Raw genomic sequence first — 57,671 nt, forward strand, 5'->3', positions numbered from 1 at the left:
CATTAGGATGGAAATCTCCAAATCAGGTACTAAAGGATTATCTGGCATCTGTGTAACATATGTTTGACAAACCTACAAAACGTTTTGCAATTTCCCCAATTCTCTATTGAAAAATTGTTCATATTGCTATAAAATAAGCTATGCAAAGTTGCGCAGATATGGGGTAGAGATTATGGGAATAAAGTTTATTAAAAAGAAAAAGGGCGAGGTTGTAGCAGCAAACGTGCCGGCAGATCTAAAGACAACAGTGGATAAAGATGGAAATGTTGAGATCGTATCAAAGAATTTTACAATGACAACGAGCCAACAGCCGAAGCGCGAGCCGGAAATAGTTGAATGGACATGCTGGGGATGTGGGCATGTAAACAGTGGAGATGTTTGTGAGGTATGCGGAAAAAAACGGGTACAGAAATAAGCAGCAGACTGTTTATCAGATTTGATAATTATATAACAGTATATATAAAAGATTCTTGTATGTATATTATATAGGAATCTTTTTTACTTTATAGGCAAGATCGCCCTATAAAGTAAAAAGTGCTCCGCTGAGGGTGCGCACTTCGCGAAGAAGTTAATTGCCTTGTAAATTTGCGTAGGTGCGAAAGACCCGCAAGTGACTCTTTATTTTTATTCGGAGAAAGTAAGAGGGGAATAAGGTTTGAAATTATAATGACAGAATTTATCAGGCAGAGAAAATAAGAAATTAGAAATGCAGGTTGAAATTTAAAAGTACGTTTGGTATACTCATTAGGTAATTTTTCAGGTGCAATAAAGGTGTACAGAAAAGTAATGATTTTGGTGCATTTGTGATGCACGGGATTGATAGTCTGTTTAACAAAAAGAACGGAACGGATATTCCGGGACAAGCATTATATTTTATAAATAAAATGGAGGCCAGAAAATGGGTAAAAAAGTATTGAGATTATTTCTGGAAACAATGCTCAGAGCCGTTGTAATCATTCTTGCAGTTGGCATTGTTGTAATAGGAGCACTGCTTATAAAGACATTAGTAAAGAATAATTCTCTGAAAGACAGTAAGAAGACGACAACAGGAAAAGAAATAGTAACAGAAGCAGAGGATGAAAATGATCCGACGTTTAATAATGGAGATGACGAGAACAGTGGATCGGACGGAGCGGATGAAACCGGTGCGGTTGCATCTACAGATGCTAAAATCCTTGTTATTAATGCAACAGGAACCAGTGGAGTTGCCGGTGCATGGAAGACCGCATTAGAGGGTAAAGGATATACTTCGGTAGAAGTTGGTACTTATAATCAGTCGGCGATCGCGACATCAAAGGTATGCGTATCCGGTTCATATGATGGAGCAGATCTTGCTGCGGAATTTTCATCACCGGAAATGTCAACCACAGATACGTTATCAGCATCCGATTTTGATGTGCCGATTGACGGATATGATATTATTGTAATCGTTGGAACAAGTGATATTAAAAACTAAACAGCAGGATGATCGGATTGCCTATCTATACAGATTGTTCATACAGACAGAGAAGCAGGTGTTATTACAGAAATGTGATGTGCCTGCTTTTTTTGTTTTAAATGTCATCATGTATAAAGAATATTTTACAGGTGCAAGGATGTTTGTGTATAACTGCTATTTATAATCAATGGTGACTATGCCGAAAAAAATCGGACATACTATATAAAAATTGTATGAAAGGCAGTTGCATGAACAAAAATCGAGAAACGATAGAAACGTATGTATTGTTAACGGTGGCGGCGTTTTTGATGTCACTGGGTGTTGTTTGGATTTTTAACAGTGAACAGATAGTTCCCGGAGGCGTGACCGGAATAGGAATTATAATAGAAAATCTGACGGAAAATATGGGAACCGGAATTCCGGTCTGGTTGACGAATTTGGTTATCAATGTTCCGTTATTTATATGGGGGTATTTTCTGCTCGATAGAAAAAGTATGATAAGGACAGCATATACAACGGTTATTTCTACAGCATTTCTGGCAGTTATTCCTGCACTTCCGCTTGCAACGCATGACAGACTTTTGAATATGATTCTTGGCGGAGTTATATTTGGTTGCGCTTATGGTCTTATGTTTCGTCTGAATGCGTCATCCGGCGGCGTGGATCTTATGGCATTGATATTGAATCATATGAGAAACGATATTGGTGCGCCGTTATTCCTTGGGGGTATAGACATAGTGATCGTAATAGCAGGCGGAATTGCATTTGGCCTGGAAAATATGCTGTATGCTGTTATTGCAATCGTAATATCAACAAAATTATCTGATATGATCGTACAGGGAATCAGACATGGAAAACTGGTTTACATTATTTCTTCCAGATGCGATGAGATCAAATCCTGTATCATAAATGATATTGGAAGAGGTGTAACAGTATTGAAAACAAAGGGTGGTTATACGAATGAAGGGCGTGTAATGATAATTTCGGTTTTGTCAAGTAGACAATTAGTAGAATTAAAGGATAAAATAAGGACAATTGATGAAAAATCTTTTATGATTGTAGGGCAGGTAACGGAGGTTTTTGGTGAAGGTTTCACAAAATTCTCGTCTTAAATCTTCTTAAATCGATGCGAAAATCGTCAAAATGTTAGTTTTTTTGCGGTCGTATACAAAACAAACAAAACATTAAAATTTTTTTTGGGCAATAATCATATGGTTTAAAGAAGGGGAATGTTGTAAAATGACACTATGTTCAGAACGAATGAATAAATAAAACAATACTATATAATATTTACGGAGGTATTTGCAGAATGGCAAGTTTATCACTTAAGAACATCTATAAGGTATATCCTAACGGATTTAATGCTGTTAAGGATTTCAACCTTGAAATTGAAGATAAGGAGTTCATCATTTTCGTTGGACCTTCAGGATGTGGTAAGTCAACAACTCTTAGAATGATCGCAGGTCTTGAGGATATCAGCTCAGGTGAGTTATGGATCGGCGACAAGCTTGTAAATGACGTAGAGCCTAAGGATAGAGATATCGCAATGGTATTCCAGAACTACGCTCTGTATCCGCATATGTCAGTATATGACAACATGGCATTCGGACTTAAGTTAAGAAAGGCTCCGAAGGAGAAGATTGACAAGGCTGTTCATGAAGCTGCTAAGATTCTTGATATTGAACACTTACTTGACAGAAAGCCAAAGGCTTTATCAGGTGGTCAGAGACAGCGTGTGGCTATGGGTCGAGCAATCGTTCGTGAGCCTAAGGTATTCCTTATGGATGAGCCACTTTCAAACCTTGATGCGAAACTTCGTGTACAGATGCGTGTTGAGATTTCCAAGTTACATCAGAGATTACAGACAACTATCATCTACGTTACACATGACCAGACAGAGGCTATGACACTTGGTACAAGAATCGTAGTTATGAAGGATGGTATTATTCAGCAGGTAGATACACCACAGAACTTATACGATAAGCCATGTAACTTATTCGTAGCCGGTTTCATGGGTATGCCACCTATGAACTTCATTGATTGTAAGGTAGTTAAGTCCGGAGCAGACATTCTCTTAATGTTTGGTTCACACTCAATTAAAGTTCCTGATAGTAAGGCTGAGAGACTTATTGCACTTGATGCAGTTGATAAGGAAGTTGTTCTTGGTATTCGTCCTGAAGATATCCATGATGAGCAGCTCTTCATCGAGTCATCACCGGAAAGTGTTATTGATGCAAGAATCAATATTTACGAAATGTTAGGTGCTGAAGTTTACTTATACTTCACAATCGATCAGTTCGATATCACAGCAAGAGTTAATGCTCGTACAACAGCCAGACCTGGCGATACAGTACAGTTTGCATTTGACTTAAGCAAGATTCATATCTTTGATAAGGAAACAGAGGAGATCTTAGTAAGCTAATAGATCATACATACTTAAATATTTATAAACAAACAGGGAAAATGCAGAAATTTCTGCATTTTCTCTTTTTTTTTTTCGCAATATGATTTAGAATAGGTACAGTAGTGTATTTTGTTATTCGTATGTTTTCCGGGAGGCTTATCCGTCAGGCAGAATGGATGGGGAAAGAATACGGAATCCGAATATAAGAATAAGGAGTGTAGAATATATGATATCGAACCAGATACTTCAGGATACGATTGATGGATTAAAGAATATTACAAGAACCGATCTGTGTGTTCTTGATACAGAAGGAAAGATTCTTGCATCTACATTTAAGGATGTAGATGACTGTGAAGAAGCAGTACTTGCGTTTGTTGATTCCCCGGCAGAGAGTCAGGCAATTCGGGATTACCAGTTCTTTAAGGTGTTTGATGATAACCAGTTAGAACATATCTTGCTTGCAAAGGGGGAGACAGATGATACTTACATGGTTGGTAAGATCGCAGCGTTCCAGATTCAGAATCTCTTAGTTGCATATAAGGAGCGTTTTGATAAGGATAACTTCATCAAAAATCTGCTGTTAGATAATCTGTTGCTTGTTGATATTTACAACAGAGCAAAGAAGCTTCACATTGATACAGATGTAAGGAGAATCGTATTTATCATTGAGACAAAGAATGAGAAGGATACAAATGCCCTTGAAACAGTTCGTAATATCTTTTCTACAAAGACAAAGGATTTTATTACTGCTGTGGATGAGAAGAACATCATTCTTGTAAAGGAAGTAAAGCAGACAGAATCCTATGATGATATGAATAAGATTGCCAAGGTTGTTGTAGATATGCTGAATACAGAGGTTATGTCTTCTGTTCATGTATCATATGGTACGATCGTAAATGAGATTAAGGAAGTATCCCGTTCTTATAAAGAAGCTAAGATGGCACTGGATGTTGGAAAGATCTTCTACGAGAACCAGAACATTATCGCATATAGTAATCTTGGAATCGGACGTCTGATCTATCAGCTTCCGCTCCCACTCTGCAAGATGTTCATTCGTGAGATTTTCGATGGCAAATCACCGGATGAGTTCGACGAAGAGACCCTTACTACTATTGATAAGTTTTTTGAGAACAGTCTGAATGTATCAGAGACCTCCAGACAGTTATATATTCACAGAAATACTCTGGTTTATCGTTTGGATAAGCTTCAGAAGAGTACCGGTCTGGATCTTCGTGTATTTGAGGATGCGATCACATTTAAGATTGCGTTAATGGTAGTTAAGTATATGAAGTATATGGAGTCATTAGACTATTAAAAGGAAGAATCTGGACTCTTTGTAATATATTGTATGCAGGATTTACACATATATTTCACATTTTACTGCTATACTTGTAAAAGCAAAGAGAGAGAAAGTACAGACGTTAAATTTGAAAGGAAACCATTATGATAGAGTTAGAGAATGTTACTATGACCTACCCAGGTGGTATGACGGCTCTGAAGAATGTTAATATTAATATAGAGAAAGGCGAATTTGTCTTTATTGTTGGTAGCAGCGGATCAGGTAAGACAACATTGATCAAGCTGTTATTAAAGGAATTAGATCCGACCTCTGGGTCTATCCGTGTAGCAGGATATAATTATAAAACTATAAAAAGAAAGAATATCCCGAAGGTCAGAAGAAAGATCGGAGTTGTATTTCAGAATTTCAGACTGTTAAAGGACAGAACCATCTATGAAAATGTTGCATTTGCACAGAGAGTTATACAGACTCCTGCGAGATACATCAGACGTAGAGTTCCGGCTATGCTGACGCTGGTAGGTCTTGCGGATAAGTATAAATCTTATCCGAAGGAGCTTTCCGGTGGAGAGCAGCAGAGAGTTGCCATGGCAAGAGCACTGGTAAACAATCCGGAAATCATCCTTGCCGATGAGCCAACCGGTAACCTGGATCCGAAGAACTCACAGGATATCATGGAACTGCTTGATGATATCAATAAGCGTGGAACAACAGTGGTTGTCGTAACTCATAATAAGGATATTGTAAATGAGATGCGAAAGAGAGTAATCACATTAAAAAAAGGTGTGGTTATCAGCGATGAAAAACAAGGTGGTTATATAGATGAAGATTAGTACATTCTTTTATATCCTGAGACAGGGATTTACGAACATCAGAAGAAATATATTGTTCTCTCTTGCATCAATCGGTACAATTATTTCATGTTTGTTCATATTTGGTATTGTATATGCAGTTGTTGTAAACTTTCAGTCAGGAATGAAGGATTTGGAGAATAATGTAACGATATCGATTTTCTTTGAAGAAGATATTCCGGACGAAACGGTTCAGTTGATCGGTGAACAGATACGAGTCCTTGATTATGTAAATACAATGGATTATATCAGTGCAGATGAAGCATTTGATAAGTTCTGTGAGCAGAATTATGATGATCCTGAGGCTGCAAAGGCAGCATTCGGAGATGATAACCCGTTAAAGAATTCTGCTTCTTATGAGGTAACGTTGAAGGATGTATCCAAACAGGCTGAGTTTGTAGCATTTGCAAAAGGTTTAGACGGAGTGCGAAAAGTCAGAAGTTCTGAGGTTACAGCTGACAGTATCTCGACATTGTCCTCATTGGTAGGATATGCTTCTATCGGAATTGTGGTAATCCTGATGTTGGTATCCATCTTCCTGATCAGCAATACGATTACCATTGGCATTACAGTTCGTAAGGAAGAAATTGCAATTATGAAATTGATCGGTGCAACGAACTTCTTTGTACGTGCGCCGTTCATAATAGAAGGTATTATTATCGGAGCAGTCGGTTCTGTTATTCCGCTTTATCTGTTATATGTTATGTATCAGAAGATTCTGGAATATGTGGCAGGACGATTTGCAGTAATTACATCTGTATTCGCATTTGTAAGTAAGGAAGAATTGTTTAAAACAATGATTCCTGTTGGGCTTATTTTAGGTATAGGTGTAGGTTTATTTGGTAGTTTGATCACTACCAGAAAACATTTGAAAGTATAAGAGGAGGTCTTTATTTTGAAGAAAATTCAGATACCGTTAATGAAAAAATTCAAAAAGACGGCGCTTGTTATTGTATGTGCAGTTGCACTTGCTGCAATGCCGCCTGTATCTCGGGTTTCGGCAACGAGTATTCAGGATGCAAAGGACAGCAAGAATGAAGCGGAAGGGAATAAAAAAGAAGCTCAGGGCGTGTTGGATGGCCTTGAAGAGAAACAGAATAAGTTGATCAGTGATGTAGAAGCACTGGATAAGCAGGTTTCAGATATTCAGACGCAGATCACTGCAAAGGAAGAAGAAGAAGATAAATTAAATACAGAGATTGATGAGACAAAGAAGAATCTTGCAGCAGCGCAGGTTGAGGAAGACAATCAGTATGCAGCAATGATGAAGCGTATTCAGTATCTCTATGAAAATGGAGAAGTTGAGTACATAGATACATTGATGTCATCCGCATCTTTTACGGATATGTTAAATAAGTCAGAGTATGTGGAGCAGATATCAAGTTACGATCAGAAGCAGTTAAATGCACTGATCGATACAAGACAGAAGATCCAAGAATATGAGACAACTCTCGAGACAGATTTGAAAGAGGTTGAATCTGTTAAAGCAGATCTGGAAACACAGAAATCAAATCTGGATGTAGCAATCAATGAGAAGAATCAGAAGATTGCTGAATATTCACAGGATATCGATGCACAGAAATCTTTGGTTGAGAAATATCAGAAAGAAATGGATGCAGCAGATGCCCAGATTGCGGAGATTCAGAGAAAACTTGCAGAACAGCAGGCTGCACAGCAGCAGAGCAGTGGCGGAAGCGGAAGTACTACACCACAGTATTATACACCGAGCGGTGGATCATTTATGTGGCCGGCTACACAGGGAAGCAGAATCAGCTCGTATTTTGGACCGAGAACATCACCTACAGCAGGTGCAAGTTCTAACCATAAGGGAATCGATATTCCATGTCCAACCGGAAGTGATGTTGTTGCATCAGCGGCCGGTACGGTTGTTATCTCGCAGTACAGTTCATCCGCAGGATATTACATTATGATCGATCATGGAAATGGTATATCTACTGTATATATGCACAATTCCCAGCTGGTAGTCGGTGTGGGTCAGACAGTAGAACAGGGACAGGTAATTGCAAAGGCAGGAAGCACCGGATATAGTACAGGTTCACATTGCCATTTTGGTGTAATGATAAACGGAACTTATGTAAATCCACTTGATTACCTGTAAAACAAGATGAAGACCGAAATCGCAGAAATGTGATCACGGTCAGAATTGTGGGATTTTACAGAATTACACATAGGATAAAACAACAGACAGATCGGGTGAAAACTGGATTTGTCTGTTGTCGTTTATAAAAGAAAATTTACAGAATACCTATAGGATTATACATAATTTATGATCTGACATATGGGTAAATGTATATTTTCAAGTTTATGAAAGGACGTTGATGCGAAAAATGCATCACTGGAGGTAACATGAGACATAATTTTAAGAGATGGATTCTCGGTGTGGTGGTTATAGCCGGATGCGCCGGAATGATGGGTTGTTCTTTTACTAAGGATAATTCAAAGAGTGGTGATCTGAATTCAGATGCCGGAAAGCGACATAATAATCTGGATTATGATGGTTCGGTCGTAGACGAAAACACGTTGGAGAAGCTTGCGAGTCTGGAAACGATTATCGATAAGTCCTATTATTTTGACACCTCAGACGAGGATATGCAGAATGGTCTGTATGCTGGGCTGATCGAGGCATTGGATGATCCATATGCAAAATATTATACACCAGAGGAATTTGCAAAACTGCAGGAAGACAGTTCCGGTGAATATGCAGGTATCGGTGTTGTCGTAAGACAGGATGAGGAAACCGGATATGCGATTGCGGTCAGCATTACAGAGGATTCACCGGCTTCCGAAGTAGACATCAAACCTGACGATCTGATCTGTAAGATTGATGATTATGAGATTCAGGAATCCGACGATCTGGACTATCTGGTTACAAAGATACGTGGAGAAGAAGGTACGGATGTTACCCTTGAAATCTATAGACCAAGTGAGAGAAAGTATCATACAGTAACCATTACCAGAAGAAAACTGGAGAACAGTACCGTTTCCTACTTTATGGCAGATGCAGATAAGAAGATTGGTTACGTCCGTGTAACACAGTTTGTAGCAAATACAAATGATTTATTCAGGGATGCTGTAGAAGATCTGAAGTCTCAGGGCATGACAGCACTGATGATAGACCTTCGTTCGGATCCGGGTGGAATGTTAACTACAGTTGTCGATATGTGCGATTATCTGCTCCCTGCCGGAAAAATCGTATATCAGGAAGATAAGAATGGAAATGTCTTATCAACTTATGAATCTACGGACGATGAGCAGCTTGATCTTCCGATGGTAGTGCTTGTAAATGGGGAGAGCGCAAGTGCATCTGAGATCATGACAGCAGCATTAAAGGAATATGGTGTTGCGACGATCATTGGCGAGAACACATATGGAAAGGGAATCGTACAGTCGGTTATTCCGCTTTCTGATGGCTCAGCAATAAAGCTTACAACTGCCAAATATTTCACTCCAAATGGAAATGACATTCATAAGAAGGGTGTAGCTCCGGATATCGAAGTGAAATTACCGGAAGATTATACGGCAGATGATTTCCAAGGCAAGAAGGATACACAGTACCAGAAAGGTCTGGAAGTATTGCGCGGGAAGGTAAAATAGAGCAGGATTAGGTGTAGAAAATAGAGTAATTACATGGTATAATATGCGTAAGCATTGAGCCGTGCCAAAATAAACTCTGATGATTCGGCTGCTTGCAGACGAAAGCATTAGAGTTTATTTTGATAGGGCGAAAGCCCGACAACGAGGAAATACGAAGTATTTGCGAGTGTGCACGGCGAAAAGGAAAACCCGTGCGAGAGAGGAAATACGAAGTATTTGCGAGTGTGCACGGTTAAGAAAAATAAAGGAGAAACTTTCATGAATAAGGAATTGATTATCGTACTGGACTTTGGTGGTCAGTACAATCAGCTTATTGCACGAAGGGTCAGAGAATGTAATGTCTATGCAGAAGTACATCCGTACACTATGAGCATTGACGAGATCAAGAAGATGAACCCGAAAGGCATTATTTTCACCGGTGGACCGAATAGTGTATACAAAGCTGATTCACCAAGTTACAGCAAGGAAATTTTTGAACTGGGTATTCCAATCCTTGGAATCTGTTATGGTTCACAGTTGATGGCACATGTGCTCGGCGGTAAGGTAGCAACTGCTCCGGTCAGTGAATATGGCAGAACTGAGGTAACAGTGGATAAGAATTCCATTTTGTTTAAAGATGTAAATAAATCAACAATCTGCTGGATGAGTCATACCGACTATATCGCAGAAGCGCCGGAAGGATTTGTATCAACTGCAACGACTCCAAACTGTCCATTTGCGGCAATGGAAAATGCAGAGAAGAACTTGTATGCAACACAGTTCCATCCAGAGGTTATGCATACAGAAGAAGGAATGAAGATGCTTCGTGCATTTGTCATGGATGTATGTAAATGCTCCGGTGACTGGAAGATGGATTCTTTCGTTGAAGATACGATCAAGAGTCTGCGTGAGAAGATTGGAAATGGCAAAGTGCTCTGTGCATTATCCGGTGGTGTAGATTCATCGGTTGCAGCCGTTTTGTTATCCAAGGCAGTCGGCAAGCAGCTTACTTGTGTATTTGTCGATCAGGGACTTCTTCGTAAGAACGAGGGTGATGAAGTCGAAGCAGTATTTGGTCCGGATGGTCCATATGATCTGAACTTCATCCGTGTAAATGCGCAGGATCGTTTCTACCAGAAACTTGCAGGAGTTGTTGAACCGGAAGCAAAACGTAAGATCATCGGTGAAGAATTTATCCGTGTATTTGAGGAAGAAGCAAAGAAGATCGGCGCTGTCGACTTTTTGGTACAGGGAACAATTTACCCTGATGTGATCGAATCCGGTCTCGGAAAATCTGCAACGATCAAGAGTCACCACAACGTAGGCGGACTTCCGGATTATGTTGATTTCAAAGAAATTGTTGAACCGCTTCGTCTCCTGTTCAAGGACGAGGTTCGTAAAGCGGGTCGTGAGCTTGGTATTCCAGAGTATCTGGTAAGCCGTCAGCCATTCCCGGGTCCGGGTCTTGGAATCCGTATCGTTGGGGAAGTAACGGCTGAGAAGGTTAAGATTGTTCAGGATGCTGACTATATCTATCGTGAGGAGATTGCAAAAGCAGGTCTTGATAAAGGACTTGGACAGTATTTTGCAGCGCTTACCAACATGCGTTCGGTTGGTGTTATGGGTGATGAACGTACCTACGACTATGCAGTTGCACTTCGTGCCGTATGCACCAGTGATTTCATGACTGCTGACTGCGCGGATATTCCGTTTGAAGTATTGCAGAGAGTAATGACAAGAATTATTAATGAAGTGAAGGGTGTCAATCGAGTAATGTATGATCTGACGAGTAAGCCACCTGGAACGATTGAGTTTGAATAGTGCGGAAGTGCATAGATTATTTGATATGACGGGTAGTCTTTTTGATTGCCTGTCGTATTTTAAATTATATTGATTGTAATTGGTTTGTTGCCATGAGAAAGTTTATAATGCTAAAAATAAGAGCTGTGGTTAAATATATTTGAAAAAGGAATATGTGTAAAAGTATGGATGAAATAGTATATCACTATTGTGGTGTTGACACGTTTTTCAATATTATCAGAAATTCAAGTATGTGGCTTTCTGATATTGCAAAATCAAACGATTATCAAGAGTGTATAAGGTGTAGAGAATTTGTAAATAAGGGAATGGAAGAATATCTGAGAAATGATGTTGAAGCATTAAAAGCATGGAAGACTTGGTATGAGAATGGTGTATATAGTAATTTTTCAATGAAAACATTTTGTGTTTGTTTTTCTGAAAGTAAAGATAAATTAAGTCAGTGGAGAGGATATGCACAGGATGGAAAAGGAATAGCAATTGGTTTTAATAAGGACGTTCTTGAGGAACTAAATCAGATAAGTAAATTTCATACTGCTTTCGGAAAAGTGATTTATGATAATCCACAGGAATATGTTCAGAATATAATCGCGGATAATATAAAAAAACTTGAATATAAGGGCGTAGAACATGTTGCACTTGAGTTAAGTGAAAATTATAGAATGCAGTTTCCATTTGTGAAAAATCCGGGTTTCGAAGAGGAGAAGGAATGGAGAGTAGTAGTATGTTCGACAATAGGACACTATAACATACCAAGTTCAGAGAATATTCTTTTTTCTAAAGTTAAATATAGAACAGCAAACAATAAATTGATACCGTACATAGAAATGAATTTTAAGAGGGTTAAACAAAGTATTATCAAGGAAATATTTATTGGTCCTAAATCAGAGGTGGAAGTTGAAGATATAGTAAATCTCTTGAGTTTTTATGGATACTATGATGGTATAGAGGGAGGGTATAATTTCCAGCAACCAGTTGCTATCAAAAAATCAAGTACAACATATCGATAAGAAATGTATAGTTAAAAGAAAAATTTTGTGTATGCACAAATAAGAGCTAATCCCAATGTATGGCAACAAATTGGAAACAGAAAATCAGCGAGCCAAAATAATATATGTAACAAAAATAAAATAACGGCAAAAAAGATACAAATCTTAAACAAATATATTTAAGAACATCTTTGGACTTGCCGAGTTTGAATAGCGGATTTTGCCTCACAAAGCCTGTATTTATGGGCTTTGTGGGGCTTTTTCTTTACCTATTGGGGCGTAAATGGTGATATTTTCCACTACTCTTCTTGGAAAAATTTTATTTGGTGCTATTTTTGGCTGGAGATGGTTATTAAATATGTGAGTTCAATATTTGCGACTGTCTATTTCGAATTATGCGTGAGTAGAGTTCGGCCATATTTTTGAGTAGCGTAGTATCTTATAGTGCAGTATAATTTATAATATGTCTTTTTTAATGAGCAAAGAAGCTTATAATGTAATTAGAAGTTCAAAATATTTAAGAGAAAGTGATGTTTTTAAAAAAGGAGAACTATTTCATTTGTCGGAGAAGCAGGTGGCTAAGGTAACAAAAGCAAATGTTTTTAAAAAGACATGTATAATAAGTAAGATAAATCTTGATGGGACTGTAGAACTTGAATTTAAGCAGTGATTGCACAAGAGGTCATATGAAGTAGTAACTTTCTGCTGATTGTACATATATAACCACTAAGCTGATGGTGTTGATTAATAAAAGTCAAAACTGTTGGTTTAGTGTTTTTTTATGCATATTCCTAATATGAATTGTGGATGAAAAGATTAGTAATATGTGGTAAAATTATTCTTGGATATTTATACCCAGAAAGATATTACAAGTCCAGATTTATGGACATCACATATGAGATGATTCACAAAAAGGGAAGGAGCTGTGCAAATGGGGAAACGAGATCTTTCAGAAGAAGATATAAAAGCAAGATATATAACTCCAGCGGTAGAGCAATCAGGTTGGGACAAAAAGCAGATTCGCTATGAGTATGCATTCACAGCAGGTCGTATCATCCTAAGGGGTAATATAACTAAACGTAGTAAGAAAAAATTTACAGATTATCTGTTATTTTATAAGCCTAATCTTCCATTAGCAATCATAGAAGCTAAGGATAACAACCATCCAGTAGGTGCAGGACTGCAACAAGCTATAGAGTATGCAGAAGCTCTGGATGTAAAGTTTGTATATGCATCCAATGGAGATGGCTTTGTAGAGCAGGATTTAATAACTGGTGATATTCGTAACCTTTCCTTAGATGAGTTCCCATCACCAGATGAGTTATATCACAGATATGTAAATGAGATGAATTTCTCTGAAATTGGTGAGAAAGCTCTGCTAGAGCCATATTACTGGGTGCCAGGTTATAAGACACCTCGTTACTATCAGAGAATTGCCATTGACAGAACTGTAAATGCTGTAGCAAGTGGCAGGGACAGGGTACTCTTAGTCTGTGCAACTGGAACTGGTAAAACATTCATGGCTTTTCAGATTATTTATAGATTATGGAAAGCTGGAATAAAAAAGAAGATATTGTTCCTTGCTGATAGGAATGTCCTTGTAGACCAGACAATATCTGGTGATTTTAAGCCATTCGGGGGTAAAATGACTAAAGTCGAGAATAAACAGCTCGACAGTTCTTATGAAATCTATCTTGCATTGTACCAGCAGTTAGCTGGTGATGAGGGTGTAGAGCCATTCAAACAGTTTAAGCCTGAGTTCTTTGACCTGATACTCATTGATGAGTGTCATAGAGGCTCCGCTAAGGAAGAGTCAGCTTGGAGAAAGATATTAGAATATTTCTCTGGTGCAACTCAGATAGGCATGACAGCTACACCAATTGAAACAAAAGAGGCATCATCACAGACATATTTTGGAGAAGCTATTTATGAGTATTCTCTGAAACAGGGTATTGATGATGGATTCCTTGCTCCATATAAGGTCATTCGTATAGGACTTGATAAAGACCTTGTTGGTTATCGTCCAGAAGCTGGGAAACATGATGATAATGGCTATGAAATCGAGGATAGAGAGTACAATATCAAAGATTTTGATAGGACTCTTGTACTTGATGAGAGAACCAAAGTCATTGCAAAGAAAGTTACAGAATTCTTGAAGAAAACTGACAGGTTCAGCAAGACCATTGTGTTCTGCGTAGATGTGGAGCATGCGGAGCGTATGCGTCAGGCTCTCATTGTTGAGAATAAAGACCTATGGACGGAGAACCATAAGTACATTGTGCGTATAACTGGAGATAATGCTGAAGGTAAAGCCCAACTGGATAATTTCATTGATGAGGACAGTACATATCCTGTTATAGCAGTTACAAGTAAGCTGATGACTACTGGTGTTGATGCTAAAATGTGCAAGCTCATTGTGTTGGATAACAATATAAATTCCATGACAGAATTCAAGCAGATTATTGGTCGAGGTACTCGTCTGTTTGAAGATTATGGAAAAACATATTTTACAATTATGGACTTCCGTAACGCATCAAGATTATTTGCTGATAAAGATTTTGATGGTAATCCTGAGGTAGTAATCGACATTACTGGCGATGACCCAGTAGATCCAGTAACAGGCAATGAAGACGATACTGAAAATACAGGAGATGATACAGGCAGTAATTCAGGTACTGGAAATATTGGTGATTCTGGCGATGATTGGGGTACTGGTGATGGCTCTGAGAAGCCTAAGAAGTATTATGTCAAGGATGTAGAAGTCAAAGTTCTGTCTGAGAGAATACAGTACATTGATAAGGATGGAAAACTTATAACAGAAAGTCTTATCGATTATACAAGAAAGAATATTTTAGGACAGTATGCGAGGTTAGATGTATTCCTCAAGAAGTGGAATGAAGTAAAGAAAAAACAGACTATCGTAGAAGAACTTCGTGAGGATGGTGTACTGTTGGATGCTGTTCGTGAAGAGACAGGTCAGACTGATATAGACGATTTTGATTTAATCCTGCACCTTGCATATGATAAAGCACCACTTACCCGTATAGAGCGTATCAAAAATGTTCAGAAGAGAGGATATCTCTATAAGTATTCAGAGCTTGCACAAAAGGTTCTGGGAACACTTATGGATAAGTATGCAAGTGAAGGCTTGAAAGAGATAGAGGAGACAAAGGTTTTACAGTTACATGAATTCCAGCAGTTTGGTAGTCCTATGAAGATTGTCAAAGCCTTTGGAGGTAAAGCAGCATATGAACAGGCTGTGAAAGAACTGGAAGATGAAATCTTCTCTGCGTAGAATGAGGAGGATACTATGGAATATTTATATCATTATACAAGTATAGAAACACTTGCATTGATATTATCAAATAAAACAATTTGTTTTAACAATTTATTAAATGTTGATGATAGTGAAGAAGCAGAAACATTCGATATGGGTAAATTTGGGCGATTTGTATATGTGAGTTGTTGGACAAGTGATGGACAAGAATCTATTCCACTTTGGAATTTATATACACCTAATATGCATGGGGTTAGAATTAGACTGCCTAAATTTCCATTTAAAAAATATTCATATAATAAAGATGAATATTTTTTTAAGGAACGCATTGAGACATATATCAATATTGAAAAGATATATAATGAAAATAAAGTAAGTATAGTTGCAACACAACCAGAGTTGGTTGAAATTCAATATACGGATGATAAAGAAAAGTTATATCCTAAAGTACGAAAAGTATCAGCGGAAGAAAAATTTCAGCAATATTTAAATGATGGGATGATAGAAAACGGGAAATTAGATTTGTCATATTCATTTGCAGAAATAGGAAAGTATAAACGCAAAGAATGGGAGTTTCAAAAAGAATGGCGATATATATATTCGGTTGCTCCAATGGGGTTAAAAGAGGCAAATCCACCAACAATTGATAAACAAATAGAATTAATTAAAAGACTCGAGAATAAGGAATATGATCCACCATATTCAAAGATGTTTTTAGATTTAGATGATAATGTATTAAAGAGTGTTGAAATATTGTGTGGACCAAGAATGAATGATGCAGAAAAAGTTATAGTTAAGGCATTGTTAAAGGAATATTGTCCCAATGGAATATATAAAGAAAGTAAATTGAAAATAAGAAAATAATTGAAAGTAGGTTTTTTTACCAATGGCTATAACTAATTTCGTTAAGAGAATACAAGATGTAATGCGTAATGACGCAGGGGTAAATGGAGATGCTCAACGTATTGAGCAGATTGTATGGATTCTGTTTTTAAAGATATATGATGCAAAAGAAGAGGAATGGGAGCTTATCAATGATGATTATGTTTCTATCATTCCTGATGAGTATAAGTGGAGAAACTGGGCGGTAGATAACAAAGATGGTCAGGCTTTTACTGGAGATGCACTTCTTGACTTTGTTAATAATAAGCTGTTCCCTACACTTAAAAATCTTGAAGTATCTGAGGATACTCCAATGAACCAGATGATGGTACGTTATGCCTTTGAGGATGCCAACAACTATATGAAAGATGGTATCCTGCTTAGACAGGTCATCAATATCATTGATGAAATTGATTTTACAGAGTATGAGGAAAGACACGCATTTGGCTCAATCTACGAGTCATTTCTGAAAGATTTACAAAGTGCTGGTAATTCAGGAGAATACTACACACCTAGAGCTGTAACTGACTTCATGGTAAAAGTTACTAAGCCAAGACTAGGTGAGAGGGTAGCTGACTTTGCCTGTGGTACTGGTGGATTCCTTGTGTCTGCTCTTAACGAATTATATGAGGAGAGCCTTAAATCTAACGAGAACAAGGAAATTTATAATAATACAGTTTATGGTGTGGAGAAGAAAGCTCTGCCACATATTCTCTGTGTTACAAATATGCTCCTGCATGATATTGATAACCCTGAGATAATTCATGGCAATACTCTTGAGACTGATTACAAAGAGTACAGAAAGATGGAAAAGTTTGATCTTGTCCTTATGAACCCACCATATGGCGGTAATGAAAAGGATTCTGTAAAAGCAAACTTCCCTATGGAACTGCGTAGTTCAGAGACTGCTGATTTATTCATGGATATTATTATGTTCCGCTTAAAAAAAGATGGTAGATGTGGAATTATTCTTCCTGATGGTTTCCTCTTTGGTACTGATAATGCAAAGGTAAATATCAAGAAGAAACTGCTTGAGGAGTTTAATCTTCATACAGTCATAAGAATGCCACATAGTGTGTTTGCTCCGTATACTTCTATTACGACAAACATTTTGTTCTTTGACAATACACACCCAACAGAGGAGACATGGTTCTATCGTTTGGACATGCCTGAGGGGTATAAGAATTTCTCAAAGACAAAGCCTATGAAGCTGGAACATTTCGCACCAGCCCTTGAGTGGTGGGATAATCGTGAGGAGATTGAAGTAGATGGATTCCCTAAGGCTAAGAAATATATAGTAGATGAAATCGCAGCCAATGGATATAATATTGACCTCTGTGGATTCCCACACGAAGAAGAGGAAATCCTTGACCCGATGGATTTGATTAATCAGTATCAGGAAAAGAGAGCATCCCTTAATGCTGAGATTGACCATGTATTAGAGAAGATTACTTCTATGTTGGGAGGTAACTAATTTGAATGCACAGGATTTAAAGAACAGTATCCTACAGCTTGCTGTTCAAGGCAAGCTCGTCGAGCAAAGAGCCGAAGAAGGCACTGCGAGAGAGTTGCTCGAACAGATAAAGCTGGAAAAGGATCAGCTCATAAAGGATAAAAAGATAAAGAAGTCAAAGCCATTGCCTGAGATAACAGAAGAGGAGATACCTTATGAAATCCCTGAGTCTTGGGAATGGGTGAGATTAGGAAATATTATAATTTTACAATCAGGTCAAGATTTACAACCAGCTTTTTATAATTCAGAAGAAAAAGGTATACCATATTTAACTGGAGCAAGTAATATTGAAGATGGAAACATAATTATTAATAGATGGACAGAAAGTCCAAAAGCAATTGCTAATCAGGGAGATTTGCTATTAACATGTAAGGGAACAGTAGGAAAAACTACATTATTGAATTTATCAGAGGTTCATATTGCACGTCAGATTATGGGAATTAGGACTTTAGGAGCAAGCATATTATACATAAAATTATTTGTGGAAAGTCAGATTACCTACTTGAAATCGAAAGCAAAAAGTATGATACCAGGTATTGAAAGGAATAATGTTTTGAATTTATGCATTCCTGTACCACCACTTGAAGAGCAGCACCGCATCGTTGCCAAGATTGAGGAAATTCTTCCATATATCGACCAATATGACAAGGCTTATACGAAACTGGAAACATTTAATAAAAAATTCCCAGAGGATATGGAGAAGAGTATCCTGCAAATGGCTATGCAGGGTAAGCTGGTGGAACAACGACCAGAAGAAGGAACTGCTGATGAACTTTATGAGCAAATTGTTGCAGAGAAAGCTCAGCTTATCAAAGATGGCAAGATTAAGAAAGAAAAGCCATTGCCTGAGATTACTGAGGATGAAATTCCTTTTGAGATTCCTAGCAGTTGGAAATGGGTGAGATTTCAAGAGGTATGTGCAGTTTTGACCTGTGGGTATGCATCAACTCCAGAATATGTTGCAGAAAATATTGGAATGCCATTTATTTCAGCTAAAAATATTAAGCCATATAAATTTATGCCAGATGACCATAAATATATTAAGAGAGAGTTGTATGATAAGTTGACGCAAACTTGTTGTCCTAAAAAAAATGATATTTTATTAACTAGAGTAGGAGCTGGTATAGGAGAAGCTGCAATTATAGATATAGACATGGAATTTGCTATATATGTAAGCTTGACATTGATAAAATTAGTGGATTATAAACAGCTTGATAATAGATATATTCTTTATTGGCTTAATTCACCTATTGGTACAGATAATGCAAGGAAAAATATATTTGGCAAGGGTGCTTCTCAGGGAAATTTAAATGTAAATAATGTAAGAACATTTCTAGTGCCACTTCCACCACTTGAGGAGCAGAAGCGTATTGTTGCCAAGGTAGATGAACTTTTACCATATTGTGACCAGCTTATCAAGTAAATTGAATTGTGCAGGGAGGTGCATTGTCATAGATAAATGGAGTATGGCAAAGTATTTGATTGATGCAAAAAAGAATATAGATAGCATTATTTTTATTGAAGAAAACATTGATAAGGTTTGCAATCTAAACCTTAGACGAAAAGTTGAGGAATTAAGGAGAGAATTCTACATAAACTGTTGTGTTGTACTTGATAAATCGCATCCTAAAAACAAAAAGAAAATTTGTGAAGACAAGCTGATTGAGGCGATTTATTATGAACGTGATAAGAATTGTGCGCATAGAGATGATGATTACAAATCTCCAGAGTTCAATCAATTGAGTGATATGATTGAAACGATGAAACATCAGATACAGAAAGTGCTTGTGGTTTGCAGGGATTCACTTCCTAGTAATATCACTTTGGATTTTGTATCACACGATAAGGAATTGTTTCGCCTAATATATGGAATTACTGCTGAAAAGGAAGAAGAAATAAAACATAGAAAGTATCCTGAGTATGGCAAGATACAACAGTCAGGAGATTTTATAACAAAGAAAATATTTCAAGAAGCTGAGGATATCAGAACAATTAAGAATAAAAATGATTATGCAGTAATAATAGAGAATGGTATTAATTTTTATGAGGCATTACAAAATCGTCAGGATGCTTGTATTAAGATAAATGTCCTTTATAATTTGGAAACATGGTGTAGTATAAATCAAGAAAGTTTTGCAAAGATTCAAAAACTCAAAAAAGCTGGAGGATTAAATGAATTTGATATGCCAGTTATGCCAAAGGACAATGCACAGTTAAACTAACACATCAGGATATTGGTCAGATGCAGATGTATGTTAATTATTATGATAGATATGAAAAAATGGAAGATGAAAATCCAACGATAGGAATTCTTTTGTGTAAGGAAAGAAACGATGCTTTAGTTGAGATTACTTTGCCCCAAGACGCTAATATTTATGCATCAGAATATAAATTGTATTTGCCGGACAAGAAGTTGCTTCAACAGAAGTTGAAGGAATGGATTGAAGAGGAAGAAGTGTAAAAAAGAGGCTGTGAAATATGGTTGAGAAATGGATTAAGATTGTTGCTCGTGGCGGTCTCCTTTCCGCAGGTATTTTGCACTATCCAAGAGGTCAATCATAGCTGTAAGCATATTGGTGTATTCTGCCTGCATTTCCTTCATTTCATCCGAAGAAGGAAATGTATCGGGAGTGGTACTGGTTGATGTAAATGTTTTCTGCATTTCAAGTAATTGCAGATATAGTGCATTAATAGTTTATGCCAGGTGATATATGGTTTCTTTCTTGCCAACAATGCAGATGTGGTTGTAGATGCAGGAACGGACAAAGTAATCCTGCTTTTTCATACCGCTTGCAAGAATTCGGCTTCGATTTGCTTATGTTCGGTATCGGTGATTGGGTATTATTGAAAATACGCGTACTACCAAAGGTAATACATATGTTAAGCTTTAAATAATTCAATCATAAATGTGAGCGAATTATGATTGAATAGAAGAAGTAAGAGCATAAAGATTATAGACAATAAGAGTAATTAAAGTCATAATATGAGAAAATGAATCTTGATAACAGGTGGAGATTAAAAAATAGATATGATAAAATAATATATGGAAATCAAGATTATGTAACGAAGGTGAAAGTGTGCTTGTTAAGAGAAATACATTAGCGGAAAAATATTTTATTGAATTAATATCAGTTTTTAAGGAACAAAACTGGGATATTGAAGAAAGCATAAGTGGAGAAAACTCGGTATTTGATATGTTCTGCAAAAGATTAGAAGAGTTGGAATCTGATGCGGATAGAGAGTTAATGCTTGAATTGACACGTAAATATTTGGTGGTTGATTTAGAAGAATATGGAAAGTACATGGTAAATGTGTTTAGAAAGTTTATAGATAGAAATAAAGATAAATTAGACAAAATGGAAGTTATACATATGTTCCCGGTACAAGATAAAGATTATCCAGCAAAAACAAAAAGTGGTAATGTTATGTGTTATTTGTTTCAAGGGAATCTTATGCGAAGATTCGATGAATTTCGTAACAAGAGAATTAGGATAATAGAAACTTTCGATGGATTGGAAAAATATAAAGAAGATATTGAATGTTTACTTCTTGTGGATGATTTTGTTGGAACTGGTGATACAATATTAGGTTGTATAAACTTAATTGAGGGAAAAGGCATAAAAAAGGAAAAAATTAAAGCATTAACATTGGTAATGCAAGAACAAGGTAGAAATGCAGTAGAAGAATATGGAGTAGAAACTTATAGCGCTGTTTTAAGAAACAGGGCTATAACAGATAATTATAGCATAGAAGAGGCAGAGAAAAAAATTGTACAGATGAAGAATATTAGTAAACGAATAAAAGCTAAGAAAGAATTATATTTAGGGTATAAAGAGTCGGAAGGATTAGTATCAATGATAAAAACACCGAATAATACTTTCCCATTTTATTGGTATGAAGGTAAACGAGGTGGAAAGTTATGTGTAGCACCGTTTGCAAGAAGAAATAATGTAGGAGTTGATGTATAGATATGGATGAATTTGTAATGTATAGATTGTTAGACTTGATTAATAAAAAAGAAACAATAAGCGCTATGTTTAAATTGGGATATTCATACTCCAGCATAGCAAAATGGTTTTCATATTTGGAGGATTTGGAATATATATACACAGAAGGGGATGTTAGTAAATTTATTACACAAAAAGGAAAGAATAAGTTACATGATTTAGAAAAGAAATACAAAAACAAGACGATTGGTACATTAGAACAATACAAGATAAAAAAGATGGAACTTGAAGAAATATATTTACCTTGATATAATAAATATATCTTGGAGCTACTAGACTTATGCACTTGGTGCGGGGTTGGCGAGTCGTCAACTTAAGAAGAACTTATTTTCAAGCCTGTGTAAGAACAAGCTGGATTTTGCGGGAGCAAAATCAATCTTGTTCTTACGTAATCGAGAATTCTGCGAATTCTCTCATCATATAACTGTGTCAAATGAGTAAGCACATTTGACGCAGTTATATGACAGATACTTTTATGTAGTAGCTCCAAGATTATATATGGAGGAAGACGTGAATTGGAAGAATTATTGTGTTGAATTTCGAAAAGAAGCAGCATTAAAAGGAAAAAATGAAGAATATTGTGATACGTGGTTACAATACGCTAAAGTACTATTTGATAAAGGACTGCCAATAATTTATAACCAAGAGCATTTATGTTTGTTGTTGGGATATAAAGAGGAGTATGTTTTTGCTGTGAGTAATTCTGCTTCAAATTTTTATCGAAATTATGAAATACCAAAAAAGAACGGCGGGGTTAGAGAAATATCAGAACCATTGCCAAGTTTAAAAGAGATCCAAAGATGGATTTTGGATAATATTTTGTCTTCGATAAATATTAGTGTGTATGCGAAAGCTTATGTTAAAAAGAAATCTATTAAAGATAATGCGAGATTTCATAAAAGGCAAGAAGTGCTACTAACATTGGACGTAAGTAATTTTTTTGATAGTATCTCGTCGGATAAAATATATAATCTGTTTTTAGATTTAGGATATAAAGAGGATGTAGTGGTGATGCTTACAAATTTATGTTGTTTGAATGGATGGTTGCCTCAAGGTGCACCAACAAGTCCCATGCTATCAAACATAATACTTAGGCAGTTTGACAATGTGATGGGTAAGTACACCAATGAGAAGAAAATAAGGTATACAAGATATGCGGATGATATGACTTTTTCGGGAACCTTTAATCCAGGTCAAATTATATCAGTCGTAAGAAAAGAATTATTTAGACTGGGATTACAGTTGAATGAGAACAAGACAAGAGTAAGAAGAAAGGGGCAATGTCAAGAGGTTACAGGGATAGTTGTAAATGAGAAACTGCAATTACCTAAAAATGTAAGAAAGAAAATTCGTCAAGACCTTTATTATATAAGAAAATACGGATTGGAATCTCATATGGAATATTGTGATATAAGTAAAGAGAAATATTTACAGCATCTTAAAGGTAGGATTCAGTACGGATTGTTCATAAATCCATATGATTATGAGTTGCAAGGTTACTTAAGTTATTTGGAAAATATGTACGGACAATATTAATAGATTATTTCACCCGTTTCAAAGTATTTTGGAACGGGTGAAGTTAAATATTCTCAAGGGAAAATTTAATTAAATTCATTCATAGCATCCACATAATCCTGCAATCCGCTTCCCTTTAATGCTAATTTGGCATACAGAAGAGGTGCTTCCTCAGCCATTCGGTAAAGATAAACAATATCATTTGGGTCATCAAAGGTGACGGAGGAATTACATTCCTTACAACGGATAATAAGAACAGAGTTCTCACCGATATTGATAATGACTGAGTCTGTGGCATGCTCATACATACCAAATTGAAAATTAAGATTGTTGTTCATAGTGGTCTCCTTCCCACAGATATTTGGCACCATCCAAGAGGTCAATAATAGCTGTAAGCGTATTGGTGTATTCTGTTTGCAATTCCCTGATTTCATCCGAAGCAGGAAGTGTATCAGACGTGGCATCAGTTAAGGTAAATGCTTTCTGCATGTCAAGCAGTTGCAGATACAGAGCATTAACAGACTGCACAAGCGGATATATAGTTTCTTTCTTACCGACAACGCAGATGCGGTTATAGATGCAGGAACGGACAAAGTAATCCTTCTTCATCATGCCGCTGGCAAGGATGCGGGCTTCGATTTGTTTTCGTTCAGCATCGCTGATTCTAAAACTTATAGTTGGATGTTTGTGTTGATTGCTCATAGAAAAGCTCCTTTCATAGTTGGTGTGGCAGCAGGTACAGTTAAGCACCTGCAAGCCACATTTGATTATTCGTTTTTAGTAGTAAAAGTAGATTATATCTGCCATGGATTTCATAGGAGCAATAGGGAAGTATTGCAACTAATTTGCTACTAAAGTTTTTGAAAACGATATGAAAAGAGTAACATTAGATGAAACAGATGCGGTGGAATGCCGCATAAAATCAGCATTTTTGATTTGATGATACTTCCTTTGGGAAGAGTTTGAATAACGGACTAAAATGCCGAAAGCCTGTATTTATGCGGGCTTCCGGCATTTGTTTTATCAAATGGCTCTAGTTTGGCTCTATTTGTGGGCGGGATAAGGGTTGCGAAAGCACTGATGGAGAAATAAAGGTATAATGGTAAGGAAAAAGTGATATATGCATCTTGGAAGCACAGCAATACTGAAAATTATAAGTTCAGCTGGAACAAAAAGTATGTTATGTACTGGAGAATTCCGGGGATCTGTGGGGAGTAATTGCGGGAAAAAAGGAAAAAGCGTATAATGCAAGAAAATAATGTTTTCACAGTGTAAAATAGAGGAGAGAATTATCATGCAGAAAATACTGATTGTAGAAGATGATACAAATATCAATAATCTGCTTCAGGAAGCATTATCAAAAGCAGGCTATTCCTGTGAGCAGGCGTTTTCCGGAACTGAGGCAAAGCTGCTTTTGAATATGCAGGAGCATAGCTATGCACTGGTGTTGCTGGATTTGATGTTGCCGGGAATTACAGGAGAAGCAGTTCTGGAGGAAATACGGAAAAAGGGAAATCTTCCGGTTATTGTTTTGACTGCGAAAGATAGCTTGGATGAAAAGGTAAAGGTTTTAACTAGTGGGGCTGATGATTATATAACGAAACCTTTTGAAATCAGAGAGGTACTGGCAAGAATTCAGGTACAGCTTCGTCATACAGAAGAAAAGGAAATAAAAGAATCTAACCTTTCGTTCAGAGAGATGGTATTGAACAAAGCTACTTTTCAGGTCAGCATTGGTGGAAAAATACTTCCTAAGATAACAAGACAGGAGTTTGCGATTTTAGAATTACTGCTCAGAAATCCGAAGCAGGTTTTCAGTAAAGAGGACATTTTTGAATATGCGTGGGACGAACCATATATGGGTGAAACAAAAACTCTGGATGTACATATAAGCAATATTCGTAAAAAGATAAAAACAGTTACATCTGAGAAATATATTGAAACAGTCTGGGGAATCGGTTATCGTCTTCATCTATAATCTTTACTCTTTTTTTACTATTTATTTGCGTTTGATTAGGATTATTCCTTTATGATAAATGCAGATAAGAAAAAGGAGATGAAAAACTTGAGCGAAATGTTATTGGAAACAAGAAACTTGACTAAGCAATATGGACACCATAAAGCTGTGGACAGTGTCAATATGCATATTAAAAAAGGTGCTATTTATGGTTTTATCGGTCGGAATGGAGCTGGGAAGACAACTTGTCTGAAGATGATCAGTGGACTTTCCAAGCCAACTTGTGGAGAAATCGAGATGTTCGGATACAAGGGAAAGGATTTGCAAAAAGTTCGATCACGGATAGGATGTCTGATTGAGGCACCGGGACTTTATGGAGATATGACTGCATATGAAAATCTGAATATCAAATGCAAGCTGTTTGGAATAAAGAAAAAAAGTTATATTGAAGAAATATTGAGAATTATCGGTCTGGAGGATGTGGGAAAGAAAAAAACAAAACATTTTTCACTTGGAATGAAACAGCGTTTGGGAATTGGTCTTGCTTTGGTTGGAGAACCAGATTTATTAGTTCTTGATGAGCCAATCAATGGATTGGATCCACAGGGTATTGCAGAGATCCGGGATACGATTCAGAGACTTCAGAAAGAGAAGAATATGACAATATGCATTTCCAGTCATATTCTTGAGGAATTATCGAAGATTGCTACTGATTATGGAATTATTCATAATGGAAGTTTATTACAGGAAATTACAAGAGAAGAATTAATAAGAAGATGCAGTGAACGGATAGAGTTGACATTGGATCATCCGAAACAGGCGATTCCGGTGATGGATTCTATGGGATTTACCAACTATCAGGTAACAGATAAAGAGCATATTCATATTTTTGAACGATTGAATGAAAGTGCAGCGTTGAATATGGAACTTGCAAAGTCAGGAATTCCGGTAAAAGGGATTTCCATAACCAGTGAAGAACTGGAAACTTATTTTCTGAATCTGACGGGAGGTGCGGATCATGCTTAATATAATAAAAATGGATTTATACCGGATGCTTAAAACCAAAAGTATGTATGTAATCTGGATCGTACTGGCAGCAATATTATTGATTTCAACATCTTTATGCAAGACAGATTATGAGCTTTTGACTGAAAAGGATGCCATGAAACAGGAGCAGGTTACTGAACCTACTGTGGATAATATTAATGTGGGAATGATGGTAACGCTGCCTACGGAGCCGGGAGAAAAGGTGACGGTATATGATATCTTTTTTGCCAATTCCCAAGGAAAATTGTATGCACTGCTTTTGGTAATTTTTACTGTTCTGTTTTCAACAGCGGATATCAGTAGCGGATATATTAAGAATATAGGAGGTCAGGTTAGAAATAGAGGAACTCTGATTTTTTCCAGGGCAATTGCCTTGGCTGTCTTTACGGTACTGACAATGGCAGGTGCATTCTTATTTCAGGCAGCGGCGAATGGTATTGTTTTCGGGGAATTGGAATGGGGAAATACAAAGGCAATTTTATCTTATTTTGTGACTGAACTGGCTCTTCATTATGCACTTGTGCTGATTTGTATGGCGATTGCAATTATTTTGAAAAATAATGTAATCAGCATGGTCATTGCTGTCTGTCTTAGCATGAATGTAATGACCATTGTGTATGGGGGGATCAATAGTGCTATTCAAAAAATAGGAATTCAGAATTTCCAGATTTATAAGTATACGATAACAGGAAAATTATCACTGCTTCCTATGGAGCCGAGTGGAAATGAGTGTTTGGCGGCATTTGGTGTGGCAATAGTGTTCATCGTTATGATGATATCAGTAAGCAGCGTTGTTTTTCAAAAGAGGGATATTTAACGGATGTATATCGTAATTGGGATATTAGCAGGAATTATTATCTTACAATTTATTATTATGTGGAAATACCAGCGGCAGGTGAAAGACATCTGCCGCCAATTGGCGTTTATGATGAAACATGACAGTAACATGTTGATTAACCATGAATTTGATGTGGGTGGAATAGGAAAGCTTTCTGACAAGTTGAATGAGCTTCTGGAACTGCGAAGAAAAGAGAAGCAGCATTATCAGGAGAAAGAAGCTCTGATTGCGGACACTTATACAAATCTTTCTCATGATATCCGCACACCACTGACATCTTTGGACGGATATTTCCAGCTAATGGAAGAATGTGAAAATATAGAGGATCAGAAACGTTATTTAAGCATTATCCACGAAAGAATTCATAGTCTGAATGAAATGTTGGAAGAACTTTTTATGTTTACAAAGTTAAAAAACGAATCTTACAGTTTGGAATTGACATTGTGCTGTATGAACCGGATTTTGAAAGAAACAGTTTTTTCATACTATGATGAATGGGTAAGAATGGAAATTCAGCCGGATATTCAGATTACGGAAGAACAGTTGTATATACATGGAAACAGGCAGGGACTCTGCCGTGTTATCCAGAATGTGATAAAAAATGGGCTGGATCATGGAGAAAAGAAGATTAGCATTGTGTTGGAACGTGATCAAAATCAGGCGGTGCTTAGAATCAGCAATCAGGTTACACATCCAGAACAGATTAATATAGATCAGGTATTTGAGCGATTTTATAAAGCAGATGTTGCCAGAAGTAAAACATCTACTGGATTGGGACTATCTATTGCAAAGGAGTTGGTTAGTCGGATGGATGGAGAGATTGAAGCAAAAATAGAAAAAAAAGAGTTTATTGTTGAAATGAACTTTCCGATTGTAACCGATGCTAAATAGTATTTTGCAACGTAGAGGGATAATCAATAATTTTTATTTATCCTTGCAGAAGCATTAGCTCTTATGTTAGGGTTTTTCACATCGTTTTGTTTTTTTTAGATAGCTTTTCTTTGAGGCATGTGAAAAAATGATGAAAAGGTATTTGCGATGGTATTTGTATCTTGTATAATAATTTTACAATGATATTTTTAATTCAGCAGATAATTTTTATCGAAAAGTATGCTGCTCACTAAAAACAATGACAATGGGTATTTTTATATCCAGATATACAAATGATAAACAGGAGGTTTTTTATGGATAAACACATAGAAAAAGCAATGCAGTTAAGAAGTAATGCGATGTGCCCGAACTGTGCGGAAACGATAATGATGACCTATGCAGAGGAGCTTGGTTTGTCGGAGAGCCAGATGAAGGCACTTGGTACAAATTTTGGTGGAGGAATGAAGTCAGGCAGTACATGTGGAGCTGTGACAGGAGCACTGATGGTACTTGGAGCATTGGGAATCTCAGATCCTCATATCGTAGGAGAGTTCCAGAGAAAGATGAAAGAGAATCATAATGGTATGATAAATTGCTTTGATCTGTTAAGAGCAAATGCACAGGCGGGCGGTCAGAAGAAACCACATTGTGACGGTATGATCAAAGAAGCCATTGAACTGATAGAAGAATATAGGTAATACCCTGGGAGGAGAAACATTATATGAGAGGAAAACGAGGACTTTTACTAGCCGTAGTTATTTTATTAGTATTCGGTATATTTGCATTTCAGGGAGCCGATATAGAGACTTATGCAAAAGGTACAACTTCGAAATGGACGGTAACTACGAGTAAAAAAACTTATGCTTATACAGGAAAGAAAATTAAACCGAAAGTTACAGTGAAGTATAAGGGGAAGAAATTAAAACCGAAGAACTATAAGGTTACATATCCTAAAAAGCCCGTCAAGCCGGGTAAGTACAAAATTAAAGTTACCTTAAAAGGCAAATATAAAGGTAAAAAATTAAAAGGAAGCAAAACCATAGAATATAGCATAGCGGTTCCTGCGGTAAAAGGTCTGAGTGGCACAATTAAGAGCGGTGAGTATTATGGGGATGCTTTATGCTTTAGCTGGGATAACAATTCGGCTATGAATATCGATGGATATGACATAGAAGTAAAAAATAATGGGAAAAATGGAAATAAATTAACAAAGAAGAAAATAGAAGCTTATTATAGCAACTACAATGTTGAGATTTATGAATATGGGACGACATATACATTCCGCATACGTTCCTATAAGAAAATAGGCGGGAAAAAATATTATTCCAAATGGTCTAAAGTAACGAAAAAGGTACCGGTACCAGATTATCATATGACTACTAAGACAGTAAATGGGATAGAGCTTGCATACAAGCAGGACGCATTTCCATTCTTTAAATATACTGGTTATTCGAGTTATGATGGCGATGTAAAGGACAGAACTTCAAAGAATTTTGCACAGTGCTATTTTCCGATCTTTATTAAGCAGAGGCTGAAGGATAATTTTATAATTCATACAGAATATAATGAAAAATGTGGATTTAGCAGTTTTTCACATTCGCAATACATTCCGAACAGAAAAGATGTTCAAGTAGCAACAAATATATCGGTGACATATTATAATGAAATGCCAGTTGAAGATAAAATGCAGCAGGCCCTTTATAAGCAGGGCTATGTTGGATACATACTTGTAAATGCAAGCTGCCTGTTGGATAAAAAGCAATCGGTAGGTGTATATTTTGGTGATGCAAAGGTTGTAACACTAGTATCAAATGGATATTCAAAAGCCAAGGAATATGACTACAGAAAATATAGAGGATATAATCCGTTCATAGAACCTGTGTATATTTATGAAAGCGAAGTGCTTCTAAAAGATATGTTAAAAGATGTTGCCAAATGTGCACCAAACATGACAGATTATGAAACATATACGGCACTTAAATATTGGATACAAAATCACACCTATACGGAGTACTCATGCTGGGGTGCGGCAACAGTGGCAAATGCTATGATGGAGCTTGGTTATCCATACATAATACTGTCTTGTTCGTATGATGGGAAGGATGGACTTTATAACGACTACAGCCGATACTATTCTCCTGCAAGTAAAATCGCACATGATTCGGCTGGACATATGATAACATTGATTTTTATGGAGCCGGGCAAATATGTAAGGTGCGAGGTTCAGGGCTATGGCTTTGGCAGTTCAGAATTTAAGTTTGATCCTACAGGATGGCAGAGACCTGTTAACAGCACATTAACTTCCGCATCAGCTGAGTTTGGGTTAAATGAATATAATACCATCGAAGAATTAATGAAGGGAGATTATTATATAGATATCAATAAATACGATCCATATGACTGGCATACATGGTCCGCTCATTTAGAGTAATAGTGCAAATAGATAAAAGTACTTGCATATTTATCTGCATTTATATATAATGGAAAAACATCGAAAATAATTGAAAAGATAAGGTATATATTAGGACGAGGCTAAAAGTCTGTCCGGATATATACCTTTTTTATATTATTTTCAATGGAGGTGCTGATATGGCATACAAATTTACAGAAAAAAGAAACAACATTCAGGAACAGACCACATATGTGCTCTACATGATCGTCAGCAGTTATTTTCACAAAAGCATCTGTAATTCCCGAACATTGGAGACATCGTTGTATCTTCATTATCTGGAGATGCCGAAGAGCCAGCAGGAAAATCTGGAGAAGCAGGTGATCCGAAGATCGGAACAGGATCTTGGGGAAGTCATGTCTGTGCTTTCTCAGATGCCTGCGGAAATGCAGGGGTCTGGCGATTTGCAGTATTTATATAGTGAATGGAAATGTTTTGTAGATGACCGCTTATTTGGACATTACACTTGTTACTATTGAATCATCATTGTGAAGATCAAAGGAGATTAATTTATGAGCAAAAGAGAACCAATCAAAACTACAAAAGAAGCAATTATTTCATATTGGGCAAAGCATCAGGACGAATGCGGATTAAGTGTAGACTGGGCTGAAGCGGGTGAAAGATGTTGGAGATGCGGGTGTGAGCGTTCATTGGATCGATGCCACATTGTACCGGATTCATTAGGTGGAAAAGATGAACCGGAGAATTTGGTGCTTTTGTGAAAGAGATGCCATGCAGATGGTCCGAATGTTGTAGATCCGGAGATTATGTGGGACTGGATAAGAGCCTATGGGGTTTCGTTTTATGATACATTTTGGGGATGTGAGGGAATGCGCGAATATAAATTTATATATGGGTATAAATTTCGGAGCGCATTAAGATATATTCTGGATCATTCAGAAAATGAGCTGGATGAAAGAAAAATGCAGGAATATATAAGTAAAGAAATCAAGTCCCTTGCAGACAGATCAAGTGTGCATTTTGGACAAAATTACTGGAATACAGCAACATATGCAGGAAATCTTAGAATGATAATTAAGTCATTAGCAGAAAAGCAGGGGATTAACATTAAAGAAATAGATAAAGAACTACAGCAAAATAAATCCTCATGGTGGCTGGAAGCATTTTAGAGAAAGCAGCATAGTTCCTCTAAAGAGTGGGATTTTTCCCTTTTCACCTATTTTATATATTTTACATATGCGACAAACAATGCATAGCTGGAAAAGTCCGTGTAAGTGATGCTTGAAAAATAGTCGCCAGATATCTGCAGGAATGCAGGTGTCTGGCGATTTGCATATGCTGTCAGTTTAAAAATGGTAGTATGACTATACGAAATGTGTTATAATGCAAAAGAAGTAATAAGGGGTGGGTTAGTCTAATAGCCAAATCTGGCAAGAATTACCTAAAGAAATAAATAATCTTATACTTTGCGAATAAAGGACAATTTATATTATATATTGTCGAATAAAAGTAGTGAGGCACAAATGGATACAAGAAAAGAAATGATAGTTATACAGGGTGTAATAAAAACATGCAAGGTAGCATTATGTGAATACAATAGAGAAATGTATTCCTGGAATGTTTGGTATAACGATGGAAGGTTTTCTATATATAGGTATGATGAAGTGGAAAAATTAACAAATCCCAAGGTTTTAAATCCTGTTGAATACCGCATTAGCAGGAATGGTAAGGAATTCTTTAATATAGAAGAAATCTATGTTTTTAATGGTAGAGAAGAGGAATATTGGCATATTTGTTTCAAAAAAGAAATACAAGGCGATTATTTTCGGAGAGATCTTAGCATAGATAAATCCATTTTAAGTCAGGGTAATGAAGCAAATAAATTTGAGTATATGAAGCAGATTGCAGAATTGAGTGATCTCAGAAATAATAGAACAGGTGATAAATTACTGGTAAAGAAATATGAGAAAATATCCTTCATAAGCCCATATGTAGCATTATCCCATTACTTGAATCCGGCTAATTATAAAATAAAAAAGGGAAATTATACTCCAATCTTTCCGTTTGGGTGTAATAACAGTCAGTATACAGCAGTGAAAAAGGCGATGGAGAATCAGATCAGTGTCATTCAGGGACCTCCTGGTACTGGCAAGACTCAGACAATTTTGAACATAATTGCAAATATTTTAATGGATGGAAAAACAGTTCAGATTGTTTCTGGAAATAATTCAGCTACTGAAAATGTATATGAGAAATTGAGTTTTCCAGAGTATAATATGGGATTTATTGCAGCACGATTAGGTAATTCCGAAAATAAAAAACGTTTTATAGAACAACAAAGCATTGACTATCCTGACTTTTCATCATGGAGAGTACATACGGATATTCTTGCGTTACAGAGAAAAATACACGAAGATTCTGTTAAATTAAGGACTGTATTTGATAAACAGGAAAGATTGGCTGCATTAAGACAAGAACTTTCACAGATGCTTATAGAACAGGAATATTTTAATCAATATGTACAGGAAAAGAATATCTATATAGCAAAAATAAAGTTCCGGAAAAAGATATCATCGAAAAAATGGATCGAATTATGGCAGGAGTGGCAGATGGCTGTAGAGGAAAAACAGAAAATCAGTTTATGGATTAAATTGAAGTCATTATTTATGTATGGGATAGGAGATTGGAAATTTTATAAACAGGATATCACAAATGTAATTACAATATTTCAGGTTATGTATTATTATGCAAGAAAAGAAGAATTAACAAGTGAAATATTAGAAATAGAAACCTATTTAAAAAATACGGATCAGAATTTATTAAATAATCTATGTAGTGAATCTATGTTGGTTTTAAAAAATCAGATAGCAAAAAGATATGGAAATAACACGGAACGTAGAATATTTACGGAAGATGATTTATGGAAAAATTCGGAGGAGGTATTAGCGGAATATCCTGTCGTATTGAGTACAACATTTTCAGCCAGAAACAGTCTGAATTCGAAAATAATATATGATTATCTTATTATGGATGAAGCTTCACAGGTTGATATCGCAACAGGAGTATTAGCCCTTTCGTGTGCACGGAATGTTGTAATTGTTGGAGATACGAAGCAGTTGCCTAATGTTGTCCCAAATGATATAAAAAACAGAGCAGATGCTATATTTAATAATTTTAAAATTGATGAGGGATATCGGTATACCAAGAGTTTTTTGCAATCTGTTTTAGAAATTATACCAAATGTTACACAAACGATGTTGCGTGAGCACTACAGGTGTCATCCGAAGATAATTAATTTCTGTAATCAAAAATTTTATCATGGTGAATTGTTAATTATGACAGAGGATCATGGTGAGGAAGATGTGTTGTCAGTTGTTAAAACAGTTGTAGGAAATCATGCGAGAGATCATTATAGTCAGAGACAGATTGATGTTATAAAAAATGAAATTATTCCGCAGCGTAATCTTGATTTACAGAAAACAGGCATTATAACGCCATACAGAAACCAAATGGAAGCATTGTGTAATGAAATTTTAGATACAGATATTGCAACGGTACATAAATTTCAAGGACGGGAAAAGGAGAATATAATAATTTCTACCGTTGATGATGAGATTTCAGATTTTGTTGATGATCCATATTTGCTTAATGTTGCTGTATCGCGAGCAAAAAAGAGACTGATATTAGTGGTAACAGGAAATGAACAAACACGGGAGCGTAACATAACAGATTTGGTTGCTTATATTCAATACAATAATTTTGAAGTTACAGATAGCAAAATTTATTCTATATTTGATTATTTGTACAAGCAATATACAGAAGCAAGAAAGTTATATTTGAAGAATCATCCAAAAGTGTCAAAGTACGATTCTGAAAACTTAATGTATAGTTTAATTGAGGATATTCTTGCTGAAAATAAATATGCAAGTTTGGATGTCGTTTGCCACTTCCCTTTGAATAAACTAATAAGAAGTTCAGAGTTGTTAAGTGATGAAGAAAGGCGATATGTTGCCCAGTCTGGTACGCATGTAGATTTCCTTATATATAGCAGACTTGGTAAAAAGCCGATACTTGCTATCGAAGTCGATGGATATGAATATCATCAGGCAGAATCCAAACAGGCTTTCAGAGATTCAAAGAAAAATCATATATTTGAGTTGTATAAAATTCCATTATTGCGGTTTTGTACAAATGGAAGTGGAGAAAAGCAACAGATTATTGAAAAGTTGGAAGAAGTGATGGGATAGGATTACTTTATCTTCCCCTCCACCTTCTTCATATGTCTTACATATACGATAAACAGTGCACATCCGGTAAATATCCATGAAGCCACATATACATTCAACAGCCAGTCAAATGTTGGCAGCAGGCGGAAGACCGTGCCAAGCCAGATCAGACGGAAAACAACCGTTCCTAAGATGGTGAAGATTGCAGGTTCTACTGATTTGCCCATACCACGGAGAGCGGCACTTTCAACCTCGTAAGTAGTGGTCAGACCTTCCAGTGAGCAGACATGATACATACGGATCAAAGCATAGGCAGCGACTGCTGTACTTTTTGTATAGATTCCGACGAAAAAGTCACTCCATACGATAAAGATAACTGCGAGAATCTCTGTGAAGACAATGCCAAACAGCATGTTTAACCAGAACACTTTCTTGCAGCGTTTGATGTTTCCTGCGCCATAGTTCTGGCTGGTGAAGGTGACCGTTGCCTGTGCAAATGCATTTGCAATGTCATAGGTAAAATATTCAAAATTAAGCGCAAGAGAAGAACCTGCGATCGCAAATTTGCCAAATGAATTAATACCACTCTGGATAAAAACATTCGAGATCGAGAAAATGGTTCCCTGGATACCGGATGGAATACCGATCTGAAGGATCTTGCGCAGATATGGGCGTACAATCTTCATCCGGTTGAACCGGAATGCAAACTCATCATCTCTGCGGTAAAGATATACCATGACCATAACAGCACTGATAACATTAGAGATTACAGTGGAAATGGCAACACCGGCAACACCCAGATGAAAGCAGATGACGAGGATCAGATTCAGGATGACATTTACGATACCGGAGATGATAAGATAGAACATTGGTCGTCTGGTATCACCGAAGCTTCGCAGAATGGCAGCTCCAAAATTATAAACGGTCATAAACGGAATGCTTAAGAAATAGATACGGATATATAACAGTGCTTCGGCAAGAACACCGGACGGTGTACCGGATAATTCCAGAATGATCCGGGCAGAGGCAAAGCCGAGGATCATAAGCCCAAGTCCGAGGATTGTGCCAAATGTCAGGATCGTATGTACCATATCGTTGATCTTGTCACGCTGTTTCTGACCGATCAGATTAGCGAGGACGGCATTTGGTCCCACAGCCAGACCGACGATCAGGTTGACAAAGATGCCGACCAGAGCCACACAGCTTCCGACTGCAGCGAGCGCATTATCTCCGGCAAATCTGCCGACAACAGCGACATCTGCGGAGTTGAATAATTGCTGTAAAATGCTGCTGAATGCAAGCGGCAGTGAAAAAAGGATCAGCTTGCCAACCAATCCTCCGTTTAACATATCCATTTCTTTTGACTTTATCGTTTTCATATCTATAATCCCAAAGTAGTATTTTCAAATAAATTTTTTCATACATTAGAAGCAGAATCTATTTAAACACTATCGACAAATGTCGTCAAGATTGGATTATAAAAAATACGTTTTTCTGTAATGTTTTTTAGTTGTGTTGTCATATAAGCGATGGAAGGTGAATAAGGAATTAAAAATACTTTGCAATATAACATTAAATATTATTAATGTGATATTAATGTCAGATTTAACATTTTTTTCAAACGTTGTGATATACTGAAACAGATATTGGCAAAGACACGGTAAAGAAACAGTAAAAATGCTTCATGCATAAGGCAATGAAATTGGAAATGAGGACGTATGGAGAGTAAGAAAAAATGGATATTTAATATAATTTTTTTGCTTCTGATCTTTGCAGCAACCCTTTATGGTGTGTTTCATGGCAAGGATATGGGGCGGATCATCGAAATAATTAAAACTGTGAACCCGTTTTGGTTGATTCCCGGCGTTATCTGTGTAATAATCTTCATATGGGGAGAATCTATCATTATTCATTATCTGATGCATTCACTAGGTATAAAGGTAAAGAAATGGATCTGCTTTTTATTTTCATCCGTTGGCTTTTTCTTTAGTTGCATTACTCCGTCTGCATCGGGCGGTCAGCCGGCACAGGTTTACTATATGAAGAAAGAAGATATACCGATTCCGATCTCAACGATGGTATTGTTGATCATAACCATTATCTACAAGATGGTACTGGTACTGCTTGGTATTGCATTGGTGATCTTCGGGCAGGGATTTATACATCGGTATTTATCGGATGCAATCTTCTGGTTTTATCTCGGAATGGGATTGAATGTGGTGTGTGTAGCGATTATGGTTGTATTTGCATTTCATCCGAATTTTGCGAAGTCAATTATGATCAAAGGGCATATTTTGTTAGAACGAATCCATATATTAAAACATAGAAAGTCAAGAGCAAAGAAGCTGGTTCAGTCGATGGATCAGTATCGGGGGGCTGCTGTTTATTTGCAGGAAAATAAAAAGGTGCTGATCGTTGTATTCCTCATTACGATGGTGCAGCGGTTTGTGTTGTTTGCAGCAACCTGGTTCGTATATCTTGCATTTGGATTAAAAGGAACATCAGCGTTTACCGTGATACTTCTTCAGGGATCGATCGCGGTTGCAGTTGATATGCTGCCGCTTCCGGGCGGAATGGGAATCAGTGAGAAGATATTCCTTGATATCTTCCTTCCGGTATTTGGAAGTATGCTTCTCCTTCCGGGTATGGTATTGTCCCGTGGACTGGGGTATTATACGGAACTGATCCTCAGTGCGATATTTACGATTGTTGCAAATTTTACTATTGGAAGAAAAAAGAAAAGTGTGGTAGAGAAATGTTAGGTGTTTATGATTATACAGTAATTCTTACATATATCAGTCTGATGGTGTCCATCGGTGGTATGTTATTTTCGTTAAATGGCGACTGCCGGATGGCGCTTGTATGTCTGGCAATTTCCGGTTTGTGCGATATGTTTGATGGCAAGGTTGCACGGACCAAGAAAGATCGTACAGAGGCTGAAAAACGATTTGGAATCCAGATCGATTCTCTGGCGGATATTGTCTGCTTTGGAGTTTCACCGGCAATCCTTTGCTACCGCATGGGAATGCGTGGATTGACTGGTGTTGCGATCCTGTTATTCTATGTGCTGGCAGGCCTGATCCGTCTGGCATGGTTCAATGTTTCTGAGGAAGTCAGACAGGATGAGACAGAGGAAAAACGTAAATATTATCAGGGACTTCCGATCACATCTATGGCTGTGCTTCTGCCACTTCTGGCAGTATTTAAGCCGATGCTTGGCAAGCGGGAATTCATGCTCAGCCTTCATGCGCTGGTACTGCTGGTCGGTTTGCTGTTTATTACAAATTTCAAATTCCGTAAACCAAAGAACCGCACACTGGCGATCATCGTTTGCGTTGTAACGTTGGCTGTACTTCGGATGCTCCATATATGGTAGGAGAAGATTGGAGAAAAGAAAATGAGTATCATATATATAGATCGAAAAGGACATAAAAGACAGGGCGAGACCGGTCAGGATCGCCTGCTTGCATTTATCTATGGACATGCAGTGACGAGGTGTCTGATCCGTCCCTTTCTGTCACCGGTAGTGTCCCGCATAGGCGGGGCATTTTTGGATACCCGGATTTCCGGACTGGCGGTTCCGGGGTTTGTAAAGAAGAATGGCATTGATCTGTCCTTATATGAGAAACAGACATTTGATTCATATAATGATTTTTTCACTCGAAAGATCAGAGCAGAAGAACGACCGGTTAATCCGGATGCAAATGCGCTGGTCAGCCCAAGTGATGGAAAGGTCAGTGTGTATAAGATCCATGAAAACGGACATTTTCTTATTAAACACACCGAGTATACATTGGAACAGTTGTTGCAGGACAAGAAGCTGGCTAAGCGGTATCTGGACGGATATATCTATGTGATCCGGTTGACGGTAGATGATTATCACAGGTATTGTTATGCGGCAGATGGAAGAAAATCCGAACAGCGTAAGATAGCAGGAATTCTGCATACGGTGAACCCGGTTGCAAATGATGTCTGTCCGATCTACAAGATGAATTCCAGAGAGTATTGTATGATAAAGACGGAGCAGTTTGGAACGCTTCTTCAGATGGAAGTCGGGGCATTGATGGTTGGTAAGATCAGTAACAATCAGCAAGGCGTGGGATTTGTTCATAAGGGTGTTGAAAAAGGACGATTTGAATTCGGCGGTTCAACGATTATTCTGCTGACACAGAAGAATGTCGTGATACCGGATCGGGATTTATTGGAACATACCGGATCAGGAATGGAAACACTGGTGAAAATGGGAGAGCAGATCGGACGATCAGCGAATCGTTTGGATGCATAATTGGATATGCAGATATATATCGAAAGAATAGTCAGGTGATCATAAATGAAACCAAGATCAGAAGCAAGTAAAAACCTATATCAGATGATGCTCGACCGGGGCTATCCGGTGGAATTCTGCGAGGTTATAACACAGAATCTGAATACAGATTTTACAGCCGGTCGTATGATCGGCTATTTGTCACATTATCAGACCCTTCCTATGGAGGAGGTCGTAGATGAGATGCTCGCGATCCTCACAGACCGCAACCGCATCATACAGAAAAAAGAACTGGAGCGTAACAACGCCAGGTGGAATGAGTATCTGGCGAATGGCATTCCTAATGACGAGGAGTAATGCCGAGATTCAGATATTTTATATTTATAATAATACCCCTATTGATATAACATGAACGAGATTTCGTTGTGAGAATGCACATTGCCAGTAAATGCGGGTGCATGTTTGAGCCCAAAGGGCGAGTTTGCACAGGAGCATTTACGAATCAGGCATGTGCACCGAACAGAAATCGTAGTGTGTTATTCAATAGGGGTATTGTTATAAATAGAAGTATCTGAATCTCGCATTATCCCTGTTTTAGCCGATTCCGCCTAATGCGATTCCAAGTATTAAAACCAGAATGCAGATAGGGCAATAGATATATTTGCAGATTGGCAGGAATTTGTCGGTGAACTTCTTTTCACGTCCAAGGTTTACCTGCTCCTCTACATATTTCTTACCGCATACCCAGAAGAACATGATTCCGGCAAGTCCTGCACCAAGCGGGCAGATATAGATGGACAGAACATCCATCCAGCTGGATACGATTCCTTGAATACAGATGGATACGATCACGCCGATTCCTGCGATCACGCCACAGGATAACTTACGATTTAATCCGAGCTTTTCTTGAATCGTTGCGATCGGAGCTTCGTACAGATTGATCAATGAGGACAAGCCCGCAAAGAATACTGCAACGAAGAAGATCATGGCGATGATATGTCCGCCCGGCATAGATTTGAACAGGGCAGGCAGATAGATGAACATAAGTCCGGGACCACCCTGGTCTAACTGCGCACCGGTCGTTGCCATAACCGGAATGATAACGAGGGCGGCAAGTAACGCAGCAATCGTATCAAATAAAGCAACCTGTCCGGCAGCTTCCGGTATATTTTCTTCGTCCGGCAGATAAGAGCCATAGATCAGTGTTCCGTTTCCTGCAACAGACAGGGAGAAAAATGCCTGACCAAGTGCGTAGATCCATGTCTTTGGATCGGCGAGAACCTTTGGCTCGATCCGGAAGATATATTTATATCCTTCAGTAGCACCCGGCTGGCAGGCGGTATAGATCGCAAGAATGATAAACAGGATAAAGAACAGAGGCATCAGGATCTTATTTGCCTTTTCGATTCCGTTTCCGATACCAAACATCAGAATGATAATGCCGACAGCGAGTGCAATGATCTGCCATAGGTTATTGCCGAATGCAGAAGCGGTTGAGCCAAATGCGGCACCAAAGGATTCTACATTTTCCGGTGCAAGTGTTGAACCAGTAAATGCACCGATCATGTATTTTAAGATCCAGCCCATTACGACAGTATAGCCGATCGCCATGGCAAGCGCGCCGAGTACCGGTATAAATCCAAGAATTTCGCCAAGCTTTCGTTTGCCCTTTGTTCCACAGGCATAGCCGAAAGCGTCGACCGGACCGGATTTGGTAGCACGTCCGAAACTCATTTCGCCGATCACACCGGTGAATCCGATCAGGATAACGAATATGAAGTAAGGGATCAGATAAGAGCCTCCGCCATAGAGGGATACTCTGGTTGGAAACATCCAGATATTACCCATGCCGACCGCTGAGCCGATACAGGCGAGGACAAATCCCCATTTGTTGTTGAATGATTCACGTTTTTTCATCTTTTGATAACTCCTCCAAACAAATTACATACCCATATACTATACAGGAAAATGTGGGATTACGCCAGCAAACTTTTCGAAAGTTTTCATGGTGTGGCAGAAACGAATGTTGATATTGTCATATTACCGTAGAATTTATATAATGAAAAAGGATGAGAAAATTCTCTGGGATGCACGAATTATCCCAACTGCAGATATACAAAAGAGATGAAATGACAGGAGGAAATACATGAAGATAAGAGATATTATAGGGCAGGAGAAAGCAACATTGTCATTTGAGGTTTTTCCACCGAAGAAGGATACAGATTTTGCAAGTGTGGAAGCTGCGGCACTTGGAATTGCGGCATTACGGCCGAGTTATATGAGTGTTACATATGGAGCGGGTGGCAGCACAAAAGGACATACGATCAAGCTTGCAAATGAGATTCAAGAAAAATACGGAGTTCCGACGATTGCGCATCTGACCTGTGTATGCGCAAATAAAGACAGCATCCGGACAGCACTTTCTGAAATGAAAAATGCAGGGATTGAAAATATCCTGGCACTTCGTGGGGATATTCCAAAGAATTATGATGGACAGGTATTTACTGATTTTGCTCACGCATCGGAGCTGGTAAAATTAATAAAAGAGAGCGGAGACTTCTGTGTGGGCGGAGCTTGTTATCCGGAGGTTCATCCGGATTCTGCAAACAAACAGGATGATATTGCAAACCTGAAAAAGAAAGTGGAAGCGGGATGTGAATATCTGACTACACAGATGTTTTTTGATAACAATATTTTCTTTAATTTCATGTATCGTATCAGAGAAGCAGGGATTACTGTGCCGGTGATTCCGGGAATCATGCCGATCACGAAACGGGTTCAGGTGAAAAATGCCGTCAAATTATCCGGCTGCAACGTGCCGGAACGTTTCAAGAATATTGTTGACCGGTTTGGAGATACCGAAGCTGCAATGAAGCAGGCAGGTATCGCTTATGCGACTGATCAGATCATAGATCTTCTGGCAAATGGCGTAAAGCACATTCATGTATATTCCATGAACAAGCCGGAGGTGGCAGCAGGAATTCAGGCAAATCTGTCTGATATTTTGCTGGTTTAAAAGATGTACGATTTTTTGTGCATATAAAACTGTAATATAAAGCCATAAACGGGTTGACTGTATAAAAAATACAGGAAACTCAAAGAATATCGGAACTTTATAGGGCAGAACAAATGTACAGGAGGTCGGCATTATGATAAAAGGATATTTTGTAACGGAAGGTTATATGGGATATGTAGATGGAAGATACCAGCTTTTTGCGGATGAAACAGATTATATTGAATACATGGAAGAATAGTGAATGATGGCATTCCAATGATATTTGCCCCATGCCAGTATTCATCTATTATAAATGGCTCGCTGTGGTTTCTATTCCATGCACATGCCTGATTCGTAAATGCTCCTGTGCAAACTCGCCCTTTGGGCTCAAACAAGCACCCACATTTACTGGCAATGTGCATGTCATAACGAAATCCTCGCTGATGCCATGCTATAATAAATGAATATTGGCATCAGACAAATTATTCATTGGAATGCCATTTTTACATTGTTTATAAATATATAATTGTTTTATGCGAATACTAATAGTAACATGTGTAGTATATGAAAATAATAAGAATATAATTTTGAACCTGGTGAGTGCAAGATTGTAAAATTGAGAAAACAGGAAAGGATGATGGTTATAGATGTGTACAGCAGCGACGTATAAAACGAAGGATTTTTATTTTGGCAGAACATTAGATTATGAATTTTCTTATGGGGATGAGATTACGGTGACACCGAGAAAGTTCCCGTTTGAGTTTCGTTATATGGGAAAGAGGGATTCTCATTATGCGATCATTGGCATGGCGCATGTGGCAGGTGGATATCCGCTTTATTATGATGCGATTAATGAAAAGGGTGTCGGTATGGCGGGACTTAATTTTGTTGGAAATGCAGTTTATCAGGCAGTAGAAGCTGGCAGGGATAATGTTGCGCAGTTTGAATTTATCCCGTGGATACTTGGACAGTGTGCGGATCTGGACGAGGTACGGGCATTGCTTGACCGGATGAATCTGGTTGGAACACCTTTCAGCGAACAGCTTCCATCGGCACAGTTACACTGGATCATAGCAGATCGGAATGCTGCGATCACAGTTGAGTGTATGGCGGATGGAATGCATATACATGAGAATCCGGTCGGAGTTCTCACGAACAATCCACCATTTGAGACACAGATGTTTTTATTGAATAATTATCAGGGATTATCTCCGAAACAGCCGGAAAATACTTTCGCAGAGCAGCTGCAGTTACAGTCTTACAGCAGGGGCATGGGTGCACTTGGTTTGCCGGGTGATCTGTCGTCAGCGTCACGATTTGCGAAGGTCGCATTTACAAAAATGAATTCAAAATCCGGTGACAGCGAGGCGGAGAGTATCAGCCAGTTCTTCCATATTCTTGGATCGGTTGATCAGCAGCGTGGATGCTGTGAAGTGACAGATGGCAAGTATGAGATCACGCTCTACACCTCCTGCTGTAATGCAGATAAAGGAATCTATTATTATACAACATACGAAAACCACCAGATCACAGGTGTGGATATGCACCATTGTGATTTGGACGGTTCCGAGCTTTTTAGATATCCACTGGTTCAGGGAGAACAGATCCACTGGATGAATTGACACACCTATTTGGCAGAATGTAAAATAGTGGGAGAAAAAATGTTATAGAGGCATTGCGAGGTGAAAACACAGAATGAATTATTATATCAGTGATCTGCATTTCTGCTGTGCCAGCCAGCTCGCAGGTAGCGGAAGCGGATATGACGAAAGAGAATATAAGACACTGGAAGAAATGCATGCCGATATGCTTGCCAGATGGAACCGGAAGGTGACAAACGGAGATACGGTCTATATCCTCGGCGACATCAGTAAGCGGGGAAAAAGTGAAGAATTGATCGCATTGGTTGCGCAGTTAAAAGGACATAAGATCCTTGTGCATGGGAACCATGATGATCTGTCAGATTACAGGCTCCGGCAGTTATTTGAGGAGGTTTGTAATTACAAAGAGATTACAGACAACATTCGAGGAAATGCATATAAGCTGGTGCTTTGTCATTATCCAATCCTGTTCTGGAATGGTCAGCATAGAGGGAATATCCTGTTGTATGGGCATACACACCGATCCCCGGAGGATGTGTTTTTTCAGGACTGCATAAAGCGGCTGAATGAACGCAAGGATCTTCATGAGGAAGACCAGGATTTCCTGGCGATCAATGTCGGTTGTATGCAACCGTATATGAATTATGAGCCACAGTCATTGAAGGAACTGTTAGAAGCAAGAGGAATCGAGATCCCGGAAAAAAAGAAAAAAGGAAGGTAATTTCAGATGAAAAGTACATTAATTAAAGACACAACAAAATCAGAACGAATTGCACTTGTAAAACAGTGGGAGGAAGAAGAAGGCTGTGAGAATTCCGGTATGAATTTGATGGAATATTTCAGAGATTACATTGATGGCAAGAAAGAAATTGCAGAAGTAAATGCTGCATTTCGTACAAATTATGTAGTAGAAACACCAGAAACAGAAGAAAAACCTATGTGTGGTATGGGCGGAAGAAGATTTTAAGTATATAATTATTATTCTTATCAAAATGACCGGAACGGCAAAAAAATGAAAAGTTGCCGCTCCGGTCATTGATAGAGATAAAATACAAAAACGCAACAGGATGGAATGAGTTTATGCAGAATGTATATAAGCAGATCGCGGACAATCTGATCGTGTGGTATCCGGAGCATGCCAGAGATCTTCCATGGAGAAAAGATAAAGAACCGTATCATGTATGGTTGTCGGAGATCATGCTGCAGCAGACAAGAGTGGAAGCAGTAAAAGAATATTACAGAACGTTTTTGCAGGAGCTTCCGACGATCGAGGCGCTGGCAGAGGTAGATGATGACCGCCTGATGAAACTTTGGGAAGGACTTGGATATTATAACCGTGCAAGAAATCTGAAAAAGGCAGCAGGAGAAGTGGTGATAGAATGGCAGGGAAACTTCCCTGCAGAATACGATGAGATTCTGAGTCTGCCGGGAATCGGAGAATATACGGCGGGAGCGATCGGCTCGATCTGCTTTGATCTGCCAACTCCTGCAGTGGACGGAAATGTCCTCCGGGTATATACCAGAGTGATGGAGGATCCGTCAAATATCGACAAGCAGGCAGTAAAGAAGAAAATCCGGGAGGAACTTCTGCAGGTGTACCGGTATGGACATTGCGATATGCTGACACAGAGTCTGATGGAGGTTGGAGCAACAATCTGTCTGCCAAATGGTGCGCCAAAATGTGAGGTGTGTCCACTACAGGAATTGTGTAAAGCTCATAAGCATGATTCCTGGCAGCAGTATCCGGTTCGTGAAGCAAAGAAGAAACGGAAAGTGGAAGAAAAAGCGGTGCTGATGCTTCGGTATGAAGATAAGGTTGCGATACGGAAGCGGACAGAGAAAGGGTTGTTACATGGATTGTGGGAATTCCCGAATCTTCCCGGAAGCTACAGCACACAGGAGATCCTTTCGTATGTAACGTCAAAAAATCTCCACCCAAAAGAAATCTGGATGGAGACAACATATACACATATTTTTTCCCATGTAGAATGGCATATGAAAGCCTTTTATATGGAATGTATGGAACAGCAGGCGAAAGATCTTCGTTGGGTTACATTAGAAGAGCTGAAGCAGGAGATTGCGATTCCGTCAGCATTTGCACCGTTTAAAGATCTTTTAAATTCCGGTGCCTGATGACCGGGCGTTAATAAAATCCAGAAGCAGACGTTTTACCTGAGTATATTTCTTTTCCGGGATTGGGATTACAAAGCCATCGGACATTGTAAGTTTAAAACGTTCAATTGATGATGCGAAATCAGGATTGATCAAATAACTCTGGTGGCAACGCAGGAAATAATCCGGGAAGCGTTTTTCCAGAGAAAGCAGACTTTCTGTAATCTCGTAGGAATTGGAGGTTGTATGGATATTGGAGTGTCTGCCATGGGATTCTATGTACAGGATCTGATTCCGATTCAGAAAAAGCAGAGATTTATCTGTACCCTTAAACGACAAACGTTCCGAGCGGGATACGCCGGCAAGCGGCATTCCGCGGAATTTGGAATCGTAATGCACCGGATAGATTGTATCTCGTTCATCATAAGAGATAGCATTTGAGATATGGCAGAGCCGAATCTGAGGAACTCCGTTGTTCATGATCCAGGACAGATGAATCCTCTGATTAACCCGATTCATGCTGTTATCAGGCCATATCGTATCAACCATAAAGAACATAATGATCTCAACTACCCGGTTGCTGGTCGTAGCAAGAGGGGTAATAACCAGATCATGAAGAACAAATTTTAATTCGTGCTGTTCAGACAGAAATGTGTTAACCAACGCTTTTTTTGTGCGGATCACCTGTTTTTCGGCAGGACCGATCCACAGAACATCTTCATGGCATGCATCGAGAAATGGTGTAATGTTGTTGTCATAATATTGTGTCAATACCTCACCGGAAAGAGAAACAAAATCCTGAATTGTCATGGGAAGCTCCTTTCTTTTTTTATATTTTAATCAGAACTATATAAAAATACAACCCGCAAATTGGACAGTGTGAGTATGTTTGATTCGATAAGAAGAGGTAAAAAAGATAAAAATAATCGAAATAAATACCAAATACTATCCGTTTGGTTAGTGTACAAAAAGTGGTGCAGGGTGATATAATTTGACTATGATCGACAATAGATCAGTGCATTTGGGAATTTAGTATAAAGAAAAGAGCGTGAGACCGATGTGGGGATATCGGTGATGACCGGCAGATTAGGGACTGCCGGTTTTCTCGTTTTATACAGCCTGATTTCTCGGAAAGTGATTTGTGAAGCGATTAAGTGACAATTAATTCTCAATATAATAGAAACAGAATTGACATATACCCCTGTGGGGTATATATTAAATGCGACATAATGAATACGAAAGAAGGAATTGAGATGATAAAGACAACTTTAAAAATTGATGGAATGATGTGTGGTATGTGCGAAGCCCACATGAATGATGTGATCCGTAAGAATTTCAAGGTAAAAAAGGTAACTTCTTCTGCCAAGAGCGGGGAAACGGTGATCATCAGCGAGGACAATATCGATATTGAGACTGCAAAGAAGGCGATCAAGGATATCGGTTATGAGATGCTTTCCGCAACCAGTGAGCCATATGAGAAAAAGGGCTTATTCCATTTTGGCAAGTAGCAAAAATATCGCCATCAAAATAAACTGTTTATAAGCAGTATAACATTAGACAGATATATCCACTCTGAAAATATCAATGCATTTTCTATTCGATACACATAATTCTTTTCCGGGTGGATATATTTGTCTAATGATTAAATGCATGCGTACAGGCAGTTTATTTTGATTGCGAAGTTTTTTGTAAATTTCAAATTGCATATAAAGATAGAATTTTGTCGAAAGAGATAGTATAATCAGGCTAACGCTTTTGATAGGAGATATGGAAATGTTAGTATGTGATTATATTGTAAAACAGATTGATGGGGAATATGCGCACCTGCAGAATCTGGATGGTTCCGAAGAAGATAAGCTGGTTGCAAGAGCCTTGCTGCCGAATGGGATCGCAGAGGGAACGAAGCTGCACTACGAGCTGTTACAGTATGAGATTATACAGTAAGCAGAGCTGGAGGAGAGCATAAGAATATGAACTGGAATCGAAAAGAACTGAGAAAAGGCGCGTGGAACACGGTGTTTAAGCGTGGAACGATGGCGTGGCTTGCACTGGTTGCAGTCTGCTTCATCTTTGCATTTTTAGGTGTCGATGAATTTGCACAGTCGACATTTGTAAATGGGATTGACAAGGCAATCGGACTGGATACTTCGCATGTAGCAAGTAACGTGGAAATCTTAAAAGACTATGCTGTAAATACACCGATTGTAAAGGATGTTCCATTTATACATTCGGATTTTGTGATCGGACTGATCGATGTTGCTTCCAAGAGTCAGACATGGATCATTAAGCTGTTAGGCGCAAATGCCGCCTATCTGGAACGTAATACCGGAGAAGTGATCATTGCACTTCTGTTATCCGCATTTATTATGATGATCGTGCATTTCTTCATTCAGAGTGCAGCTATCGTTGGAAAGAATCGGTATGCGATGGAGTGCCGGTACAGTGATAAAGTATCGATCAACCGTATGTTTGCACCATTTCATTTTAAACATTTATTGAGATTGATCTGGACAATGTTCGTATATAAGGTGGTTCTGTTTTTATGGAATCTTACGATCGTCGGTGGTATATACAAATTCTATCAGTACCGGATGATCCCGTATCTTGTTGCGGAGAATCAGACACTTAGCTGGAAAGAGGCAAAAGCTTTATCCAAAGAAATGACAAATGGATACAAATGGAAGATGTTCGTAACAGATCTGTCATGTATTCCTGTTATGCTGTTAAAGCTTGTTCCGATTGCCGGTCTGTTAGTAGCAGTACCGTTTGATGTAGAGATCGACGTGGAGATGTATTTTCATCTTAGAAAGAGAATTGACAGTGAAGCATTTGTTGAGCGTGCATTTGACGGAGCACCATACTGTAAAGGTATAGAAACTGCTGTGCCGGTATATCTCTTGCAGGATGCAGCAGTAGAAGTACCAAAGGGAATCAAAATCAAGAGTGAATACCGGCTGACAGATTTCATCTTTTTCTTCTTCTCATTCTGTTTTGTCGGCTGGGTGTGGGAGGTTATGCTCCACATCGTCAGGGATCATGAGCTCGTAAACCGTGGAACAATGTATGGACCGTGGCTTCCGATCTATGGTGTCGGGGGTGTCGTTATTATCTTCCTGTTAGACCGGTTTAAGGCAGATAAATTGAAATTATTCTTGATGTCTATGGGTATCTGTGGCGTGCTCGAATATATCGCAAGCTGGATCCTGGATTTCTTCTTTAATTCCCACTACTGGAATTATAAGAAATTCTTCATGAATTTAAATGGAAGGATCTGTCTGGTCGGCTTACTTGCATTTGGCATCGGAAGTCTGTTCGGTGTCTATATCGCGGCGCCGAAGCTCAGCCGCTTTATGCATAAGAAGAGCCGGAAAACACAGATCCTGATCTGCGCTGTCTTAAGCACAGCCTTTATCATCGACCTGATCTGTTGTGCGTTATTTGGCTTCAATGCCGGATCCGGCGTAGGTGGAACCTATAACTAAGGAAACGAATCCCCTCCGACAGATGATTATATATGTAACATTTCACCTGTATTTCTTATATGGTAGTCAGGTGTTTTCTAACTATGACATTAGCGTATTTTCGTTATGAGGTTTGCACTGGCTATCAGCATCAAGCCCATGTCTGAGTCCGTAAGGACGAGTTTGGGCGACTGCTGATAAATAAGCGTGCGAACCGAATAGAAAATAAAGCAAGTCATAGTAGAAAAATGACTAACTGCCATATAAGAAATACAGATAAAACCACATACATATAATCATCTGCCGGAGGGGTTTCTATGTTAGTGATTCTGGTCCCGCCAGTTTTTTGGGGAGACACCATATATATTTTTAAAAGCTCTTGAGAAATGCAGTGGGTTTGGATAGCCGACTGCATTTCCTATATCTGCAATTGATAATTTAGTCATTTTCAGCAGCTCTGTTGCTTTGGACATCCGATAATTTATCAGGAATTCCTGTGGCGTTTTGCCAATGGAATCATGAAATATCTTTCCCAGATAGCTGCGGTTGATGCCGCAACAGGCAGCTATATCTTCGATAGAGATGTCATAAGGAAAATTCTGCTCTACGAAGTTTATCGCTTCTTTTATATAGTAATCGCTCATTTTACCGGTTTTTATCATCTGGGTAGAGGCGGTGGAACGGGTGAGTGCATCCAGAAAAAGGTAGGAATGACCGATCAGGTGAAATGGCGGTTCGTTTGGGTGATTGGCAATATAGAGCATTTCGTTCATCATGATTTCCCGGTATTCCTTTGAGGTGGCATGGTAGATAGGCTGATCTTTTGAAAAACCGGCAATGTCCAGTGCTTCTTTTACCCGTAGTCCATCAAATTCCAGCCAGGTATATTCCCACGGGTTTATCTCATCTGCGATATAGGTGCTGATCTGTCCCGGATACAGAAGAAAGCCCTGTCCGCTTTTGATCGAATAATTTCTTGTCTCTCCCTTTTTGTCCTGTGCCATTAAAAGTCCGGTTCCGGAGATGACATAATGAAACAGATAGTGGGTTCTGGCAGCCGGACCGAACTGATGGGCCGGTGCACAGCGTTCCCATCCGTACTGGTATAGTCCAAGATCTATAAATTTCTCATTTGGAAATATAGAAAAAAGGTATTCATGCATAAAAAAACCTCCCAAAATTAGAACAAATACACAATATAAACTCTACTGTTTTTTACTATATACCAAAATGCTAGATAAATGCAATAGTGAGATGGAAATAATGCATTTTGGTATAAAACTGGCGTTATTACGATATTTTAACAAGCATTATGATATGTTAGAATGAAAACAACTTAAAAAAGCATATTATAAAAGAAGGGAGAAATGTATTTATGCTAAAAGGGAAAAAACTATTATTTGTACTTACAATGATGACTGGTTTCTGCTTACTGGCGGGGTGTGGCAAGAATAATAAAGACGGAAAAACAGTGATCGAACTGGTACAGTACAAGCCGGAAGCAACCTCTTATTTTGAAGAAGTTGAGGAACGGTTTAATGCCAGTCATGATGATATTGAATTGAAGATCAGTTCTCCGAACGATGCAATGACGGTGTTGAAGACCAGATTTGTTCGTGAAGATAATCCGGATATCATTGGTATTGGCGGTGACATCAATTATTCGAATTTTATTGATGCCGATATGTTGATGGATATTTCTGATTTTGATGGACTGGCAGATATAAAGGAAAATTATCTGACAATCTGTGAGAATCTGAAATTTATTCCAACAGAAGGAACATACAGTGTTCCATATGTGGCAAATGCTGCCGGTATCCTGTACAACCGGGATATGTTTGAGGAGCATGGCTGGAAGATCCCGGAAACATGGGATGAGCTTCTTGCATTATGTGATGAGATTAAAGCAGAAGGAATTCTTCCGTTTTATATGGGCTACAAGGATACATGGACCTGTCTTTCTCCATGGAACAGTGCAGTAGCTTCATTGACATCTTCGACCGTATGTAAGGATGTTAATAAGGGAGAAACGACATTTTCCGATCAGTATGTTCAGGTTGCGGAAGAAATGAAAACCCTGCTTCAGTATGGAGAAGCCAATCCGGTTGCATATTCTTATAATGATGCTTGTACAGCATTTGCAAAAGGTGAGTCAGCAATGTATATGATCGGAAGCTATGCTGTACCACAGATCCAGTCAGTAAATCCGGATATCAATATTGATTCATTTGTATTCCCGGCTTCTAACAATAAGGATGACATGGTTCTGACATCCGGTGTAGACCTTCAGTTCTGCGTGATGGAAGACTGTCCGAATAAGGAAGCGGCCTATGAAGTCCTCCGTTTCCTGTTAGAGGATGAAAATGTACAGGACTATATAGACAATCAGAACGCAGTACCTTGTAAGAAAGGTGATTTCAAGCTTGCATCTATGTTAGACGGTATGCGGGAATATCTGGACAACGGAATCGTGACTGATTATCAGGATCATTTTTATCCATCTGAGATGGCAGTAGATGCATTGATTCAGACTTATCTGTTAGATGGAGATACAGAAGCGTTTTTGAAGAAATTTGATACGGAATGGAAACGGTACAATCGTGACCTGATCATAAAGGTTCGCAAATATGAGCAGGAGCATTCCGGAGAGGAGGAATAGAAATGGATACAAAAAAGACAGAAGATATGAAGTTTGCTAAAAAGAAAAAGAAAATGTCCGGGAAATCCAGAACATTTATGTTAATCACAATTCCTATCGTAGCATTGTTCTTTACATTCAACACATTGCCTTTGATTCAGGGTGCGATTTACAGCTTTACCAATTTCCGTGGGTATGGCAGCTATGAGTGGGTTGGTTTTCGAAACTATATTGATCTTTTTCATGATGCCAGAGTTGGTTCATCCTATCTGTTTACATTTAAGCTGGCTATAGTAACAACGATCATCGTAAATGCTGTCAGCCTGATCCTTGCGATGGCATTAAACAGCAAGATTCGTTTTAAGAGCGGTCTTCGTGGACTGTATTTCCTGCCAAATATCTTAGGCGGTCTGGTTGTTGGTTATATTTTTAACTATTTCTTTACTTATATTCTGCCACAGATTGCAATCATGCTCGGTTTTGAGGGAAACAGTATGCTGGCAAGTTCTAAAACGGCCTGGCTTGCGATCGCAGTAGTATGTGCATGGCAGTCGATCGCGATGAATACGATCATTTATATATCCGGTCTTCAGACAGTTCCGGAAGATGTATACGAAGCAGGATCTTTAGATGGTGCAACCGGATTTGCAAAATTCCGTTATCTGACATTTCCACTGATCCTTCCGTTTTTTACAATTAATGTAGTCCTTTGCATGAAGAACTTCCTGATGGTATTTGACCAGATCATGTCGTTGACAAAGGGTGGCCCTGCGCAGAGCACAGAATCCATTTCCTACCTGATCTACAACAATGGTATGAGTGGCGGACAGTTTGGATTCCAGAGTGCAAATGCAGTCGTGTTCTTTATAGTAATCGTAGTGATATCTGTATTACAGATGCGTTTCCTGGGTAAGAAGGAGGAACAGTTATGAAAAAATCGCAGAGACAGATCAGAAAAGAATATAAAGAAAAGGGGATTAAGACAGGAAAAGAACGATATAATATCGGGGTTACGATTCTGTTGATCCTTGGTCTTGTAACCATCCTGTTCCCATTATATATGACGGTTATGATCGCATTTAAGCAGCCGTCTGAGATGACAAATGATATCCATGGAATCTTATCTCTTCCACAGCACTGGAGTCTGAGTAATTTTAAGGAAGCTATGGAGGTAACAGATTTCTGGCATTCTCTCGGTAACAGTTTATTTATCACACTGGCAACTATCGCATTATCGATCGTAATACATTCCCTGATCGGTTATGTACTTGGACGAAGCAAGAAAAAGAATCGGATCTATAATGGAATTTATCTTTATCTTGTCAGTGGTATGTTCGTGCCATTTGCTATTTTGATGATGCCGCTTGTAAAACAGACAGCAAAAATGGGACTGGCAAATATGATTGGTGTGGTATTACTTTATACAGTATTTTATCTTCCGATGAACACAATGTTATATGCCGGATATCTGAATAATCTTCCGCTTGAACTGGAAGAGGCAGCTTGTGTTGACGGAGCCACTACATGGACGACTTACTGGAAGATCATCTTCCCGAATATGAAACCAATGCATGCAACGGTTGCGATCCTTACAGCCCTTGGCACATGGAATGACGTTATGACACCGCTTGTAATTATGTCCGGTGATCAGAATACACTTCCGCTTGCGCAGCTGAATTTCCAGACTCAGTTTGGAACAAATTACAATCTGGCCTTTGCATCTTATCTGTTAGCGTTACTTCCGATTCTGATCTTCTATATTATTTGTCAGAAACAGATCATATCAGGTGTGGCAAACGGAGCAGTAAAATAAAAGGAGACTTAATTTATGGCTATTATATATAACAAAGAGAAAAGAATATTTTCTCTCCATACGGAACATACAACTTATCAGATGATGGCCGATACACATGATTATTTGCTTCATCTGTATTACGGAAAACGCTTGGATTCGGAAATGGATTATATACTGACTTACTATGATCGAGGTTTTTCAGGAAATCCATATGATCTTGGAAACGATCGTACTTATTCCCTAGATGCACTTCCTCAGGAATTCCCTGTTCTTGGAACCGGTGATTACAGAACAACGGCAGGGAAGATCCGTGAAGCAAATGGCTGTATGGCACTTGATCTTCGCTATACAGGATATCAGATTCAGGATGGTAAGTATGATCTCCCGGGACTTCCGGCAGCACATTCTGAAGCTGCACAGACTCTGTGCATATATCTGAAGGACGAAAGAGTCGGTGTAGAGGTAACATTATTATATGGCGTATTACCTGACTGCGATGTAATAACCAGAAGTGTAAAAGTTACAAATGTCGGAAAGAATGAAATCTATCTGGAGAAGCTTTCCAGCGCATGTCTTGATCTTTTGTATGGAGATTATGATGTACTGACATTTTATGGACGGCATGCAATGGAACGGAATATGCAGCGAACACCGGTAACACATGGCAAACAGGTGATCGGAAGTAATCGTGGTACGTCCGGACATCAGTATAATCCATATATGATCCTTGCGGAACATGGCACAACAGAGACCGCCGGAGCCTGTTATGGTGTATCACTGGTGTACAGTGGAAGCTTTGAAGGAAGCGTAGAATTAGATCAGTTTGATCAGATCCGTCTGGTTATGGGTCTTCAGGAGGATTTCTTTTCCTATCAACTAAAGCCGGAGCAGACATTTTATGCCCCGGAAGCAGTTCTGTCATATTCAGCGTATGGAATGGAACAGCTATCCAATCAGATGCATCATTTGGTGAGAGAGCATATCTGTCGCGGGAAATATAAAGATCAGATCCGTCCGGTTCTTGTAAATAGCTGGGAAGCCTGTTATTTTGATTTTAATGGTGAAGCGATCGTTAATCTTGCGGAGCAGGCTGCAGCACTTGGTGTGGAGCTTCTGGTCATGGATGATGGCTGGTTTGGCACAAGAGATGATGATAATTCATCCCTTGGTGACTGGATTGTAAATGAAGATAAACTGGGCTGTTCTCTTACGGAGCTGACAAAACGGGTTCATGACAAAGGTGTTCAGTTTGGTATCTGGATAGAACCGGAGATGGTTTCAGAAAACAGTGATCTTTACAGAAAACATCCGGAGTGGGCAATTCAGGTTCCCGGTAAACATCCGGTACACGGCAGAAATCAGCTTGTACTTGATTTTGCAAATCCGGAGGTGGTGGACCATATCTATGAACAGATTGCAGCTGTCCTCAGGCAGGGCGATATCAATTATGTGAAATGGGATATGAATCGAAGCTTATGTGATATATATTCCGACAGTATGGTATGGCAGGGAAATGTAATGTATGACTATATGCTTGGTGTATATGACCTGCTGGAACGTCTGACGCAGGCATTTCCGGATATGTTATGGGAAGGCTGCTCCGGCGGTGGCGGAAGGTTTGATATGGGTATGCTGTATTATACACCACAGATATGGTGCAGTGATAATACAGATGCCGTTGACCGTATCCGTATCCAGTACGGTACATCGTTTGCTTATCCTTTATCAACGATGGGAGCCCATGTATCTGCGGTGCCGAATCATCAGACCGGCAGAGTGACGGATATGAATACCAGAGGTGTGGTTGCCATGACAGGTGCATTCGGATATGAACTGGATCTTGGAAAATTATCTGAGGAAGACAAGACGGCAGTCCGTGAACAGATCAAAACCTATCATGAAGCAGCACCGGTTATTTTAAAAGGGGATTATTACAGATTAAGTAATCCGTTTGAAGCGGAATATGGAGCATGGATGTCTGTCGATGAAGAAAAAAAACATGCAGTTGTAGGTGCTGTTTTATTAAATACACATGGTAATCATCCTGTATTTTATATTCGATTGAGAGGGCTTGCGCCGGAACGTTCTTATCGGGATAAGAAAACAGGTACTGTTTATTCAGGAGCTGCTTTGATGGAGCTCGGTATGCCGTTTACGGTAGTATCCGGTAATTATCCAAGCTATCAGATCCTGCTTGATGCAGTAGAATAAGAATAAATAGGACTCCCCGGTTTCTGTTTGCAGAGATCGGGGAGTTTGGCAAAAACAATAGAGTAAAAGATATATAAGATGATCAGAAATGAGGTGACAGACAGATGGATACGAAAGAAATTACAGTATCGGATCTGGCACAGGAGCAGATCAAAAACGCGGAACGATTATTTCCGTTGATCCGGAAAAAAACAGAGGAAAGAAAAGAGAAAAAAACAGTCATATCGGTATCCGGAGGTTCTGGTGTTGGTAAGACCGGAATGGCTTTCTTACTTCAAAATATGTTTGAAAAACAGGGAAAGAAATCACTTATTATAAGCGGGGACAATTATCCGCATCGGATTCCCATGTATAATGATGCAGAACGAATTGCGAGATTTCGTATGTCCGGGTTAAATGGACTTATAACTGAAAGGCTATATACAGATGAAATAAAAGAAAAATTATTAGAGCTTCAAAAAGCCGGAAGGGATGCAGAAGAACAGGAGGACATGCAGTGGTTATCCATATATCAGAAGTATGGAGACAAGGCTCTTACAGATTATCTGGGTACGGATCAGGAACTGGATTATGAAGCTATATCGAATCTTCTCATGCAGTTTCATGGAGGGACTTCACAACTGCTGCTACGTCATATGGGAAGAACCCAGGATGATATCTGGTATGATCGCAGGGATGTATCAGATACAGATATTCTGATTCTTGAATGGACACATGGAAACAGTGCATACCTGCAGGGGGTAGATGTATCTGTTGTATTGATCAGTACGCCGGAAGAAACACTTGAAAACCGAAAGAAGAGGAATCGTGACACTGCCATTGACAGTCCATTTGTAGCCAGAGTATTAAGAATTGAGCAGAAAAAGATTAATGATGGACTGGATAGGGCAGATATCATTCAGGATATGCATGGCAGGATTTATACGGAATAGTAAGTGAACAGGAGGTTATAGAATATGAGGAAAACAGAGATAGAAGAAACCAATATGACAGATATAAATAAAATTGAAAATGGTCCAATGTTGAATCTGTATCCGGACAGTCTTGGCGGAGATCTGGAAGCTGTTGCGGATTTATTTGAAAGAGATGGATTTGCAGATGCATTTTCCTCAATGTATATACTACCGAGTATTTACCATTCTGATCTGGATCGTGGTTTTTCTGTAATCGACTATGATCTTGAGGAGGCATTTCATTCTGAAAAGGCACTATTACGGTTGGGCAGACAGAATATTGATCTGAAGCTGGATTTTGTGTTAAACCATGCGTCTGTACAGTCGCCACAGTTTCAGGATCTGTTGGAGAATGGCAGTCGATCTGAATATCGTGACTTTTTTATTAACTGGAATACATTCTGGGAAAACTGTGGAGAAATGACAGAAGACGGCTATATACAACCGGAACAGAAGTATCTGGATCCGATGTTCTTCCGCAAACCGGGATTACCTCTGTTGATGGTGGAAATGGCAGATGGCAGTCGGATTCCATACTGGAATACGTTTTATCAGGAGATTCGGGATACTGATGATTATCATACCAGATATTTAGGACAAATGGATCTCAATATTAAATCAGAAAAGGTTTGGGACTTTTACCGTGAAACCATAAAAAAACTGGCAGGTTACGGAGCGAAGATAATCCGTCTGGATGCATTTGCATAT

At 38.6% G+C, this 57,671-nt stretch carries 54 protein-coding genes (1 of these 54 running past the window's edge); 48 read left to right on the forward strand and 6 right to left on the reverse strand.

Annotated elements, in window-relative coordinates; genetic code table 11:
* Positions 1-172: 172 nt before the first annotated feature.
* From GT641_RS11590 to GT641_RS11685, 20 genes are all read left to right on the forward strand, one after another.
* Positions 173-415, forward strand: a complete 243-nt coding sequence (locus GT641_RS11590) for a hypothetical protein (RefSeq protein ID WP_008399905.1) — start codon at positions 173-175, stop codon at positions 413-415.
* Positions 416-898: 483 nt separating this feature from the next.
* Positions 899-1,456, forward strand: coding sequence for a LytR C-terminal domain-containing protein (locus tag GT641_RS11595; protein WP_008399899.1), 558 nt, complete (start codon positions 899-901; stop codon positions 1,454-1,456).
* A 230-nt stretch (positions 1,457-1,686) separates the two neighbouring features.
* Positions 1,687-2,550, forward strand: coding sequence for a YitT family protein (locus tag GT641_RS11600; protein ID WP_161117630.1), 864 nt, complete (start codon positions 1,687-1,689; stop codon positions 2,548-2,550).
* 197 nt (positions 2,551-2,747) lie between these two features.
* Positions 2,748-3,860, forward strand: a complete 1,113-nt coding sequence (gene ugpC / locus GT641_RS11605; RefSeq protein WP_008399896.1) for a sn-glycerol-3-phosphate ABC transporter ATP-binding protein UgpC — start codon at positions 2,748-2,750, stop codon at positions 3,858-3,860.
* Positions 3,861-4,068: 208 nt separating this feature from the next.
* Positions 4,069-5,157 carry a helix-turn-helix domain-containing protein gene (locus tag GT641_RS11610; RefSeq protein ID WP_021943137.1) on the forward strand — a complete coding sequence of 363 codons (1,089 nt, stop codon included), beginning with the start codon at positions 4,069-4,071 and terminating at the stop codon, positions 5,155-5,157.
* A 128-nt stretch (positions 5,158-5,285) separates the two neighbouring features.
* A complete protein-coding gene (ftsE, locus tag GT641_RS11615; RefSeq protein ID WP_008399894.1) occupies positions 5,286-5,972 on the forward strand; it encodes a cell division ATP-binding protein FtsE in 687 nt (228 codons plus the stop codon).
* The gene (gene ftsX / locus GT641_RS11620; RefSeq protein WP_161117631.1) at positions 5,962-6,870 is read left to right on the forward strand and encodes a permease-like cell division protein FtsX; all 909 of its coding nucleotides are present in this window, start codon (positions 5,962-5,964) and stop codon (positions 6,868-6,870) included. Before ftsE ends, ftsX begins: the two co-directional genes overlap by 11 nt.
* Before the next feature lie 15 nt (positions 6,871-6,885).
* A complete protein-coding gene (locus tag GT641_RS11625; protein WP_119962515.1) occupies positions 6,886-8,109 on the forward strand; it encodes a M23 family metallopeptidase in 1,224 nt (407 codons plus the stop codon).
* A gap of 248 nt (positions 8,110-8,357) precedes the next feature.
* Entirely contained in the window at positions 8,358-9,605 is a 1,248-nt protein-coding gene (locus tag GT641_RS11630; RefSeq protein WP_161117632.1) for a S41 family peptidase, read from the forward strand.
* A 258-nt stretch (positions 9,606-9,863) separates the two neighbouring features.
* Complete coding sequence (guaA, locus tag GT641_RS11635) at positions 9,864-11,405, forward strand: glutamine-hydrolyzing GMP synthase (RefSeq protein ID WP_044944527.1); 1,542 nt, start codon at positions 9,864-9,866, stop codon at positions 11,403-11,405.
* A 164-nt stretch (positions 11,406-11,569) separates the two neighbouring features.
* Entirely contained in the window at positions 11,570-12,412 is an 843-nt protein-coding gene (locus GT641_RS11640; RefSeq protein WP_161117633.1) for a DUF2971 domain-containing protein, read from the forward strand.
* A 910-nt stretch (positions 12,413-13,322) separates the two neighbouring features.
* On the forward strand, positions 13,323-15,686 hold the full coding sequence (locus GT641_RS11645) for a DEAD/DEAH box helicase family protein (RefSeq protein ID WP_161117634.1): 2,364 nt from the start codon (positions 13,323-13,325) through the stop codon (positions 15,684-15,686).
* 15 nt (positions 15,687-15,701) lie between these two features.
* The gene (locus tag GT641_RS11650) at positions 15,702-16,532 is read left to right on the forward strand and encodes a DUF2971 domain-containing protein (RefSeq protein ID WP_161117635.1); all 831 of its coding nucleotides are present in this window, start codon (positions 15,702-15,704) and stop codon (positions 16,530-16,532) included.
* Between the two features lie 22 nt (positions 16,533-16,554).
* Positions 16,555-18,024, forward strand: a complete 1,470-nt coding sequence (locus tag GT641_RS11655) for a class I SAM-dependent DNA methyltransferase (RefSeq protein ID WP_161117636.1) — start codon at positions 16,555-16,557, stop codon at positions 18,022-18,024.
* A gap of 1 nt (position 18,025) precedes the next feature.
* A complete protein-coding gene (locus GT641_RS11660; RefSeq protein ID WP_161117637.1) occupies positions 18,026-19,486 on the forward strand; it encodes a restriction endonuclease subunit S in 1,461 nt (486 codons plus the stop codon).
* Between the two features lie 43 nt (positions 19,487-19,529).
* Positions 19,530-20,285, forward strand: coding sequence for a hypothetical protein (locus GT641_RS11665; protein WP_161117638.1), 756 nt, complete (start codon positions 19,530-19,532; stop codon positions 20,283-20,285).
* Between the two features lie 20 nt (positions 20,286-20,305).
* Entirely contained in the window at positions 20,306-20,524 is a 219-nt protein-coding gene (locus tag GT641_RS11670) for a PDDEXK nuclease domain-containing protein (RefSeq protein WP_347562894.1), read from the forward strand.
* Between the two features lie 616 nt (positions 20,525-21,140).
* Positions 21,141-22,031, forward strand: a complete 891-nt coding sequence (locus tag GT641_RS11675; RefSeq protein WP_161117639.1) for a hypothetical protein — start codon at positions 21,141-21,143, stop codon at positions 22,029-22,031.
* 2 nt (positions 22,032-22,033) lie between these two features.
* The gene (locus GT641_RS11680; protein WP_161117640.1) at positions 22,034-22,318 is read left to right on the forward strand and encodes a hypothetical protein; all 285 of its coding nucleotides are present in this window, start codon (positions 22,034-22,036) and stop codon (positions 22,316-22,318) included.
* Between the two features lie 262 nt (positions 22,319-22,580).
* A complete protein-coding gene (locus tag GT641_RS11685) occupies positions 22,581-23,606 on the forward strand; it encodes a retron St85 family RNA-directed DNA polymerase (protein ID WP_161117641.1) in 1,026 nt (341 codons plus the stop codon).
* 65 nt (positions 23,607-23,671) lie between these two features.
* Here GT641_RS11685 and GT641_RS11690 read toward each other — a convergent pair whose 3' ends face one another.
* Positions 23,672-23,923 carry a hypothetical protein gene (locus tag GT641_RS11690; RefSeq protein WP_161117642.1) on the reverse strand — a complete coding sequence of 84 codons (252 nt, stop codon included), beginning with the start codon at positions 23,921-23,923 and terminating at the stop codon, positions 23,672-23,674.
* Positions 23,907-24,287: a hypothetical protein gene (locus GT641_RS11695; RefSeq protein ID WP_161117643.1), complete on the reverse strand. Its 381-nt coding sequence runs from the start codon at positions 24,285-24,287 to the stop codon at positions 23,907-23,909. The genes GT641_RS11690 and GT641_RS11695 overlap by 17 nt, the downstream gene beginning before the upstream one ends.
* A gap of 592 nt (positions 24,288-24,879) precedes the next feature.
* Between GT641_RS11695 and GT641_RS11700 the strand changes: the two genes are divergently transcribed.
* The 10 genes from GT641_RS11700 to GT641_RS11740 all read left to right on the forward strand — a co-directional run bounded on the left by GT641_RS11700 (position 24,880) and on the right by GT641_RS11740 (position 34,954).
* Positions 24,880-25,563, forward strand: a complete 684-nt coding sequence (locus GT641_RS11700) for a response regulator transcription factor (protein WP_192919855.1) — start codon at positions 24,880-24,882, stop codon at positions 25,561-25,563.
* Positions 25,564-25,614: 51 nt separating this feature from the next.
* The gene (locus GT641_RS11705) at positions 25,615-26,568 is read left to right on the forward strand and encodes an ABC transporter ATP-binding protein (protein ID WP_008399858.1); all 954 of its coding nucleotides are present in this window, start codon (positions 25,615-25,617) and stop codon (positions 26,566-26,568) included.
* Positions 26,561-27,406: an ABC transporter permease gene (locus GT641_RS11710; protein ID WP_161117645.1), complete on the forward strand. Its 846-nt coding sequence runs from the start codon at positions 26,561-26,563 to the stop codon at positions 27,404-27,406. Before GT641_RS11705 ends, GT641_RS11710 begins: the two co-directional genes overlap by 8 nt.
* A 3-nt stretch (positions 27,407-27,409) precedes the next feature.
* Positions 27,410-28,318, forward strand: coding sequence for a HAMP domain-containing sensor histidine kinase (locus GT641_RS11715; protein ID WP_055280100.1), 909 nt, complete (start codon positions 27,410-27,412; stop codon positions 28,316-28,318).
* Between the two features lie 293 nt (positions 28,319-28,611).
* Complete coding sequence (locus GT641_RS11720) at positions 28,612-28,995, forward strand: C-GCAxxG-C-C family protein (RefSeq protein ID WP_044944522.1); 384 nt, start codon at positions 28,612-28,614, stop codon at positions 28,993-28,995.
* A gap of 23 nt (positions 28,996-29,018) precedes the next feature.
* Positions 29,019-30,728 (forward strand): hypothetical protein, encoded by a 1,710-nt coding sequence (locus GT641_RS11725; protein WP_161117646.1) that lies wholly within the window; start codon positions 29,019-29,021, stop codon positions 30,726-30,728.
* Positions 30,729-30,886: 158 nt separating this feature from the next.
* Complete coding sequence (locus GT641_RS11730; protein ID WP_161117647.1) at positions 30,887-31,225, forward strand: hypothetical protein; 339 nt, start codon at positions 30,887-30,889, stop codon at positions 31,223-31,225.
* A 33-nt stretch (positions 31,226-31,258) separates the two neighbouring features.
* The gene (locus GT641_RS13240; protein ID WP_243143761.1) at positions 31,259-31,468 is read left to right on the forward strand and encodes an HNH endonuclease signature motif containing protein; all 210 of its coding nucleotides are present in this window, start codon (positions 31,259-31,261) and stop codon (positions 31,466-31,468) included.
* 108 nt (positions 31,469-31,576) lie between these two features.
* The gene (locus GT641_RS13245; protein WP_243143762.1) at positions 31,577-31,876 is read left to right on the forward strand and encodes a hypothetical protein; all 300 of its coding nucleotides are present in this window, start codon (positions 31,577-31,579) and stop codon (positions 31,874-31,876) included.
* 354 nt (positions 31,877-32,230) lie between these two features.
* Positions 32,231-34,954 carry an AAA domain-containing protein gene (locus tag GT641_RS11740; protein ID WP_008399841.1) on the forward strand — a complete coding sequence of 908 codons (2,724 nt, stop codon included), beginning with the start codon at positions 32,231-32,233 and terminating at the stop codon, positions 34,952-34,954.
* 2 nt (positions 34,955-34,956) lie between these two features.
* Here GT641_RS11740 and GT641_RS11745 read toward each other — a convergent pair whose 3' ends face one another.
* Positions 34,957-36,312, reverse strand: a complete 1,356-nt coding sequence (locus GT641_RS11745; RefSeq protein WP_008399840.1) for an MATE family efflux transporter — start codon at positions 36,310-36,312, stop codon at positions 34,957-34,959.
* A 339-nt stretch (positions 36,313-36,651) separates the two neighbouring features.
* On the opposite strand from GT641_RS11745, the gene GT641_RS11750 reads away from it, so the two are divergent.
* From GT641_RS11750 to GT641_RS11765, 4 genes are read left to right on the forward strand one after another with little or no spacing between them, the layout of a single operon-like run.
* The gene (locus GT641_RS11750) at positions 36,652-37,695 is read left to right on the forward strand and encodes a lysylphosphatidylglycerol synthase transmembrane domain-containing protein (protein WP_161117648.1); all 1,044 of its coding nucleotides are present in this window, start codon (positions 36,652-36,654) and stop codon (positions 37,693-37,695) included.
* The gene (locus GT641_RS11755; protein ID WP_161117649.1) at positions 37,689-38,309 is read left to right on the forward strand and encodes a CDP-alcohol phosphatidyltransferase family protein; all 621 of its coding nucleotides are present in this window, start codon (positions 37,689-37,691) and stop codon (positions 38,307-38,309) included. The genes GT641_RS11750 and GT641_RS11755 overlap by 7 nt, the downstream gene beginning before the upstream one ends.
* A gap of 21 nt (positions 38,310-38,330) precedes the next feature.
* Positions 38,331-39,218, forward strand: coding sequence for a phosphatidylserine decarboxylase (locus GT641_RS11760; protein ID WP_161117650.1), 888 nt, complete (start codon positions 38,331-38,333; stop codon positions 39,216-39,218).
* A gap of 45 nt (positions 39,219-39,263) precedes the next feature.
* Positions 39,264-39,554 (forward strand): hypothetical protein, encoded by a 291-nt coding sequence (locus GT641_RS11765; RefSeq protein WP_008399835.1) that lies wholly within the window; start codon positions 39,264-39,266, stop codon positions 39,552-39,554.
* Positions 39,555-39,791: 237 nt separating this feature from the next.
* Here GT641_RS11765 and GT641_RS11770 read toward each other — a convergent pair whose 3' ends face one another.
* A complete protein-coding gene (locus GT641_RS11770) occupies positions 39,792-41,114 on the reverse strand; it encodes a sodium-dependent transporter (RefSeq protein ID WP_119962495.1) in 1,323 nt (440 codons plus the stop codon).
* 229 nt (positions 41,115-41,343) lie between these two features.
* Here GT641_RS11770 and metF point away from each other — a divergent pair, with 229 nt between their 5' ends.
* The 5 genes from metF to mutY all read left to right on the forward strand — a co-directional run bounded on the left by metF (position 41,344) and on the right by mutY (position 45,926).
* On the forward strand, positions 41,344-42,213 hold the full coding sequence (gene metF / locus GT641_RS11775; RefSeq protein ID WP_161117651.1) for a methylenetetrahydrofolate reductase [NAD(P)H]: 870 nt from the start codon (positions 41,344-41,346) through the stop codon (positions 42,211-42,213).
* Positions 42,214-42,839: 626 nt separating this feature from the next.
* Positions 42,840-43,814, forward strand: a complete 975-nt coding sequence (gene bsh, locus GT641_RS11780; RefSeq protein WP_161117652.1) for a choloylglycine hydrolase — start codon at positions 42,840-42,842, stop codon at positions 43,812-43,814.
* A 73-nt stretch (positions 43,815-43,887) separates the two neighbouring features.
* Positions 43,888-44,514, forward strand: a complete 627-nt coding sequence (locus GT641_RS11785; RefSeq protein ID WP_008399829.1) for a metallophosphoesterase — start codon at positions 43,888-43,890, stop codon at positions 44,512-44,514.
* A gap of 6 nt (positions 44,515-44,520) precedes the next feature.
* A complete protein-coding gene (locus tag GT641_RS11790; RefSeq protein ID WP_008399828.1) occupies positions 44,521-44,760 on the forward strand; it encodes a hypothetical protein in 240 nt (79 codons plus the stop codon).
* A 113-nt stretch (positions 44,761-44,873) separates the two neighbouring features.
* Complete coding sequence (mutY, locus tag GT641_RS11795; RefSeq protein ID WP_243143763.1) at positions 44,874-45,926, forward strand: A/G-specific adenine glycosylase; 1,053 nt, start codon at positions 44,874-44,876, stop codon at positions 45,924-45,926.
* On the opposite strand, the gene GT641_RS11800 is transcribed toward mutY, so the two are convergent.
* Positions 45,909-46,715 (reverse strand): LytTR family DNA-binding domain-containing protein, encoded by an 807-nt coding sequence (locus GT641_RS11800; RefSeq protein ID WP_161117654.1) that lies wholly within the window; start codon positions 46,713-46,715, stop codon positions 45,909-45,911. The two genes, mutY and GT641_RS11800, sit on opposite strands and share 18 nt — an antisense overlap.
* 443 nt (positions 46,716-47,158) lie before the next feature.
* Here GT641_RS11800 and GT641_RS11805 point away from each other — a divergent pair, with 443 nt between their 5' ends.
* From GT641_RS11805 to GT641_RS11815, 3 genes are all read left to right on the forward strand, one after another.
* Positions 47,159-47,413 (forward strand): heavy metal-associated domain-containing protein, encoded by a 255-nt coding sequence (locus tag GT641_RS11805; protein WP_161117655.1) that lies wholly within the window; start codon positions 47,159-47,161, stop codon positions 47,411-47,413.
* A gap of 265 nt (positions 47,414-47,678) precedes the next feature.
* Complete coding sequence (locus GT641_RS11810; RefSeq protein WP_021943314.1) at positions 47,679-47,849, forward strand: hypothetical protein; 171 nt, start codon at positions 47,679-47,681, stop codon at positions 47,847-47,849.
* Positions 47,850-47,875: 26 nt separating this feature from the next.
* On the forward strand, positions 47,876-49,387 hold the full coding sequence (locus GT641_RS11815; RefSeq protein WP_161117656.1) for a DUF975 family protein: 1,512 nt from the start codon (positions 47,876-47,878) through the stop codon (positions 49,385-49,387).
* A gap of 299 nt (positions 49,388-49,686) precedes the next feature.
* On the opposite strand, the gene GT641_RS11820 is transcribed toward GT641_RS11815, so the two are convergent.
* Complete coding sequence (locus GT641_RS11820) at positions 49,687-50,529, reverse strand: AraC family transcriptional regulator (protein WP_161117657.1); 843 nt, start codon at positions 50,527-50,529, stop codon at positions 49,687-49,689.
* A 212-nt stretch (positions 50,530-50,741) separates the two neighbouring features.
* On the opposite strand from GT641_RS11820, the gene GT641_RS11825 reads away from it, so the two are divergent.
* The 6 genes from GT641_RS11825 to gtfA form a co-directional block, all read left to right on the forward strand.
* A complete protein-coding gene (locus GT641_RS11825; RefSeq protein ID WP_008399821.1) occupies positions 50,742-52,025 on the forward strand; it encodes an extracellular solute-binding protein in 1,284 nt (427 codons plus the stop codon).
* A 53-nt stretch (positions 52,026-52,078) separates the two neighbouring features.
* The gene (locus tag GT641_RS11830; protein ID WP_342413205.1) at positions 52,079-52,936 is read left to right on the forward strand and encodes a sugar ABC transporter permease; all 858 of its coding nucleotides are present in this window, start codon (positions 52,079-52,081) and stop codon (positions 52,934-52,936) included.
* Positions 52,933-53,817 carry a carbohydrate ABC transporter permease gene (locus GT641_RS11835; RefSeq protein ID WP_008399819.1) on the forward strand — a complete coding sequence of 295 codons (885 nt, stop codon included), beginning with the start codon at positions 52,933-52,935 and terminating at the stop codon, positions 53,815-53,817. Before GT641_RS11830 ends, GT641_RS11835 begins: the two co-directional genes overlap by 4 nt.
* 15 nt (positions 53,818-53,832) lie before the next feature.
* Positions 53,833-56,010, forward strand: coding sequence for an alpha-galactosidase (locus GT641_RS11840; protein WP_161117658.1), 2,178 nt, complete (start codon positions 53,833-53,835; stop codon positions 56,008-56,010).
* A gap of 104 nt (positions 56,011-56,114) precedes the next feature.
* Positions 56,115-56,942 (forward strand): zeta toxin family protein, encoded by an 828-nt coding sequence (locus GT641_RS11845; protein ID WP_021943322.1) that lies wholly within the window; start codon positions 56,115-56,117, stop codon positions 56,940-56,942.
* A 24-nt stretch (positions 56,943-56,966) separates the two neighbouring features.
* Positions 56,967-57,671, forward strand: partial view of a sucrose phosphorylase gene (gtfA, locus tag GT641_RS11850; RefSeq protein ID WP_161117659.1) — the start only. 933 nt of this gene lie beyond the right edge of the window; only the first 705 of its 1,638 coding nucleotides appear in the window; the start codon lies at positions 56,967-56,969; its stop codon lies beyond the right edge, outside the window.

The sequence above is a fragment of the Clostridium sp. BIOML-A1 genome (genome assembly GCF_009874105.1).
Lineage (GTDB): Bacteria > Bacillota > Clostridia > Lachnospirales > Lachnospiraceae > Coprococcus.

Coding starts and splice junctions, on each gene's coding strand:
- GT641_RS11590 (WP_008399905.1), top strand. CDS start 173: ATGGGAATAAAGTTTATTAAAAAGAAAAAGGGCGAGGTTGTAGCAGCA.
- GT641_RS11595 (WP_008399899.1), top strand. CDS start 899: ATGGGTAAAAAAGTATTGAGATTATTTCTGGAAACAATGCTCAGAGCC.
- GT641_RS11600 (WP_161117630.1), top strand. CDS start 1,687: ATGAACAAAAATCGAGAAACGATAGAAACGTATGTATTGTTAACGGTG.
- ugpC (WP_008399896.1), top strand. CDS start 2,748: ATGGCAAGTTTATCACTTAAGAACATCTATAAGGTATATCCTAACGGA.
- GT641_RS11610 (WP_021943137.1), top strand. CDS start 4,069: ATGATATCGAACCAGATACTTCAGGATACGATTGATGGATTAAAGAAT.
- ftsE (WP_008399894.1), top strand. CDS start 5,286: ATGATAGAGTTAGAGAATGTTACTATGACCTACCCAGGTGGTATGACG.
- ftsX (WP_161117631.1), top strand. CDS start 5,962: ATGAAGATTAGTACATTCTTTTATATCCTGAGACAGGGATTTACGAAC.
- GT641_RS11630 (WP_161117632.1), top strand. CDS start 8,358: ATGAGACATAATTTTAAGAGATGGATTCTCGGTGTGGTGGTTATAGCC.
- guaA (WP_044944527.1), top strand. CDS start 9,864: ATGAATAAGGAATTGATTATCGTACTGGACTTTGGTGGTCAGTACAAT.
- GT641_RS11640 (WP_161117633.1), top strand. CDS start 11,570: ATGGATGAAATAGTATATCACTATTGTGGTGTTGACACGTTTTTCAAT.
- GT641_RS11645 (WP_161117634.1), top strand. CDS start 13,323: ATGGGGAAACGAGATCTTTCAGAAGAAGATATAAAAGCAAGATATATA.
- GT641_RS11650 (WP_161117635.1), top strand. CDS start 15,702: ATGGAATATTTATATCATTATACAAGTATAGAAACACTTGCATTGATA.
- GT641_RS11655 (WP_161117636.1), top strand. CDS start 16,555: ATGGCTATAACTAATTTCGTTAAGAGAATACAAGATGTAATGCGTAAT.
- GT641_RS11665 (WP_161117638.1), top strand. CDS start 19,530: ATGGCAAAGTATTTGATTGATGCAAAAAAGAATATAGATAGCATTATT.
- GT641_RS11670 (WP_347562894.1), top strand. CDS start 20,306: ATGCAGATGTATGTTAATTATTATGATAGATATGAAAAAATGGAAGAT.
- GT641_RS11680 (WP_161117640.1), top strand. CDS start 22,034: ATGGATGAATTTGTAATGTATAGATTGTTAGACTTGATTAATAAAAAA.
- GT641_RS11690 (WP_161117642.1), bottom strand. CDS start 23,923: ATGAACAACAATCTTAATTTTCAATTTGGTATGTATGAGCATGCCACA.
- GT641_RS11695 (WP_161117643.1), bottom strand. CDS start 24,287: ATGAGCAATCAACACAAACATCCAACTATAAGTTTTAGAATCAGCGAT.
- GT641_RS11700 (WP_192919855.1), top strand. CDS start 24,880: ATGCAGAAAATACTGATTGTAGAAGATGATACAAATATCAATAATCTG.
- GT641_RS11705 (WP_008399858.1), top strand. CDS start 25,615: ATGATAAATGCAGATAAGAAAAAGGAGATGAAAAACTTGAGCGAAATG.
- GT641_RS11710 (WP_161117645.1), top strand. CDS start 26,561: ATGCTTAATATAATAAAAATGGATTTATACCGGATGCTTAAAACCAAA.
- GT641_RS11715 (WP_055280100.1), top strand. CDS start 27,410: ATGTATATCGTAATTGGGATATTAGCAGGAATTATTATCTTACAATTT.
- GT641_RS11720 (WP_044944522.1), top strand. CDS start 28,612: ATGGATAAACACATAGAAAAAGCAATGCAGTTAAGAAGTAATGCGATG.
- GT641_RS11725 (WP_161117646.1), top strand. CDS start 29,019: ATGAGAGGAAAACGAGGACTTTTACTAGCCGTAGTTATTTTATTAGTA.
- GT641_RS11730 (WP_161117647.1), top strand. CDS start 30,887: ATGGCATACAAATTTACAGAAAAAAGAAACAACATTCAGGAACAGACC.
- GT641_RS13240 (WP_243143761.1), top strand. CDS start 31,259: ATGAGCAAAAGAGAACCAATCAAAACTACAAAAGAAGCAATTATTTCA.
- GT641_RS13245 (WP_243143762.1), top strand. CDS start 31,577: ATGCGCGAATATAAATTTATATATGGGTATAAATTTCGGAGCGCATTA.
- GT641_RS11740 (WP_008399841.1), top strand. CDS start 32,231: ATGGATACAAGAAAAGAAATGATAGTTATACAGGGTGTAATAAAAACA.
- GT641_RS11745 (WP_008399840.1), bottom strand. CDS start 36,312: ATGAAAACGATAAAGTCAAAAGAAATGGATATGTTAAACGGAGGATTG.
- GT641_RS11750 (WP_161117648.1), top strand. CDS start 36,652: ATGGAGAGTAAGAAAAAATGGATATTTAATATAATTTTTTTGCTTCTG.
- GT641_RS11755 (WP_161117649.1), top strand. CDS start 37,689: ATGTTAGGTGTTTATGATTATACAGTAATTCTTACATATATCAGTCTG.
- GT641_RS11760 (WP_161117650.1), top strand. CDS start 38,331: ATGAGTATCATATATATAGATCGAAAAGGACATAAAAGACAGGGCGAG.
- GT641_RS11765 (WP_008399835.1), top strand. CDS start 39,264: ATGAAACCAAGATCAGAAGCAAGTAAAAACCTATATCAGATGATGCTC.
- GT641_RS11770 (WP_119962495.1), bottom strand. CDS start 41,114: ATGAAAAAACGTGAATCATTCAACAACAAATGGGGATTTGTCCTCGCC.
- metF (WP_161117651.1), top strand. CDS start 41,344: ATGAAGATAAGAGATATTATAGGGCAGGAGAAAGCAACATTGTCATTT.
- bsh (WP_161117652.1), top strand. CDS start 42,840: ATGTGTACAGCAGCGACGTATAAAACGAAGGATTTTTATTTTGGCAGA.
- GT641_RS11785 (WP_008399829.1), top strand. CDS start 43,888: ATGAATTATTATATCAGTGATCTGCATTTCTGCTGTGCCAGCCAGCTC.
- GT641_RS11790 (WP_008399828.1), top strand. CDS start 44,521: ATGAAAAGTACATTAATTAAAGACACAACAAAATCAGAACGAATTGCA.
- mutY (WP_243143763.1), top strand. CDS start 44,874: ATGCAGAATGTATATAAGCAGATCGCGGACAATCTGATCGTGTGGTAT.
- GT641_RS11800 (WP_161117654.1), bottom strand. CDS start 46,715: ATGACAATTCAGGATTTTGTTTCTCTTTCCGGTGAGGTATTGACACAA.
- GT641_RS11805 (WP_161117655.1), top strand. CDS start 47,159: ATGATAAAGACAACTTTAAAAATTGATGGAATGATGTGTGGTATGTGC.
- GT641_RS11810 (WP_021943314.1), top strand. CDS start 47,679: ATGTTAGTATGTGATTATATTGTAAAACAGATTGATGGGGAATATGCG.
- GT641_RS11815 (WP_161117656.1), top strand. CDS start 47,876: ATGAACTGGAATCGAAAAGAACTGAGAAAAGGCGCGTGGAACACGGTG.
- GT641_RS11820 (WP_161117657.1), bottom strand. CDS start 50,529: ATGCATGAATACCTTTTTTCTATATTTCCAAATGAGAAATTTATAGAT.
- GT641_RS11825 (WP_008399821.1), top strand. CDS start 50,742: ATGCTAAAAGGGAAAAAACTATTATTTGTACTTACAATGATGACTGGT.
- GT641_RS11830 (WP_342413205.1), top strand. CDS start 52,079: ATGTCCGGGAAATCCAGAACATTTATGTTAATCACAATTCCTATCGTA.
- GT641_RS11835 (WP_008399819.1), top strand. CDS start 52,933: ATGAAAAAATCGCAGAGACAGATCAGAAAAGAATATAAAGAAAAGGGG.
- GT641_RS11840 (WP_161117658.1), top strand. CDS start 53,833: ATGGCTATTATATATAACAAAGAGAAAAGAATATTTTCTCTCCATACG.
- GT641_RS11845 (WP_021943322.1), top strand. CDS start 56,115: ATGGATACGAAAGAAATTACAGTATCGGATCTGGCACAGGAGCAGATC.